The 55,628-nt window shown below is 64.7% G+C and carries 52 protein-coding genes and 1 pseudogene (1 of these 53 running past the window's edge); 13 read left to right on the top strand and 40 right to left on the bottom strand.

Features of this window, described 5'->3' with window-relative positions; all coding sequences use genetic code 11:
* The 7 genes from ACFDR6_RS33765 to glpD form a co-directional block, all read right to left on the bottom strand.
* Positions 1-1,150 carry the 5' portion of an ABC transporter substrate-binding protein gene (locus tag ACFDR6_RS33765; protein WP_212090331.1) on the bottom strand. It extends 593 nt beyond the left edge of the window, so 1,150 of the gene's 1,743 nt are visible here — the first part of the coding sequence; its start codon is at positions 1,148-1,150; its stop codon lies beyond the left edge, outside the window.
* A 129-nt stretch (positions 1,151-1,279) separates the two neighbouring features.
* Positions 1,280-1,609, bottom strand: coding sequence for a DUF2160 domain-containing protein (locus tag ACFDR6_RS33760; RefSeq protein ID WP_212089186.1), 330 nt, complete (start codon positions 1,607-1,609; stop codon positions 1,280-1,282).
* A gap of 9 nt (positions 1,610-1,618) precedes the next feature.
* Positions 1,619-2,425, bottom strand: a complete 807-nt coding sequence (locus tag ACFDR6_RS33755; RefSeq protein ID WP_375861004.1) for a carbohydrate ABC transporter permease — start codon at positions 2,423-2,425, stop codon at positions 1,619-1,621.
* Complete coding sequence (locus ACFDR6_RS33750; protein WP_317242783.1) at positions 2,425-3,327, bottom strand: carbohydrate ABC transporter permease; 903 nt, start codon at positions 3,325-3,327, stop codon at positions 2,425-2,427. Before ACFDR6_RS33750 ends, ACFDR6_RS33755 begins: the two co-directional genes overlap by 1 nt.
* Positions 3,327-4,412, bottom strand: coding sequence for an ABC transporter ATP-binding protein (locus tag ACFDR6_RS33745; protein WP_212089180.1), 1,086 nt, complete (start codon positions 4,410-4,412; stop codon positions 3,327-3,329). The genes ACFDR6_RS33750 and ACFDR6_RS33745 overlap by 1 nt, the downstream gene beginning before the upstream one ends.
* A gap of 13 nt (positions 4,413-4,425) precedes the next feature.
* A complete protein-coding gene (locus tag ACFDR6_RS33740) occupies positions 4,426-5,502 on the bottom strand; it encodes an ABC transporter ATP-binding protein (RefSeq protein WP_375861003.1) in 1,077 nt (358 codons plus the stop codon).
* On the bottom strand, positions 5,499-7,049 hold the full coding sequence (gene glpD, locus ACFDR6_RS33735) for a glycerol-3-phosphate dehydrogenase (RefSeq protein ID WP_317242781.1): 1,551 nt from the start codon (positions 7,047-7,049) through the stop codon (positions 5,499-5,501). Before glpD ends, ACFDR6_RS33740 begins: the two co-directional genes overlap by 4 nt.
* 231 nt (positions 7,050-7,280) lie before the next feature.
* On the opposite strand from glpD, the gene ACFDR6_RS33730 reads away from it, so the two are divergent.
* Both ACFDR6_RS33730 and ACFDR6_RS33725 read left to right on the top strand, forming a co-directional pair.
* A complete protein-coding gene (locus tag ACFDR6_RS33730) occupies positions 7,281-7,565 on the top strand; it encodes a type II toxin-antitoxin system Phd/YefM family antitoxin (RefSeq protein WP_212089175.1) in 285 nt (94 codons plus the stop codon).
* Positions 7,562-7,987 carry a type II toxin-antitoxin system VapC family toxin gene (locus ACFDR6_RS33725; RefSeq protein ID WP_375861002.1) on the top strand — a complete coding sequence of 142 codons (426 nt, stop codon included), beginning with the start codon at positions 7,562-7,564 and terminating at the stop codon, positions 7,985-7,987. The genes ACFDR6_RS33730 and ACFDR6_RS33725 overlap by 4 nt, the downstream gene beginning before the upstream one ends.
* A gap of 2 nt (positions 7,988-7,989) precedes the next feature.
* Here the strand turns inward: ACFDR6_RS33725 and ACFDR6_RS33720 are convergent, their stop codons facing one another.
* Both ACFDR6_RS33720 and ACFDR6_RS33715 read right to left on the bottom strand, forming a co-directional pair.
* Positions 7,990-8,838, bottom strand: a complete 849-nt coding sequence (locus ACFDR6_RS33720) for a DeoR/GlpR family DNA-binding transcription regulator (protein ID WP_375861070.1) — start codon at positions 8,836-8,838, stop codon at positions 7,990-7,992.
* A gap of 92 nt (positions 8,839-8,930) precedes the next feature.
* Positions 8,931-9,617, bottom strand: coding sequence for an HAD family hydrolase (locus ACFDR6_RS33715; RefSeq protein WP_375861001.1), 687 nt, complete (start codon positions 9,615-9,617; stop codon positions 8,931-8,933).
* 155 nt (positions 9,618-9,772) lie between these two features.
* Here ACFDR6_RS33715 and ACFDR6_RS33710 point away from each other — a divergent pair, with 155 nt between their 5' ends.
* Entirely contained in the window at positions 9,773-10,225 is a 453-nt protein-coding gene (locus tag ACFDR6_RS33710) for a nuclear transport factor 2 family protein (protein WP_375861000.1), read from the top strand.
* A gap of 227 nt (positions 10,226-10,452) precedes the next feature.
* Here ACFDR6_RS33710 and ACFDR6_RS33705 read toward each other — a convergent pair whose 3' ends face one another.
* From ACFDR6_RS33705 to ACFDR6_RS33660, 10 genes are all read right to left on the bottom strand, one after another.
* Entirely contained in the window at positions 10,453-10,644 is a 192-nt protein-coding gene (locus tag ACFDR6_RS33705) for a hypothetical protein (RefSeq protein ID WP_212089167.1), read from the bottom strand.
* A 223-nt stretch (positions 10,645-10,867) separates the two neighbouring features.
* On the bottom strand, positions 10,868-11,278 hold the full coding sequence (locus ACFDR6_RS33700) for an acyl-CoA thioesterase (RefSeq protein WP_212089165.1): 411 nt from the start codon (positions 11,276-11,278) through the stop codon (positions 10,868-10,870).
* Positions 11,279-11,285: 7 nt separating this feature from the next.
* Positions 11,286-13,382: a 3-hydroxyacyl-CoA dehydrogenase NAD-binding domain-containing protein gene (locus ACFDR6_RS33695; protein ID WP_375860999.1), complete on the bottom strand. Its 2,097-nt coding sequence runs from the start codon at positions 13,380-13,382 to the stop codon at positions 11,286-11,288.
* A 2-nt stretch (positions 13,383-13,384) separates the two neighbouring features.
* Positions 13,385-14,668, bottom strand: coding sequence for an acetyl-CoA C-acetyltransferase (locus ACFDR6_RS33690; RefSeq protein ID WP_375860998.1), 1,284 nt, complete (start codon positions 14,666-14,668; stop codon positions 13,385-13,387).
* Positions 14,668-16,935 carry an acyl-CoA dehydrogenase gene (locus tag ACFDR6_RS33685; protein ID WP_375860997.1) on the bottom strand — a complete coding sequence of 756 codons (2,268 nt, stop codon included), beginning with the start codon at positions 16,933-16,935 and terminating at the stop codon, positions 14,668-14,670. Before ACFDR6_RS33685 ends, ACFDR6_RS33690 begins: the two co-directional genes overlap by 1 nt.
* 226 nt (positions 16,936-17,161) lie before the next feature.
* On the bottom strand, positions 17,162-17,785 hold the full coding sequence (locus ACFDR6_RS33680) for a flavin reductase family protein (RefSeq protein WP_212089148.1): 624 nt from the start codon (positions 17,783-17,785) through the stop codon (positions 17,162-17,164).
* Positions 17,786-17,960: 175 nt separating this feature from the next.
* Positions 17,961-18,560 (bottom strand): TetR/AcrR family transcriptional regulator, encoded by a 600-nt coding sequence (locus tag ACFDR6_RS33675; RefSeq protein WP_375860996.1) that lies wholly within the window; start codon positions 18,558-18,560, stop codon positions 17,961-17,963.
* Positions 18,561-18,594: 34 nt separating this feature from the next.
* Positions 18,595-21,732, bottom strand: a complete 3,138-nt coding sequence (locus tag ACFDR6_RS33670) for an efflux RND transporter permease subunit (protein WP_375860995.1) — start codon at positions 21,730-21,732, stop codon at positions 18,595-18,597.
* 180 nt (positions 21,733-21,912) lie between these two features.
* Positions 21,913-23,019, bottom strand: a complete 1,107-nt coding sequence (locus tag ACFDR6_RS33665; protein ID WP_212092124.1) for an efflux RND transporter periplasmic adaptor subunit — start codon at positions 23,017-23,019, stop codon at positions 21,913-21,915.
* 225 nt (positions 23,020-23,244) lie between these two features.
* On the bottom strand, positions 23,245-24,582 hold the full coding sequence (locus ACFDR6_RS33660) for an MFS transporter (protein WP_375860994.1): 1,338 nt from the start codon (positions 24,580-24,582) through the stop codon (positions 23,245-23,247).
* Between the two features lie 77 nt (positions 24,583-24,659).
* Here ACFDR6_RS33660 and ACFDR6_RS33655 point away from each other — a divergent pair.
* Positions 24,660-25,105 (top strand): annotated as a pseudogene (locus ACFDR6_RS33655) (ribosomal maturation YjgA family protein).
* 33 nt (positions 25,106-25,138) lie between these two features.
* On the opposite strand, the gene ACFDR6_RS33650 reads toward ACFDR6_RS33655, so the two are convergent.
* The 3 genes from ACFDR6_RS33650 to ACFDR6_RS33640 all read right to left on the bottom strand — a co-directional run bounded on the left by ACFDR6_RS33650 (position 25,139) and on the right by ACFDR6_RS33640 (position 27,005).
* On the bottom strand, positions 25,139-26,305 hold the full coding sequence (locus ACFDR6_RS33650; RefSeq protein ID WP_375860993.1) for a winged helix-turn-helix domain-containing protein: 1,167 nt from the start codon (positions 26,303-26,305) through the stop codon (positions 25,139-25,141).
* 97 nt (positions 26,306-26,402) lie between these two features.
* Positions 26,403-26,648 (bottom strand): hypothetical protein, encoded by a 246-nt coding sequence (locus ACFDR6_RS33645; RefSeq protein ID WP_212092120.1) that lies wholly within the window; start codon positions 26,646-26,648, stop codon positions 26,403-26,405.
* Positions 26,649-26,768: 120 nt separating this feature from the next.
* The gene (locus ACFDR6_RS33640) at positions 26,769-27,005 is read right to left on the bottom strand and encodes a hypothetical protein (protein WP_212092140.1); all 237 of its coding nucleotides are present in this window, start codon (positions 27,003-27,005) and stop codon (positions 26,769-26,771) included.
* A gap of 367 nt (positions 27,006-27,372) precedes the next feature.
* Here ACFDR6_RS33640 and ACFDR6_RS33635 point away from each other — a divergent pair, with 367 nt between their 5' ends.
* Positions 27,373-28,014, top strand: a complete 642-nt coding sequence (locus ACFDR6_RS33635; RefSeq protein ID WP_375860992.1) for an OmpA family protein — start codon at positions 27,373-27,375, stop codon at positions 28,012-28,014.
* Positions 28,015-28,065: 51 nt separating this feature from the next.
* On the opposite strand, the gene ACFDR6_RS33630 is transcribed toward ACFDR6_RS33635, so the two are convergent.
* Positions 28,066-29,496, bottom strand: coding sequence for a phospholipid carrier-dependent glycosyltransferase (locus tag ACFDR6_RS33630; RefSeq protein ID WP_375861069.1), 1,431 nt, complete (start codon positions 29,494-29,496; stop codon positions 28,066-28,068).
* Between the two features lie 51 nt (positions 29,497-29,547).
* On the opposite strand from ACFDR6_RS33630, the gene ACFDR6_RS33625 reads away from it, so the two are divergent.
* Both ACFDR6_RS33625 and ACFDR6_RS33620 read left to right on the top strand, forming a co-directional pair.
* The gene (locus ACFDR6_RS33625) at positions 29,548-30,249 is read left to right on the top strand and encodes a FecR family protein (RefSeq protein ID WP_375860991.1); all 702 of its coding nucleotides are present in this window, start codon (positions 29,548-29,550) and stop codon (positions 30,247-30,249) included.
* A gap of 2 nt (positions 30,250-30,251) precedes the next feature.
* Positions 30,252-31,409 carry a hypothetical protein gene (locus ACFDR6_RS33620; protein ID WP_375860990.1) on the top strand — a complete coding sequence of 386 codons (1,158 nt, stop codon included), beginning with the start codon at positions 30,252-30,254 and terminating at the stop codon, positions 31,407-31,409.
* Positions 31,410-31,511: 102 nt separating this feature from the next.
* On the opposite strand, the gene ACFDR6_RS33615 is transcribed toward ACFDR6_RS33620, so the two are convergent.
* The 3 genes from ACFDR6_RS33615 to ACFDR6_RS33605 form a co-directional block, all read right to left on the bottom strand.
* Positions 31,512-32,000 carry a VOC family protein gene (locus ACFDR6_RS33615; RefSeq protein WP_212092116.1) on the bottom strand — a complete coding sequence of 163 codons (489 nt, stop codon included), beginning with the start codon at positions 31,998-32,000 and terminating at the stop codon, positions 31,512-31,514.
* 35 nt (positions 32,001-32,035) lie between these two features.
* Positions 32,036-32,464: a VOC family protein gene (locus tag ACFDR6_RS33610; RefSeq protein ID WP_212092115.1), complete on the bottom strand. Its 429-nt coding sequence runs from the start codon at positions 32,462-32,464 to the stop codon at positions 32,036-32,038.
* 127 nt (positions 32,465-32,591) lie between these two features.
* The gene (locus tag ACFDR6_RS33605; RefSeq protein WP_080137629.1) at positions 32,592-33,104 is read right to left on the bottom strand and encodes a cupin domain-containing protein; all 513 of its coding nucleotides are present in this window, start codon (positions 33,102-33,104) and stop codon (positions 32,592-32,594) included.
* Between the two features lie 130 nt (positions 33,105-33,234).
* Between ACFDR6_RS33605 and ACFDR6_RS33600 the strand changes: the two genes are divergently transcribed.
* The gene (locus tag ACFDR6_RS33600; protein WP_212092114.1) at positions 33,235-33,453 is read left to right on the top strand and encodes a CsbD family protein; all 219 of its coding nucleotides are present in this window, start codon (positions 33,235-33,237) and stop codon (positions 33,451-33,453) included.
* 158 nt (positions 33,454-33,611) lie between these two features.
* On the opposite strand, the gene ACFDR6_RS33595 is transcribed toward ACFDR6_RS33600, so the two are convergent.
* The 5 genes from ACFDR6_RS33595 to ggt form a co-directional block, all read right to left on the bottom strand.
* The gene (locus tag ACFDR6_RS33595) at positions 33,612-34,076 is read right to left on the bottom strand and encodes an FKBP-type peptidyl-prolyl cis-trans isomerase (RefSeq protein ID WP_212092113.1); all 465 of its coding nucleotides are present in this window, start codon (positions 34,074-34,076) and stop codon (positions 33,612-33,614) included.
* Between the two features lie 60 nt (positions 34,077-34,136).
* On the bottom strand, positions 34,137-36,425 hold the full coding sequence (locus tag ACFDR6_RS33590; RefSeq protein ID WP_375860989.1) for a xanthine dehydrogenase family protein molybdopterin-binding subunit: 2,289 nt from the start codon (positions 36,423-36,425) through the stop codon (positions 34,137-34,139).
* Between the two features lie 2 nt (positions 36,426-36,427).
* Complete coding sequence (locus ACFDR6_RS33585) at positions 36,428-37,444, bottom strand: FAD binding domain-containing protein (RefSeq protein ID WP_375860988.1); 1,017 nt, start codon at positions 37,442-37,444, stop codon at positions 36,428-36,430.
* 4 nt (positions 37,445-37,448) lie between these two features.
* Positions 37,449-38,012 (bottom strand): (2Fe-2S)-binding protein, encoded by a 564-nt coding sequence (locus ACFDR6_RS33580; RefSeq protein WP_375861068.1) that lies wholly within the window; start codon positions 38,010-38,012, stop codon positions 37,449-37,451.
* Positions 38,013-38,222: 210 nt separating this feature from the next.
* Positions 38,223-39,809, bottom strand: coding sequence for a gamma-glutamyltransferase (gene ggt, locus ACFDR6_RS33575; RefSeq protein WP_375860987.1), 1,587 nt, complete (start codon positions 39,807-39,809; stop codon positions 38,223-38,225).
* A gap of 196 nt (positions 39,810-40,005) precedes the next feature.
* On the opposite strand from ggt, the gene trhO reads away from it, so the two are divergent.
* Entirely contained in the window at positions 40,006-40,788 is a 783-nt protein-coding gene (gene trhO, locus ACFDR6_RS33570) for an oxygen-dependent tRNA uridine(34) hydroxylase TrhO (RefSeq protein WP_375860986.1), read from the top strand.
* Positions 40,778-40,996 (top strand): SlyX family protein, encoded by a 219-nt coding sequence (locus tag ACFDR6_RS33565; RefSeq protein ID WP_212092107.1) that lies wholly within the window; start codon positions 40,778-40,780, stop codon positions 40,994-40,996. Before trhO ends, ACFDR6_RS33565 begins: the two co-directional genes overlap by 11 nt.
* A gap of 6 nt (positions 40,997-41,002) precedes the next feature.
* On the opposite strand, the gene ACFDR6_RS33560 is transcribed toward ACFDR6_RS33565, so the two are convergent.
* Together ACFDR6_RS33560 and ACFDR6_RS33555 are read right to left on the bottom strand one after the other, a co-directional pair.
* Entirely contained in the window at positions 41,003-42,907 is a 1,905-nt protein-coding gene (locus tag ACFDR6_RS33560) for a diguanylate cyclase (RefSeq protein WP_375860985.1), read from the bottom strand.
* A 172-nt stretch (positions 42,908-43,079) separates the two neighbouring features.
* On the bottom strand, positions 43,080-43,295 hold the full coding sequence (locus ACFDR6_RS33555) for a hypothetical protein (RefSeq protein WP_212092105.1): 216 nt from the start codon (positions 43,293-43,295) through the stop codon (positions 43,080-43,082).
* 106 nt (positions 43,296-43,401) lie between these two features.
* On the opposite strand from ACFDR6_RS33555, the gene hemE reads away from it, so the two are divergent.
* Positions 43,402-44,436 carry a uroporphyrinogen decarboxylase gene (gene hemE / locus ACFDR6_RS33550; protein WP_375860984.1) on the top strand — a complete coding sequence of 345 codons (1,035 nt, stop codon included), beginning with the start codon at positions 43,402-43,404 and terminating at the stop codon, positions 44,434-44,436.
* A 142-nt stretch (positions 44,437-44,578) separates the two neighbouring features.
* Here the strand turns inward: hemE and hemC are convergent, their stop codons facing one another.
* Genes hemC through ACFDR6_RS33535 form a run of 3 tightly spaced genes read right to left on the bottom strand, consistent with a single transcriptional unit; the run spans position 44,579 to position 47,851 of the window.
* Positions 44,579-45,559 (bottom strand): hydroxymethylbilane synthase, encoded by a 981-nt coding sequence (gene hemC / locus ACFDR6_RS33545; protein WP_375860983.1) that lies wholly within the window; start codon positions 45,557-45,559, stop codon positions 44,579-44,581.
* Between the two features lie 24 nt (positions 45,560-45,583).
* Positions 45,584-47,206 carry a GMC family oxidoreductase gene (locus ACFDR6_RS33540; protein WP_375860982.1) on the bottom strand — a complete coding sequence of 541 codons (1,623 nt, stop codon included), beginning with the start codon at positions 47,204-47,206 and terminating at the stop codon, positions 45,584-45,586.
* 54 nt (positions 47,207-47,260) lie between these two features.
* Positions 47,261-47,851 carry a TetR/AcrR family transcriptional regulator gene (locus tag ACFDR6_RS33535; protein WP_375860981.1) on the bottom strand — a complete coding sequence of 197 codons (591 nt, stop codon included), beginning with the start codon at positions 47,849-47,851 and terminating at the stop codon, positions 47,261-47,263.
* A gap of 100 nt (positions 47,852-47,951) precedes the next feature.
* On the opposite strand from ACFDR6_RS33535, the gene ACFDR6_RS33530 reads away from it, so the two are divergent.
* Positions 47,952-48,317 carry a nuclear transport factor 2 family protein gene (locus ACFDR6_RS33530; protein WP_317242756.1) on the top strand — a complete coding sequence of 122 codons (366 nt, stop codon included), beginning with the start codon at positions 47,952-47,954 and terminating at the stop codon, positions 48,315-48,317.
* Between the two features lie 243 nt (positions 48,318-48,560).
* The gene (locus ACFDR6_RS33525) at positions 48,561-50,522 is read left to right on the top strand and encodes a putative bifunctional diguanylate cyclase/phosphodiesterase (protein WP_375860980.1); all 1,962 of its coding nucleotides are present in this window, start codon (positions 48,561-48,563) and stop codon (positions 50,520-50,522) included.
* Positions 50,523-50,586: 64 nt separating this feature from the next.
* Here the strand turns inward: ACFDR6_RS33525 and ACFDR6_RS33520 are convergent, their stop codons facing one another.
* From ACFDR6_RS33520 to pgm, 4 genes are all read right to left on the bottom strand, one after another.
* Positions 50,587-51,567, bottom strand: coding sequence for a PDR/VanB family oxidoreductase (locus ACFDR6_RS33520; RefSeq protein WP_375860979.1), 981 nt, complete (start codon positions 51,565-51,567; stop codon positions 50,587-50,589).
* A gap of 10 nt (positions 51,568-51,577) precedes the next feature.
* The gene (locus ACFDR6_RS33515; RefSeq protein WP_212092097.1) at positions 51,578-52,330 is read right to left on the bottom strand and encodes a GntR family transcriptional regulator; all 753 of its coding nucleotides are present in this window, start codon (positions 52,328-52,330) and stop codon (positions 51,578-51,580) included.
* Positions 52,331-52,333: 3 nt separating this feature from the next.
* Positions 52,334-53,383 (bottom strand): aromatic ring-hydroxylating dioxygenase subunit alpha, encoded by a 1,050-nt coding sequence (locus tag ACFDR6_RS33510; RefSeq protein ID WP_212092096.1) that lies wholly within the window; start codon positions 53,381-53,383, stop codon positions 52,334-52,336.
* A gap of 264 nt (positions 53,384-53,647) precedes the next feature.
* The gene (gene pgm / locus ACFDR6_RS33505) at positions 53,648-55,294 is read right to left on the bottom strand and encodes a phosphoglucomutase (alpha-D-glucose-1,6-bisphosphate-dependent) (protein WP_375860978.1); all 1,647 of its coding nucleotides are present in this window, start codon (positions 55,292-55,294) and stop codon (positions 53,648-53,650) included.
* Between the last annotated feature and the right edge of the window lie 334 nt (positions 55,295-55,628).

The raw sequence follows: 55,628 nt of genomic DNA, 5'->3' as shown, positions 1-55,628 counted from the left end.
TCATGCCTTCCTTCCAGTACGAGCCGTGCGGCGACGGAGCCATACGCCATTTCGGCGTACCGTCCGCGTTCATCACGGCGATGCCGGGTTTCACCATGTCGGCGGTGAAGGCGGTGTACCAGAACATCTGCTGGGCGATGTTACCCTGGGCCGGCACGGGACCGGACTCGGAGAAGGTCATGCCCTGCGCCTGCGGCGGCGCATACTTCTTCATCCACTCGAGATACTTGGTGATCGAGTAGACCGCCGCCGGTCCGTTGGTGTCGCCACCACGCTCGACCGAGGAGCCGACCGGACGGCAGCCTTCCATGCGGATGCCCCATTCGTCGACCGGCAGACCGTTCGGAATGCCCTTGTCACCGTTGCCGGCCATCGACAGCCACGCGTCGGTGAAACGCCATCCGAGCGAGGGGTCCTTCTTGCCATAGTCCATATGGCCGTAGACCTTGACGCCGTTGATCTCCTTGATGTCGTTGGTGAAGAACTCGGCGATGTCCTCATAGGCGGACCAGTTCACGGGCACGCCGAGCTCGTAGCCATACTTCGCCTTGAACTTGGCCTTGTAGTCCGCGTTGGTGAACCAGTCGTAACGGAACCAGTAGAGGTTGGCGAACTGCTGGTCGGGCAGCTGGTAGAGCTTGCCGTCCGGCCCCGTGCCGAACGACTTGCCGATGAAGTCGTTGACGTCGAGCATGGGATTCGTGACGTCCTTGCCCTCGCCGGTCATGTAGTCCGACAGCGCGATGGTCTGGCCGTAGCGGAAGTGCGTGCCGATCAGGTCGGAATCGTTGATCCAGCCGTCATAGACGTTCTTGCCGGACTGCATCTGGGTCTGCAGCTTCTCGACGACGTCACCTTCCTGGATGAGGTCGTGCTTGAGCTTGATGCCGGTGAGCTCGGAGAACGCTTTCGCCAGCGTCTGCGCCTCGTATTCGTGGGTCGTGATGGTCTCGGAGACGACGTTGATCTCCATGCCCTTGAACGGCTCGGCGGCTTTGGCGAACCACTCCAGCTCCTTCTTCTGGTCTTCCTTCGACAGAGTCGAGGGCGTGAATTCCGCGATCCACTTCTGGATCGCGGCCTCGTCGGCGGCGCGAACCGGCGCCGAGAGAGCGAGCGACACTGCAACGATCGCAGCGGCGCTGGACATGGTCAGAAAACTATTCTTGGTCAATGGACCTTTCCTTCTCCTAAACTGTCGCATGTTGTTCCTCCGTTGCAGCGACAAACTTTTATACAGGCCCGGGTTGGTCCCGGATCTGGCCGTCCCTTCGCAAACTCAGACCGTGCGAAAAATGAGCACGGCCGCAGCCAGCGAAATTCCACTTGCGAGCCACAGGCTCGAAATCTCGAATCCCTCCTCGCCGATCGGCACCGTGGCGATCGCGTCAGTGCCGACGAGGCCAATCCAGGCGAGGTGGATGACCGCCGCCGTGATCAACGAGATGAACAGGCGATCACCGCGCGTGGTCGGAATGCGCAACACACCGACGCGCTCGGCCTCGGGGTAGACGGCGGCAAGCCATGTCATCACCGCCAGCGTGCAGGCGAGCGCCGCAAAGAAGATCGCGGTCGGCAGCGTCCAGGCCATCCATGCGATGGACTCCATCAAAACCTCCTACACCCGGCCGAGCGCAAAACCGCTCGCAATGTAATTACGGACAAACCAGATCACGAGCGCCCCTGGAATGATGGTGAGCACACCGGCGGCGGCGAGCAGGCCCCAATCCATGCCGGCCGCCGACACAGTGCGCGTCATGATCGCCGCGATCGGCTTGGCCGAGACGGAGGTCAGCGTGCGCGCGAGCAGAAGCTCGACCCAGGAGAACATGAAGCAGAAGAAGGCGGCGACGCCGATGCCGCTCGCGATCAACGGCACCAGGATCTTGATGAAGAAGCGCGGAAAGGAATAGCCGTCGAGGAAGGCGGTCTCGTCGATCTCGCGCGGAACACCGGAGACGAAGCCTTCCAGGATCCACACCGCAAGCGGCACGTTGAAGATGCAGTGCGCGAGCGCAACCGCCCACGGCGTATCGAACAGGCCGATCGCCGAATAGAGGTTGAAGAACGGCAACGCATAGACTGCCGCCGGGGCCATGCGGTTCGACAGCAGCCAGAAGAACAGGTGCTTGTCGCCGAGGAAACGGTAGCGCGAGAACGCATAGGCCGCCGGCAGCGCGACCGAGATCGAGATGACGGTGTTGAGGATGACGTAGCTCAGCGAGTTGATGTAGCCGGAATACCAGCTCTCGTCCGTGAAGATGCGCTTGTAGTGCTGGAGCGTCGGCGTGTGCGGCCACAGCGTCATCGTCGAGACGATCTCGGCATTGGTCTTGAAGCTCATGTTGACGAGCCAGTAGATCGGCAGCATCAGGAAGATCAGGAACAGCCCCATGATGAGGCGGCGGCCGGGGATCGAGTGCATCACACGGCTCCTTCCTGGGGCTTCCGCTCGGCGCCCGCATTGGTCATGACGGTGTAGAAGATCCAGCAGACGATCAGGATGATGAGGTTGTAGACCAGCGACAGCGCCGCCGCCTTGCCGAGGTCGAACTGGCCGAGCGCGATCTTGACCAGCTCGATCGACACGAACGTCGTGGAATTGCCCGGCCCGCCGCCGGTCACCACGAACGGCTCGGTGTAGATCATGAAGCTGTCCATGAAGCGCAGCAGCACCGCGATCAGGAGCACGCGGTTCATCTTCGGCAGCTGGATCGCCTTGAACACGGCCCAGCGCGAGGCGCCGTCGATCTGGGCGGCCTGGTAATAGGCTTCCGGGATCGACTTCAGGCCGGCATAGCACAGCAGCGCGACGAGGCTGGTCCAGTGCCAGACGTCCATCACGATGACGGTGACCCAGGCATCGATCTCGTTGGAGACGTAATTGTAGTCGATGCCGATGGCGTTCAGGACATAGCCGAGCAGGCCGATATCGGGGCGCCCGAAGATCTGCCAGATCGTGCCGACCACGTTCCACGGAATCAGCAACGGCAGAGCGAGGATGACGAGGCAGGCCGCCACCGTCCAGCCCTGGCGCGGCATCGACAACGCGACGACGATGCCGAGCGGCACCTCGATCGCGAGGATCACCATCGAGAAAAACAGATTGCGCCCGAGCGAGGCGAGGAAGCGGCCGCCGAGATCGGTCGAGGGGTCGAGCAATTCCTTGAACCAGCCGACCCCGTTCCAGAAGAACTGGTTGTTGCCGAAGGTGTCCTGCATCGAATAGTTCACCACCGTCATCAGCGGCAGCACCGCCGAGAAGGCGACGACCAGAAACACCGGCAGCACCAGGAACCAGGCTTTTTGGTTGACGGTCTTGTCCATCAGACGGCTCCCTCCACCAGAAGGCTGTCGGCATAGACGTGGACATGCGACGGGTCGAATTTCAGTCCGGCCATGCCGTCCGAGCTGGTGAACCCCGCGGGCGCGCGTGCCGCAAGCTTGGCGTCGCCGAAGCGCGCTCGCGCGAAACGGATGCGGCCGAGATCGTCGAGGCGCTCGATCCTTGCGGTGAGCAGACCGGGCGCAGGCGCGACGACCTCGACGAATTCGGGACGGACGCCGATCTCGATCTTGGCATCGGCAGGCAGATTGTCGTAAGCGCGGTTGAGCGCGATGACATGGCCACCGACATTGGCCTCGCGTCCTCTCACCTCGGCCGGCAGGATGTTCATGCCGGGCGAGCCGATGAAATAGCCGACGAAGGTGTGCGCCGGCTTGTCGAACAGCTCCGCCGGCGTGCCGCTCTGCACGACGCGGCCGTCATGCATGACGACCACGGTGTCGGCGAAGGTCAGCGCCTCGGTCTGGTCGTGGGTGACGTAGATCATCGTAAGGTCGAGCTCGCGATGCAACGCTTTCAACTTGGAGCGGAGCTGCCATTTCAACTCGGGATCGATCACCGTCAGCGGCTCGTCGAACAGCACGGCGGCGACGTCGGAGCGGACGAGGCCGCGGCCGAGCGAGATCTTCTGCTTCGCATCGGCCGTGAGGCGCGTCGCCTTGCGGTTCAGATAGGGTTCGAGGTCGAGCAGGCGACCGATCTCGGCGACGCGTTTGTCGATCTCGGGCTTCGGCACGCCGCGGTTCTTCAGCGGAAACGCCAGATTCTCACCCACCGTCATGGTGTCGTAGATCACCGGAAACTGGAACACCTGGGCGATGTTGCGCTTCTGGGTTGACAGCGGTGTGATGTCCTTGCCGTCGAACAGGATTTTCCCCCGAGACGGCGTGATGATGCCGGAGATGACGTTGAGCAGCGTAGTCTTGCCGCAGCCGGAGGGGCCGAGCAGCGCATAGGCGCCGCCCTGCCGCCAGGTCATGGTGACCGGCTTCAACGCAAAGCTCTCCTGCGGCGCATCATTGCCGCCGTAGGAATGGGCGAGATCGACGAGGTCAATGCGGGCCATGGCGCATGCCTCCTCAGGATCCGGGTGCGGCGACCAGACGGTCGGCCGCATCGAAGACAAAAACGTCGTTGGGATCGAGCACGGCGTCGAGCGTCTGGCCCGGCTCGAACTCGTGCACGCCGTGCAGGACCGCCACCCAGTTCGATCCGTCGCGGGTCAGATGCACGAAACTCTCCGAACCGGTGATTTCGGTCACCGTCACCGTGGCATGGAAGGCGTGGCGGTCGGCCTCGCCATTGGCAAGCGCGAGCTGATGGGCGCGGAAGCCGACGCGATAGGCGCCGTCGGCCAGCGACGAATAGAGCCCCGAGGCCGGCGAAGCGGTGCCGCCGGCATATTGCACGGAGCCGTTCTTCTTCTCGATGCCGACGAGATTGAGCGGCGGATCCGAGAAGACCTGGGCGACGCGCAAGGTCTGCGGGCGGCGGTAGACGTTGGTGGTCTCGCCGATCTGAAGCGCCTGACCTTCCCACATGCACACCGTATTGCCGCCGAGCAGCAGCGCCTCGGTCGGCTCGGTCGTGGCGTAGACGAAGATCGCGCCGGAAGCCTCGAAGATGCGCGGCAGCTCGGCGCGCAGCTCCTCGCGCAGCTTGTAATCGAGGTTGGCGAGCGGCTCGTCGAGCAGCACGAGATCGGCGCCCTTGACCAGCGCGCGCGCGATCGCGGTGCGCTGCTGCTGGCCGCCGGAGAGCTGGAGCGGCGTGCGCTTCAGGAACGGCTCGAGCCGCAGCAGCTTTGCGGCCTCCGCCACCCGCGCCTCGATCTCGTCGCGCGGCTTGCCTTGCACGCGCAGGGGCGAGGCGATGTTCTCGTAGACCGTGAGCGAGGGGTAATTGATGAACTGCTGATAGACCATCGCGACCGAACGCCGGCGCACGTCGGCGCCCGTGACGTCCTTGCCGTTCACGATCACCTTGCCCGTGGTCGGCTTGTCGAGCCCGGCGAGCAGCCGCATGATCGAGGTCTTGCCCGACAGTGTCGGGCCGAGCAGCACGTTGAGGGTCCCGCTCTCGAGCGTCAGCGAGACGTCGCGGATATGTGGGACACCCTCGACTGTCCGGGTCACATGATCAAGCGTCACGGTCATGAGCGTCCTCCCGCTTCCATCAGGGGAGTTTGCGGCACGGCGTGGATCCTGATCCAGTCGTCAAGCGTTCCGATCTCATCGGCAGATAGTCGCAGGCCGAGCTTGGAACGGCGCCAGACGACGTCTTCGGCGGTCACGGCCCATTCATTGGCCATGAGGTAGCGGACCTCACGCTCGGTCAACGTCGCACCAAAGGACTGGCCGAGATCGGCCGCCGATTTCGCGTCGCCGAGCAGCTTGACGGCCTTTGTGCCATAGGCGCGGGCGAGACGGCGCGCATGCTCGTGACTGAGGAAGGGATAGCCACGCTGGAGCTCGGCAATCAGCCCGTCGATGTCGGACACATTCATGTCGCCGCCGGGCAGCGGCCATTTTCCGGTCCAGCCCTCCCGCGCCTTTGCGCTACGGAGATAAGGCGCGAGCCGCTCCAGCGCTTCTTCGGCGAGGCGGCGATAGGTCGTGATCTTGCCGCCATAGATCGAGAGCAGCGGCACACCGCCGGGCGTGTCGAGCTCGAACACGTAGTCGCGCGTTGCGGCCTTGGCTTCGCTGGCGCCGTCGTCATAGAGCGGGCGGACACCGGAATAGGTCCAGACGACGTCGTCCGGCGTCACCGGCTTGGCCAGATATTCGCTCGCCGCCGTGCAGAGATACTGGATCTCCTCAGCCGTCGCCTTCACCTTGGCGGGATCGCCGTCATAGTCGCGGTCGGTGGTGCCGATCAGCGTGAAATCGTCCTGGTACGGGATCACGAAGATGATGCGGCCGTCCGCGTTCTGGAACATGTAGGCGCGGTCGTGGTCATAGAGCTTCCTGACCACGATGTGCGAGCCCTGTACCAGGCGTACCTTGGCCTTCGCGTTGACGCCGGCGCCGCGGCCGAGCACGTCCTCGACCCAGGGGCCGCCGGCATTGACCAGCGCACGGGCCTGGATCTGCGAGCGCTCGCCGGTCAGCGTGTTGACCATGCCGACGGTCCAGAGGCCGTCGGACTGGCGGATCTCGCTGGCGCGGGTGCGGGTACGGATCTCGGCGCCCTTGTCGGCGGCATCGCGTGCGTTGAGCACGACAAGGCGGGCGTCATCGACGAAGCAGTCGGAATATTCGAACGCGCGGCTGTAGCGATTCGGGATCAGCGGCTTGCCGACCTCATCACGCCCAAGATCGACCGAGCGCGTGGCGGGCAGCAGATGACGGCCGCCGATGTGGTCATAGAGGAAAAGGCCCAGGCGCAGCAGCCAGGCGGGACGCAGGCCGGCATGATGCGGCAAAACGAAACGCAGGGGACGGATGATGTGAGGCGCGATGCCCCAGAGGATCTCGCGCTCGATCAGTGCCTCGCGAACCAGGCGAAACTCGTAATATTCGAGATAGCGCAGGCCGCCATGCACCAGCTTGGTCGACCAGGACGACGTCCCGCTCGCCAGATCGTTCATCTCACACAGGAAAACCGTGTTGCCGCGGCCCACCGCGTCGCGCGCGATGCCGCAGCCGTTAACACCGCCTCCGATGATGGCGAGGTCGAAAATACGCTCCAACAGACGCATCCCCTGACGACCGCCCGTTCCTTCGAGCGGCTACTTTCGTTTTTGATTAGATCATACCGAAAAACGAAAGCAAGATGAAAGAGAGGCGGAGGGAAGTGAAAGCAGAACTATTTTGATGAGCAAGAAGCGACAATAATGTGCGACCGATTTGGCAATTGGGGATGCAACAGCGCTCTTGATTGGTCAGTGCCGAAGAATTATAGTCATTTTAGTCATTCTGGTTCCGCGCGCATGACCGATCGCAACACTGCACCTCACGCACTTCTGGCCGATGACACCTGGACGCTGGCCAACGCCAAGGCGCGGTTGTCCGAGGTGATTGATCGCGCTCAAGCCGGCCCCCAGGTCATCACACGACATGGCAAGCCCAACGCGGTTGTCGTCTCAGCCGAGGAATGGGCGCGCAAGACTGCACGCAAAGGCACGCTGGCCGAATTCCTGCTCGCGTCGCCGCTTCGCGGCGTCGATCTCGAACTTGAACGAGTGCACGACGCGCCCCGCGACGAGATGCCGTGAACCTGCTGCTCGACACCAATGTGCTGTCAGAGATTCGGCGTCCCGCGCCTTCGCCGAAAGTCCTGGCTTGGCTGGATACGATCGACGAGGATCGTGCCTTCATCAGCGTTGCGTCGATCGCCGAGCTTCGCCGCGGCGTCGCGTTGCTGGAGGATGGCCGGCGCCGCACGGCGCTGGCCGCCTGGCTTGCCCACGATCTCCCAGCGCGATTTGCAGAACGTGTCTTGCCCATCGACTACGCCGTGGCCGAGCGCTGGGGCGACCTCATGGCGCAGAGCCGGAGAAGCGGCGTCGCGCTGTCTGTCATGGACGGCTTCTTTGCGGCGACTGCACTCGCGCACCACCTCACGCTCGCCACGCGCAATGTGAAGGATTTTGCGGTGTTCGGCGTCCCACTGCTCAACCCGTGGGACGATGTCTAGTCCTACCTCAGCCTGACCACGGGCGCCGCCTCGGGCGCTGTATCCTGTGCATCGGCCGGCGCATCATCGATTTCCCCCGCCTCCTTCGGCATTGCCGCCATCACCTCGATGCCCTTGCTGTGGCAGATCGTGGCGAGGCGCTCGGGCAGCTCCTGGTCGGTGACGAAGGTCTGGATCTGGGTGATGTGGGCGATCCGCACCGGCGCGCTGCGGCGCAGCTTGGTGGAATCTGCGACCAGCATGACGCTGCGGGCATTGGCGATGATGGCCTGCGCAACCTGCACCTCGCGATAGTCGAAGTCGAGCAGCGCGCCCTCCTCGTCGATCGCGGATGCGCCGATGATGGCGTAGTCGACCTTGAACTGTCCGATCAGCTGCGTCGCGGTCGAGCCGACCACGGCGCCGTCGGCGCGCCGCACCGTGCCGCCGGCGACCACCACCTCGATGCGGGGATGGCGGTACAGCAGCATCGCGACATTGAGGTTGTTGGTGATGACGAGCAGGTCCTCATGCGAGGTCAGCGCGCTCGCAACCTCCTCCGTCGTGGTGCCGATATTGATGAAGAGCGAGCAGCCATTCGGGATCAGCGAGGCCGCCGCAGCCCCGATCGCCTTCTTCTCGTCGGCGGCGACGAAGCGCCGCGCCTCATAGGCGAGGTTCTCCACGCCGGAGGCGATGATGGCACCGCCATGAATGCGCGTCAGCGATCGCCGCTCGCAGAGATCGTTGAGATCCTTGCGAATGGTCTGCGCCGAGACCTCGAACCGGCGCGCGAGTTCCTCGACCATGACACGGCCGGAAGCGCGCGCGATGTTGAGGATTTCGGCTTGGCGATGGGTCAATCCGGTCACGGCAACGGCCTCGAATTCAGAATGATGCATGGTGCGGCGGTTTGCAGCTGCGGTCAATGCGCGCGCCGATCACGGTTAACGGACGCGGCTCCTCACCACGCCATGGCGCTCGCGAGGCGTGTCAGCAGCGCCGGATCGTCGAAGGCGCTGGCGGACATGACCGCGCCGGCGCCCACCAGGTCTGCATGACTGAGGCTGGTCCGGATGCCGACGGTTGGAATTCCGGCCGCCGTAGCCGATTGCACGCCGGTGCGGGAATCTTCAAATGCGATCGAGGCCTCTGCGCTCGCACCGACGAAGCGCAACCCTTCCTGATAGGGCAGCGGGTGCGGCTTGCCGTGCGGCAGCTCCGCGCCGATCACGAGAGCCTTGAAGCGATGCGTGATGCCGAGGCCGGAGAGCAGCAGCTCGGCGTTGAGACGCGGCGCATTGGTCACGGCCACCATGGGAATGCCGACGCTGTCGGCCCGGTCGAGCAATGCCATCAGGCCCGGAAGCGGAGTGATCTGCCCGGCCACGAGCGTGCGGAAGACCTCTTCCTTCTCATCGAGGATCAGGGCGCGCCGCTCCGGCGCCTCGTGGGGCAGAAAGCGCTCGCCGATCGCGACATTGGCGAAACCTTGCAGCTCCCTCGAGAAGCGCGCGTGATCGAACACATGGCCGTGAGGGCCGAGCACCTGGTTGAAGGCCTTCAAGTGCAGCGGGTCGGTGTCGGCCAGCGTACCGTCGATGTCGAACAGCAAGGCCCTGCCCATCGCTTCCGTTTTGGCTTCGATCATTTCCGTACTTTCCAAAATCCGCGGCGCATTGATGCGCGAGACGTATCAATATGGCGTCAACCGCGCAACGACGCATGCAGATGACAACATCTGCACCACTCGACAAAGTCGCGCGCGGCTGCAACACTCGCCGCAAGATCAAAAAGGAGGAAACGATGACGATCAACCGACGCGATCTGGCTCTCTCGACCCTTGCCGTCTCCGCGCTTGCGCTCGCAGCACCGGTGCTGGCGGCCTCGGCCGACGAGGAGGCCGTGGCGAAGAAAGTCGAGGCCTTCCGCCTCGCTCAGATCGCGGCCGATCCGAAGGCGCTCGGCGCGCTGTGCTGGGACGATCTCAGCTACAGCCATTCCAGCGGCAAGGTCGAGGACAAGGCGACCTTCATCGCCAATGCGACCGACGGCAAGTCGAAGTTCCTGTCGATCGAGTACAAGGACCCGACCATCAAGGTCGTCGGCCCCGCCGCGATCGTCCGCTTCCACTGGTTGGGCGAGCAGGAGATGGCGGCCGACGGGAAAAAAGTATCGACCAACCTTCACATCCTGATGAACTGGCAGAAGCAGGGCGACGAGTGGAAGCTCTTGTCGCGCGCCGCAACGAAATTGTGAGCAACGACGCTTGCCCTCTCCCCCTGTGGGAGAGGGTGGCTCGCCGCGGAGCGGCGAGACGGGTGAGCGGTTCTCTCTGCGAGGAACCTCTCACAATAAAGTTTGCTGAAGCAACCCCTCATCCGGCGCTTCGCGCCACTCCCACAAGGAGAGAAGGGTCGACAGCATTCCGGGCGGCAAAAAATTCCGACCGCGCTTCGCGCGCCCCGGACTGATGAGTGCGGCGCTTACGCCGCCTCCTTCACATCACCGTTCACCAGCTTGCGCGCAGCGCGCTCGGCTTCGCGCGCGTTGCGGAAGAGTTGTCCTTCGAGGCGGTTGAAGCGCTGGGAGGAGGCGAAGAAGCAATAGCCTCCAGAAGAACGAACGACGATACCTGCGGTCTGCGAATCGACTTCGATGATGTAGCTGTCCGGCATGGTCCGTGGATTCCTCAGTGCGGGCAAATAACGGTGCTCCTGCCCAAAGGTTCCCCAGGCATTTGAGGCCGTTTCCACCCCGAATCGACACGCAACTGAGTACGCCGGGACCTCATCCGTTTTATGACTGGTTCTTGGCGAAGCCGCGACGAGGATGACTCAGTCGCGCCGCGTTTGACGGCGCTGCACGCGTTCGCGAGACGAGGCAGAGCGTCGCGCGCGACTACGTCGCTATCGTCGTGCCGGTCGGACGAACCGCTTGCGGGCGCCCGTGCTCGTCGATCGAGACGTAGGTGAAGTTGCCGTCGGTGACGAGGAACGGATGCTCCTCGCCGCGGCGAAGCGCCCAGGCTTCCAGATGCACGGTGAGCGAGGTACGGCCGACGCGGACGAGATTGGCGTAGACCGACACGAGATCGCCGACATAGACCGCCTTGCGAAAATTCATCGCCTCGATCGCAACCGTCACGGTACGCGACTTCGCGGCCTTTGACGCAAACACGCCGCCGCCGACATCCATCTGGCTCAGCAGCCATCCGCCGAAGATGTCGCCATTGGCGTTGGTATCGGCAGGCATCGCCAGCGTGCGGATGCAGAGATCGCCGCCCGGCCCGGTATTCGCATGTTCGTTCATGCCGGTTTCACCTGAAATTGTCCCAGCCCGGATCGGGCGCAAAGCGCGCGCCGAATCGATCGGCCAGCCCGCGCAAGGTCGATACGACATTTTCCGGGCCACGCGTACGCGCGTAGTTCAGCGGACCACCGCGGAATGGTGCATAACCGGTGCCGAAGATCATGGCGCCATCGACGGCATCGGCATCATCCACGGTGCCCTCGCGCAGTGCCGCAACGCAGACATTGGACATCGGTAGCACCAGGCGATCGATCATCTGGTCGGTGACGCGCGGGCCGGTCTCGGGGAGCGGCGCCTTCTCCGCCTTGCCGTCCTTCCAGGTATAGAAACCCTTGCCGGTCTTGCGGCCGAGCTCGCCCTTGGCGACTTTCTCGCGCAACCAGGCCGGCGTCGGCGGCAGGAGATCGCCGAACTTGGTGCGCAGCATGTCACCGACGTCGAGGCAGATGTCGAGCCCGACCTGATCGGCGAGTTCGATCGGCCCCATCGGCATGCCGAACTGCTCGGCTGCCGCGTCAATCAGGCGCCGGTCGATCTTCTCGTCCAGCATCACCATCGCCTCCAGCATGTACGGCGTCAGCGCGCGGTTGACGAGAAAGCCCGGCGAGCTTTTCACGGCGAGCGGCAGGCGGTCGATCGCACCGACGAAGGCGAGCGCCTGCTTCAGCACCTGCGGGTCATCGCCGTCATGGCTGACGACCTCGACCAGTTGCAGCCGCGACACCGGATTGAAGAAATGCAGGCCGACCAGCCGCTCCGGTCGCGCCAGCGTGGTTCGCAGATCCTGGAGCGGAATGCTCGACGTGTTGGTGGCGAGGATCGCGCCCGGCTTCATTCGAGGCTCTATGCTGGCATAGACCTTCTGCTTGAGCTCGAGCTTCTCCGGCACCGCCTCGATGATGAGATCGGCGCTGCGCACGCCCTCCCCGTTCATGTCGGGGATGAGGCGATCCAGCGCGTCGCGCATGTCGGTCGGATTGCGGATGATCTTGCCGTAGAGCTCATTGGCGCGCTTCACCGCGCCCGCGATCGGCTCCGTCTTCATGTCGGCGAGCGAGACGCGCAGCCCCTGCCCGGCAATCCAAGCTGCGATGTCGCCGCCCATGGCGCCGGCGCCGATGACATGGACGTGTTTGATGGAGTTGCCGCTGCCTGCGGCCTTCTTCATCTGCTCGCGCAGGAAGAAGACGCGGATCAGGTTCTGGGCGGTCGGGGTCACCATCAACTTCGCGAAGGAAGCCTGCTCCGCCTTCAGCATCGCGGCCTTGCTGCCGCCATGGGTCTCCCATAGGTCGATCAGCGCGTAAGGCGCCGGATAATGCTCGCGGGATGCGGCCTTCGCCGCCTCCGAGCGCATACGCTTGGCAAGCAGCCCGCGGACGAGGCCAACATTCGCCGCGCGCGTCAGCAAGCCTGGCCGCACCCGCTTCAGTCGGCCAAACAGCGCATCCTTCACCGCGTTACGAACGTGGCGCTCCTGCGTCACTGTGTCGACGAGGCCGAGGGATCTGGCGCGACGCGCATCGATGGTGCGCCCGGTCAGCATCAGGGACATCGACTGGACCGGATTGACCAGCGCGGTGAAGCGCGCAGTGCCGCCGAGGCCGGGATGCAGACCCAGCATCACCTCCGGGAAGCCGAAGCGCGCGCCGTCGACGGCGATCCGCGATTGGCAGGCCAGCGCGACCTCGAGCCCGCCGCCGAGGCAGAAGCCGTGGATGACCGCGACCGTCGGCAACCTCAAGGCTTCCAGATGGTCGATCACCGCATGCGCGGCGCGGATGCGCGTTTCCACCATGTCGGGATCGGACGCGCCACGGAATTCGTTGACGTCGGCGCCCGCGATGAAGCCGGACGGTTTTGCGGAGCGGATCACGAGACCGGCGGGGCGCTCAGTTTCGATTGCCGCGAGCACGGCGTCGAATTCCTCCATCACCTCGGAGGAGAGCGTGTTGGCGCTGGCATCGGTGCGATCGAACAAGAGCCAGGCGACGCCGTCGGCATCGCGCATCAGCTTGAAGTGCCTGTACGGGCTGTCGGGCGCGGGCGTGGGCCCGAGCGTCAGCACGCGATCCGCGAGCGCGGTCATGATCTTGGAATCCATGGTCACACCGCCTCGATCAGCATGGCCCCGCCTAGCCCGCCACCGATGCACTCGGTCGCAATACCGCGGCGCGTTCCCAGCCGCTTCATCGCGTTGACGAGATGCAGCACGATGCGGTTGCCGGAGGTGCCGACGGGATGGCCGAGCGAGATCGCGCCGCCATCGACGTTGAGCTTGTCTCGGTCGATCTCACCGGCCGCGCCGTCGAGACCGAGGATCTCGCGGCAGAATTTGTCGTCGTTCCAGGCGGCGAGGCAGCCGAGCACTTGCGTGGCAAAGGCCTCGTTCAGCTCCCAGGTCTCGACGTCGTGAAGGGTCAGGCCGTTGCGCCGGAGAAGCGGCGTTACCGACATTACCGGGCCGAGTCCCATAATGCCTGGATCGAGCGCGGCCCAGTTGCTGTCGACGATCGCGGCTCTCGGCGTCAGCCTGTGCCTTGCGACCGTGGCGTCGGAGGCGAGGATCACCCAGGAGGCGCCATCGGTGATCTGCGAGGAATTGCCGGCGGTGACCTGGCCCCAGGGGCGCTCGAACACCGGCTTCAGCTTTGCCAGCGTCTCGGCCGTGGAGTCCGGGCGCACGCCGTCGTCGTGATCAAAGAATTTTCCGTCGCGCGCGAACACGGTCTCGACCTCGCCCTTGAGATATCCCGCGCCTTGCGCATGCGCCAGCCTGCGGTGGCTTTCGGCGGCATAGGCATCGGACTGTGCGCGGGTGATGCCGAAGAGATGGCCGACGACCTCGGCAGTCTGGCCCATGTTCAGATCGGTGATCGGATCGGTCAGCCCGCGTTCGAGACCGATGATCGGCTTGAGATAGCGCGGCCGCAGCTTGAACGCGGCAGCGAGCTTCGCGGCCACGCCCTTGGCTGTGGCGAGGCCGGCGAACCAGCGCACGCCCGAATTGGGCCAGACCAGCGGCGCGTGGCTCAGCGCCTCGGTGCCGCCAGCGAGGATCATGTCGGCATGGCCCTCGCGGATGTAGCGATAGGCGGTGTCGATCGACTGCATGCCGGAGCCGCAATTGATCTGCACGGTGAAGGCGACCATGTCCTCCCCCATGCCGAGGCGGAGCGCGGCGACACGGGCCGGGTTCATCTCATCGGCGATCACATTGACGCAGCCGAGGATGACCTGGTCGAAATCAGTTGGAGAGAACGGCTGGCGCGCCAGCAGCGGCCGGCCGCATTGCACGGCGAGATCGACCGGCGTGAACGGCCCCGGCCCCGAGCGCGCCTTCAGGAACGGCGTGCGACTGCCGTCGACGATGAAAACCGGTCGTGCCATCAGCTCGCCGCCCTCTGTTCACCGAGTTCCTGGAAGAACTGATGCACGTCGCCGGCTTTCCTGTAAATCGGCGACAGGGCTTCCGGGGCGAAATCGTCGACCTCGATCACTTCGTTGACGGCCTTGCGGGCAGCAGAGATTTGCTCGCCCTCGGCCTGCGTGATCACGCCTTTGGCGACAGCTTCCTCCCAGTTGCGAACATGCGCCGCGCGCATGCGCTTGGCGATGGCGTCCGTGCCAGCGACCAGCTTGAATGCGCGCTCCAGCCGGGCAAAGCCGCCGTCGTCATCGACATGGGCCAAATCGGGCGTCAACCGCTCACGCGCCGCCGAGGGCTCCAGCACGATGCCGGCGCATTGGTGCACGACGCGGTCGGAGGGGCCGAGGACGCGGGCGCCGAACGGCTGGACCACGAGCTTGAGGAAGGCGGCGACGAAGCGGTTCGGTAGATTGGCGAGGATCTCGGCGAACCGGTTCTCGATGGTTTTGAAGCCCGTCGCCATGCACCATTCCAGCGCGGCAAAGTCCTCCTTCTGCCGGCCCTCGTCCTGCCAGCGCTTCAGCGCAGCCGAGAGCAGATACAGCTCGGAGAGAATGTCGCCAAAGCGCGCCGACAGCATCTCCTTGCGCTTGAGCGCGCCGCCGAGCGTCAGCAGCGCCATGTCGGCGCAGAGCGCGAAGGCGGCGGAATAGCGCGAGAGCTGGCGAAAGAATGGGGTGGCATCGCCAGCATCGGGCGCCAGCGCGAACGCGCCAAAGGTCCAGCTCCGGCCGAACGCGCGGAACAGGGTCCGGAAGCTGTGGCCGACATGCTTCCAGAACGCTTTGTCGAACGCGGTGAGCCCGCGGTCGCGATCGGTGTCGGCGAGCGCATTCATTTCGTCGAGCAGATAGGGATGCGCACGGATGGCGCCCTGGCCGAACACGATGAGGTTGCGGGTCAGGATGTTGGCGCCTTCCACCGTGATGCCGACCGGCACGGCGCGGTGCAGATTGCCGAGATAGTTTTGCGGGCCGTCGATCACGGCCTTGCCGCCATGGATGTCCATGGCATCGTCGATCGCGGTCCGCATCCGCTCGGTCGCATGCAGCTTCATGATGCCGGAGATGACGGCGGGATGAACGCCGGCATTGAGCGCCGCGCAGGTCAGCCGCCGCGCGGCATCGAGCTGATAGGCTGTCGCGACAATGCGCGCGAGCGGCTCCTCGACGCCTTCGAACTTGGAGATGGAGATGCCGAATTGCTCGCGGATGAGGGCATAGGCGCCGGTGGTGCGCGCCGCATAGGCGGCACCCGCAGCAGAGAGCGACGGCAGGGAGATGCCGCGGCCGGCGGCCAGCGCCGTCATCAGCATCTTCCAGCCCTGCCCCAGCCGCTCCTTGCCGCCGATGACGTAGTCGAGCGGAATGAAGACATCGCGCCCGCGGTTCGGGCCGTTCTGGAACACCTGCATCGACGGCAGATGACGCTGGCCGATCTCGACGCCGGGCAAATTGGTCGGGATCAGGGCCACGGTGATGCCGAGCTCTTCCTGATCACCGACGAGATGATCGGGATCAGAGGCCTTGAAGGCGAGACCCAGGAGCGTCGCGACCGGGCCGAGCGTGATGTAGCGCTTGTGCCAGTTGAGCCTGAGGCCGAGGACTTCGCGGCCCTCGAACTCGCCCTTGCAGATGATGCCGGTGTCGATCATCGAGGCCGCGTCAGAGCCGGCTTCGGGGCTGGTGAGGCCGAAGCAGGGAATGTCACGGCCGTCGGCGAGCCGCGGTAGCCAGCGCGCCTGCTGCTCCTTCGTGCCGAAGCGCATCAGCAGCTCGCCGGGCCCGAGCGAGTTCGGCACCATCACCGTGACCGCCGCCGCGATCGAGCGCGTCGAGATCTTGCGCACGACTTCCGAATGCGCATACGGCGAGAAACCGAGGCCGCCGAATTCCTTCGGGATGATCATGCCGAAGAATTTCTCGCGCTTGACGAAGTGCCAGACGTCCGGCGGCAGGTCGCGCCATTCCCAGAAGATCTTCCACTCGTCGAGCATGGCACAGAGCTCGTCGACGGGGCCGTTCAGGAAGGCCTGCTCCTCGCTGGTCAGCGTCGCCTGCGGGATCTTCAGAAGCTTCGACCAGTCAGGGTTGCCGGTGAAGAGGTCGGCGTCCCACCAGACGTCGCCCGCCTCCAGCGCCTCGCGCTCGGTGTCGGACATCGCCGGCAGCACGCCGCGTGCCCAGGAGAAGATCGGCTTTGTCAGGGTGTCGCGGCGGAAGCTCATGGCTGACCTCGTGCATCGGCGCGGTTGTCGGGCATTTTAGCGGAAACTGGCGCGCGGAGGCGAACACTTCGCCTGCAAAATTGACGCGGCCGGGCGGCCCCCGGACCATAACGGCCAGGGTGCGCGGGCAGTTCCGGGAGGGGGATGGGCGAGATCTCTCCACGTCATTCCGGAGCACGCAAAGCTCGCGCCCCGGAATGACGGCGGCGAGAGCGAAGCGGCGGCCTTAATCCGGCCGCACCATCTCGAACATGTTTTCCGGCTTGATCTCGAAATAATCGCCGCGGCGGCCGGCGCGGACGATCGGGTGGGCGGCGGCGGTCTGGTAGACGCCGTCCTTGATCATGGCCTTGTCGATGTGGACGGCGACCACCTCGCCCAGCGTCAACCAGGCGTCGGCTTCCTTGCCGTCTGCGCCCTTGAGACGGACGATGTCGGACACCTTGCACTCGAAGGCGACCGGGCTCTCGGCCACGCGCGGCACGTTGACGAGCCTGCCGGGCACGGCGGTGAGGCCCGCGACCTCGAACTCATCGACCTCGGGAGCGACATGCGCGGCGGTCGCGTTCATGTGCTTGGCGAGCTCCATCGTGGCGAGATTCCAGACGAACTCACCGGTCTGCTGGATGTTCTCCACCGTGTCCTTCCAGTTGGTGGAAGAGAAGCCGATGATCGGCGGCACGTAGCAGAACGCATTGAAGAAGCTGTAGGGCGCGAGATTGACGTGGCCCTTGGTGTCGCGAGAGGAGATCCAGCCGATCGGACGCGGCGCGATGATAGCGTTGAAGGGATCGTGCTTGAGGCCGTGGCCCTTGGAGGGCTCGTAGAAATAGAGGTCTTTTTCGGTCACGCGCTGCTTCCTTTTCGTCATTGCGAGCGCAGCAAAGCAATCCAGAATCCCTCCGCGGAGACGGTCTGGATTGCTTCGCTGCGCTCGCAATGACGGAGTTTGTTGATCTGCTATCGCCCGTCATCCGCCCTTCGAGGGCGTGCGGGACATCTTATACGGGGAAACCGGCCGTCCGTCAGTGGCGCGGCGACAGACCCGCGATGACGAAATCGATCATCTGGTTGATGTTCGGGCCCGGCTTGGTGGCACACTGGGCGATCATCTGGGGGTGGAAGAACCGCATCATCGCGGTGCACGAGCAGAGCGCAGCCAGTTCCAGGTCCGGCGCCTCGAACTCCCCGGAGGCCACGCCTTGCGCGATCACCTGGCCGATCATTCTGGCAATGCATTCCATGTGGGTGACGCAGACGTCCCAGTCCTCCTCCATGGCGATCTCGACCATCTCATGCAGCTTGCTGTCGCCGACATAGCGCTCGGTGTTCATGCGATGGATGGTGGTCAGCAGCTCGCGGAAGCGCTCCAGTACCGGACCGGGACGCGCCACGATCCGTTGCACCTCGAGCTCGACCTCACCCATCAAGCCCTGCGCCACCGCCTGATGGATCGCTTTCTTCGATTCGAAGAAGCGATACACGTTGGCGGGGCTCATCCTAAGCTCCTTGGCGATGTCGCCCACCGTGGTCTTCTGGTAGCCGATCTGGCGGAACAGCCGCTCGGCCACCTCGAGAATACGGTCCCGGGTGTCGCCTTCGATATGTTCCGAAATTAGGGCCATCTGTCAGGACTCGTCTGTCAGTACTTCATCTCACTTATTCAGCCGCTTCAGCAAGCGGAATAGCATGCGGGTCATTGCTCCCATGCTGCGGCGCGGCAGGCTGCTCGGGGGTGCCCGCCTCGTCCAGGCTCTTCCTGAACCAAAGTGCATAGAGGCCCGGCAGGTACAGCAGCGTCAGGAACGTCGCGACGAACAGGCCGCCCATGATGGTGATCGCCATCGGGCCCCAGAACGCCGAGCGCGACAGCGGGATCATGGCGAGGATCGCAGCGAGCGCCGTCAGCACCACCGGACGAGCGCGGCGGACGGTGGCCTCCACGATCGCCTCGCGCCGGGTCATGCCTTGGGAGACGTCGGTCTCGATCTGGTCGACCAGGATGACCGTGTTGCGCATGATCATGCCGGCGAGCGCGATCAGGCCGAGCAGCGCCACGAAGCCGAACGGGGCATTGGCGACGTTGAGGCCGAAGGAGGCGCCGACGATGCCGAGCGGTGCGGTCAGGAACACCAGGATCAGGCGCGAGAAGCTCTGAAGCTGGATCATCAGCAGCGTCAGCATCACCATGACCATCAGCGGGAAGAGGACGAAGATCGAGGCGTTGCCCTTGGCCGATTCCTCGAACGCGCCGCCCGGCTCGATGCGGTAGGCCGGCTCGAGGTGGTCCATGATCGGCTTCAGCTTCGGCGTGATCTGGCCCGTGACGTCGGGCGCCTGCACGCCGTCGACGACGTCGGAGCGCACAGTGATGGCCATGTCGCGGTTACGCCGCCACATGATCGGCTCCTCGTGGGCATATTCGATCTTGGCGATCTGCTGCAGCGGCACGGCAACGCCATTGCGCGAGGTGATGGTGAGATCACCGACGCCGCCGAGGTCGAGACGCTCGGAGGGGACCGCACGGGCGACCACGGCCACCTTCTCGATGCCGTCGCGGATGGTCGTGACCTGCGCGCCCGAGATCAGCATCGCGAGCGCCTGTGAGACGTCCTGCGGGGTCAGGCCCATGGCGCGGGCGCGGTCCTGGTCGACGGCGAGCTTGAGGTAGGGCGACTGCTCGTTCCAGTCGAGCTGGACGTCCTGGACGTTCTTGTTCTGCCGCATGACATCGCGGACCTGGTAGGCGATCTCGCGCACCTTGTTGGCGTCGGGGCCGATCACGCGGAACTGGACGGGGAAACCAACGGGCGGACCGAAATTGAAGCGGTCGACGCGCACGCGCGCCTGGGACAGGAAGCCCTCCGCCGCCGCGCTCTCGATCTTGGCCTTGATCCGCTCGCGCGCCTCCACGCCCTTGGCGACGATGACGATCTCGGCAAAGGCCTCGTTCGGCAGCTGCGGATTGAGGCCGAGCCAGAAGCGCGGCGAGCCCTGGCCGACATAGGAGGTATAGGTCGCGATGTCCTTGTCGTCCTTGAGCAGCGTCTCGGCCTGCTTCACCGCCTTTTCAGTGACGTTGAAGGCGGTGCCTTCGGGCAGGCGCAGCTGGAGGAACAGCTCGGGCCGCTCCGACAGCGGGAAGAACTGCTGCTGGACCTGACCGAAGCCGACGACCGAGGCGATGAAGACGCCGACGGTCGCAACCACCACGGTGATGCGGTGGTTGACGCACCATTGCACGATGGCGCGCAAGCCGCGGTACATGCGGGTCTCATAGACCGCGTGCGGATCGTGATTGTGGTGCGCCTTCATCTCCGGCAGCAGCTTGACGCCGATATAGGGTGTGAAGATCACCGCCACGAACCAGGAGGCGACCAGCGCGATCGCCACGATCCAGAAGATGCTGCCGGCATATTCGCCGACCGCGGAATTGGCAAAGCCGATGGGGAGGAAGCCAGCGGCCGTGACCAGCGTTCCCGTGAGCATCGGAAACGCGGTAGATTCCCAGGCAAAGGATGCCGCGCGCATGCGGTCCCAGCCCTGCTCCATCTTCACCACCATCATCTCGACCGCGATGATGGCGTCGTCAACGAGCAGGCCGAGCGCGATGATCAGCGCACCCAGCGTGATGCGGTGCAGGTCGAGCGACATCATGTTCATGACGATGAAGACGATGCCGAGCACCAGGGGCACCGACAGCGCGACCACGATGCCGGTGCGCCAGCCGAGTGCCAGGAACGAGACGAACAGCACGATGACGAGCGCTTCCATGAAGGAATGCACGAACTCGCCGACGGCATGCTCGACGACCTTGGGCTGATCGGCGATCAGCTTGACATCGATCCCCTGCGGGACTGCCTTCATGAAGTCGGCCGTCGCCTTCTCGACCTCCTTGCCGAGGTCGAGGATGTTGGCGCCCTTGGCGGTGACGACACCAATGCCGATCGCGGCCTTGCCTTCCTGGCGGACGACGAAGGTCGGCGGATCGACATAGCCGTGGGTGACGGTGGCGATGTCGCCGAGGCGGAACACGCGGCCGTTGCTCTCGACCGGGGTCTCGGCGACGGCCTTGGTGCCGTCGAGCGCACCGGTGACGCGCAGCGGCACGCGCTGCGAGGAGGTCTCGACCGTGCCGGCGGGCGTCACGTTGTTCTGCTTGGCGAGCGAATCGAACAGCGCCTGCGGCGTGATGCCGAGGGTCGCGAGCTTGGCGTGGCTGAACTCGACGAAGATGCGCTCGTCCTGATTGCCGTAGACGTCGACCTTGGTCACACCCGGCACCTTGAGGAGGCGCTGGCGAAAACCTTCGGAGATCTTCTTGAGCTGGGCGTAGTCGGCGCCGTCGCCGGTCATCATGTAGAGGATGGAATCGACGTCGGAGAACTCGTCGTTGACGACGGGGCCGAGGATGCCGGACGGCAGCTGGCCCTGGACGTCGACCAGCTTCTTGCGCAAGAGGTAGAAGAGATAGGGCACGTCCTTCGGCGGGGTGCTGTCGCGGAAGGTCACCTGGAGCGCGGTGAAGCCGGGCTTGGAATAGGTCTGCACCTTCTCGAAATAGGGCAGCTCCTGGATCTTCTTCTCGATGGGATCGGCGACCTGGGTCTGGATCTCCTGCGCGGTCGCGCCCGGCCATAGCACGGAGACGTTGACCACCTTCACCGTGAAGAACGGATCCTCGGCCCGGCCGAGCTTCTCATAGGAGAAGTAGCCGGCGACGCCGAGCATGACCATAAGGAAGAGAACCAGCGTCGGGTGGCTGACGGCCCAGGCCGAAAGGTTGAAGCGCTTCATCGCTCTCTCCGAAAGGACGTTCCAATTGCCTAAAAAGGACAGCCGCTCTGTTCAAACCATCATCGCGAGGCAGCGAAGCAATCCAGGGGGCTGGGCAGATTCTGGATCGCTTCGCCGCTTCAGCCTCTGCTTAGGGACAAAGGCCGAAACTCTCCTCACACGACGTAACTCGTAAGAAACTTAGAAGGACAGTGACGAAACGATCCGCACCCGCTGGCCCGGATCGAGCTTCTGCACGCCGAGAGCAACGATCTTGGCGCCCTCTTCCACACCGCCGGTGATGACGACGTCGCCGCTCTCGTAGGACTTCACCGTCACCGGTTTCAGCGTGAGCGCACCGTTGTCGTCGACGACGTAGAAGGACGGCTTGCCGCCTTCGTTGAACAGCGCCGACAGCGGCAGCCGCGCCACGCGCTCGGTCGCGGCGTCCGACAGCGTAAGCGTCGCTGTCATGCCGAGCGAGACCTTGTCGTCGGCCTCGGGCAGCGAGAACTTTGCCAGATAGGTGCGCGTGGCCGGATCGGCCGTCGGCGCGATCTCGCGCAGCTTCGCCGTGTACTTCTTGCCCGGCTCGGACCAAAGAGTGACGCTGGCGACGCCCGACTTGGCGCGTCCAACCAGCGTCTCGGGGATCGCGACGACCGCTTCCTTTTCGGCAAAGCGGGCGACGCGGATCGAAGCCTGGCCCGCGGCGACCACCTGGCCGGGCTCGATCAGCGTTGCGGTGACGACGCCACGGGCGTCGGCGTTGAGCGTCGCGTAGGAAAGGGAATTCTTGCTCAGCTCGAGCGCACGCTCGGCGCGGTTCAGGCGCGCGCGGGCTTCGTCCGCGGCGGCGCGGCTCGAATCCATCTGCGCGTCCGTGGTCCAGCCCTTGGCCTTCAGGTCCTTGGCGCGCTGCTCGGCGGCGGCGGCCTGGGCCAACACGCCGGTTGCCGCGGTCTGCTCGGCCAGCGCCTGCTCAGCCTGGAGCTTCAGATCGATCTCGTCGAGGGTGGCCAGCGGCTGGCCGATCTCGACGGTCTGGCCGACTTCCACAAGGCGTTTTGCAACTTTACCGGCGACGCGAAAGCCGAGGTCGCTCTCGATCCGCGGCCTGACGGTGCCGACGAAGCTGCGCTCCGGAGTCTCTGCATCATAATGCGCGGTCGCGACCAGAACCGGCCGCGGCGGCTCGGCCTTCTCGGCGACGGTGTCATTACACCCGGCCAGCGAAGCCGCCATCAAAGCCAGCGACACGCCAGCCAACAGCCTGGAATAGCTCGACAAAACAGACCGGACGAACATCGAAGGACACTCCTGCATCTCGAATGAGAGGAATGTCGACTAATCACTGATAAAAGTCAATAATCGTCAGTCATCAGAAATATGTGATCGTTAAGAGGTCGAGAAGCACTTGGAGGTGTCACTGTAGGGTAGGCAAAGCCAAGCTGGCCCAAGCGCCGGTCCACGCCCGGGACATGCAGTGGGCAGGGCGCGTTGAGCGCGCGCCTTTGCCCGCCGACATCCCCCTCACCGCTCCCCCGCGGCAAACTCGTGCTTGGTGTCATGGCCGCCCACGAACACCAGAATGCCGGCGAGCAGCGGCAGCACGGCGAGCACCAGCAGACCGGTCGAGGTCTGGCCGGTGGCTTCCTTGACCCAGCCGATCAGGTACGGTCCGCCGAAGCCGGCGAGATTGCCTATCGAGTTGATCAGCGCGATGGCGCCGGCGGCCGCCGTGCCGGAGAGCCAGGCGGTCGGCAGGGTCCAGAACACGCCGAAGCAGCAGAACACGCCGATCGCCGCGACCGTCAGCACCACCATCGTCAGGGCCGGATCGGTGAGATAGGAGGAGACGGCGAGCGCGACGGCGGTGAGCAGCAAGGGCGCTCCGACATGCATCACGCGCTCGCGCGTGGCATCGGAGTGCCGCGCCCACAGGACCATGGCGATGGTGCCGAACAGATACGGGATCGCGGTGACGAACCCGGTCTGCGCATTGGTCAGCCCGAACGCCTTGACGATCTGCGGCAGCCAGAACTGCATGCCATAGAGCGCGCCGACGAAGCCGAAATAGATCAGGCTGAGCGCGATCACCTTGGGCGAGGACAGAGCTTCGCCGAGCGAGACATGCTTCACCGCCTGCTTGGCCGCGATCTCCGAATCGAGCTTCGCCTTGAGCCAGGCCTTCTGCTCGCCAGACAGCCAATCCGCCTTCTCCGGCTTGTCGGTGAGGTAGAACCAGGTGACGATGCCGAGCAGCACGGACGGGATGCCCTCGATGATGAACAGCCACTGCCACCCCTTCAGGCCCATCATGCCGTCGAGCCCGAGCAGCAGGCCCGAGACCGGCGCGCCGATCACGGTCGAGACCGGCACGGCGATCGCGAAGGCCGCCAGGAACCGGGCGCGGTATTCGGCCGGATACCAGTAGGTGAGATAGAGGATGATGCCGGGGAAGAAGCCGGCCTCGGCGACGCCGAGCAGGAAGCGAAGGACGTAGAAGCTCGTCACGCCGCTGACGAGCGCCATCAGGGCGGAGATGATGCCCCAGGTCACCATGATGCGGGCGATCCAGCGGCTTGCGCCGAATTTCTCCAGCGCCAGATTGCTCGGCACCTCGAAGATGAAATAGCCGATAAAGAAAATGCCGGCGCCCCAGGAGAAGATCAGCGGCGTGAACTTCAGGTCCGCATTCATGGTCAGCGCTGCGAAGCCGAGATTGACGCGGTCGAGATAGGAGAAGAAGTAGGCCAGCACCAGGAACGGAATCAGGCGCCAGGAGATGGCGCGAATCGTGGACGTCTCGATGTCGCTCTTGTTGACGTTGCTGGCACCGCCGGCGGAATAGGTGGTGGTCTGGCTCATGGTTTCCCCGGGTTGTTGCTCTTTTAGGGCTGGTGGCGGTTTTGAGCATCGCGGGCGAAGAGTCAATGGAGCGAGCAATGCACGAGACGCAGCCGGATAAACCTGTTGCGCTGTTACGGACATCGCTGATCCGCGCCACCCTCGCCGTCGCGGTGATCGTATGCGGGCTGTCCCTGCGCTGGTACGGCTTTCCGCTCGGCCTGCTGCATTCGTCGTGAAGCATGGCGGCTCGCTGTTGTGGGCCACGATGGTGTTTCTGCTGGCCGGGGTCTTGCTGCCGCGGCTGTCGCGCAGCCAACTCGCAGCCATCGCGGCGGTGATTGCGATCGTGGTCGAATTCTCCCGGCTGATTCATACACCATGGCTCGATGCGTTCCGGCTCACCACCGCCGGCGCGCTGCTGCTCGGGCGCATCTTCTCGCTGTGGAATCTGGCGGCTTACGCGGTCGGGATTGCGTTCGGCGTTTGGATCGATCGGGTGACCACAATGCGCGGTCTCGTAGGGTGGGCAAAGGCGCCTTAGCGTTTTGGCTACCCTGCGAGACCGATGCCCGAGCTACTCCGCCAGTTGAAACCGCTCGAAGCGATCGAGTTCGCTCTCGATCACGTGTTTGAGCTCCTTGCGCCCTGCCGTCTTCTTCCCCTGCCCGACCCAGGTCCATTTCTGCATCAAGAGCTTCCTGGCCTGTCGGTCCGTCTTCAGGTCGAGCGCGGCGACGATCTCGTCGCCGACCAGCACCGGCAGCGCAAAATAGCCGAGCTTGCGTTTGGCCTTCGGCACATAGGCCTCGAACAGATGGTTGTAACCGAAGATGAGACTGGTGCGCTTGCGCTGGATGATCAGGGGATCGAACGGCGAGAGAATGTGGACGAGATCAGGCGAGATCGCCGCACCATTCGCCTCGAGCGCGGCCGGCGCCGCCCAATGCTCCTGCTTGCCGGCGCCCTCGATCGCGACAGGCACCAGCTCACCGCGGCGGACACGCGCGGCGATCAGGCTTGCGACCGCCTTCTTGCGCGGCGCATCGAGATGACAGATCGAATCGAGGCTCACCACGCCTTGCGACCGCAATGCGCGGTCGAGCACATAGGCCGTGATCTCCCTTGCCGAGGCGGGCCTCGGCCGCTTGTCCCATCCGAAATGACGCGTCGTCAGCTCGTAGGTCTTGAGCATGCCCCGCCGCTCGCTGATGGTCACGGCACCGGTATAGAAGGCGAGCTGCAATGCCCGCTTCGAGGGCTTGCGGCTCTGCCACAGATGCTCCTTCTCGGTGAGCACGTCGTCCTCGATGTCGCGGATCGTCAGCGGGCCGGCCCGCACCAGGCGCATCACCTTGCGCGTGTCGGCCGGCTTCACCGAGGCGAACCATCTGTGTCCCTCCCGGCGGTGTTCGCGCATCGCCGGCAGAAAGAAGCGGAAGTCTTCAGCCGGAACGTAAGAGAGCGCGTGCGTCCAGTATTCGAACACGCGTTTGTCGACACTCTGGGCGTGGCGCAGATCGGCGCGGCGGTAGGACGGGATACGGCTGAACAGGATATGGTGATGGCAGCGCTCGATGACGTTGATGGTGTCGATCTGCACATAGCCGAGATGAGCTACCGCGTCCGCGACGGCCTGCGCTCCCACGCCGAACGGCGCGCGCTCGTCCAGCCGCTGGGCATGCAGCCAGATCTGCCGGGCCTGTGTCGTGGTGAGGGGAAGCGGTTTGGGCGCGCGTGACATTGCAGAACGCAATGTAGCGGGATTCGTTGGGGCAAACAAAAGATGCAAAAGAAAACCGCGCTGCCATCTGCTGACAGCGCGGTCGTCGACGCTCGAACTATTTCGCGCTCATCTTCTGCGCCTTCATGTAGTGCTTGCAGGCGCCTTTCGCATTGCCTTTGCTCAGCTCGGTGTTGGCCGCAGCCATTTCCTTGGCCGTCGCTTGTTTGGCGGGCGAATCCACAGTTCCCATCCCCGTTATCGACTTGCCGAGCGCCTCGCCGGTGCAGGGCTGCATCTTCGCCGCAGAAGCCGGCGAGGCAGCGAACGCGGCAAGCAGAACGGCCGAAAGCAAGATCTTCATCGAATGTCTCCTCCGTAGAACAAAACCGGCGCCATGCCGGCCAACACGACAGCCATTCTTCAGCGACAAGTTTTCAGGGAGAAGACATTTTCGTTGCTGCACTGCAGTGCCAGCCCACGATTAGCGTGCGGCTTTTGGGCGCTCCCCGACGCTGCCCGTGGCAACATCCGGCTCACACACGGCCCTGCCGCGCCCCTCCGCCTGGCAGCGATAGACGTTGCCGGTGAGGCGGTCGACCAGCCAAATGTTTTCCTCGGTCGGTCCCTCCAGGCCGACATAACGGGAGGTCATTCCCGTGATCAGCGTGGACAGCAGGATCGCCACTGCAATCATGGCTGCGCCGATATAGATGGGCATCGCGTTCAGGTGCACTGTCCGGTCCGGCGGGCCGCCTCGATAGAACTGGTTGTAGTCGGTCGGCCTCAGCACTGGATGGAACTCAGCTCCCCGCTTGCGGACGAATTGTTGAATGATTGAAGCGTGCTAGGCGGGCATCTGGACGAATTCTTGTTCGCACGCGGACCTCGTGGCGACGCCTTTGCGACGATCGGTGCACGCGGGTTTGCCGGAACCCAGGGAGCCGGTTCGAAGCAGCGATCGCGGCAGATCAGGGTGACCTCGGCTCGCCAGCCTTGGATGTGACCAAGATCACATCAAGCTCTTTGAACCTGCCCTAGGCTCGCAGCATCAAATCGCCATCAGGCGTAACAACGAGGATATGACAATGATCCGTTTTGATAAATTCTTTGGACTGAAGACGATGACTCTCACCGCCGCGCTGTCGATGACGGCAGGCTTGGCCCTTGCCGGCGACAACAACGTCTCGACCGACAAGATCCTGGATGCCCTGAAGCCGAAGCCGGCAACCCGCGGCCTGTCCGTCGGTCCGCAGGTCGACACGACCGTGCAGGCCAAGGAAGCGACCTTCCTGAATACCGTACGCAACCGCTCGACCCGGTCGCTCTCGACCGGCGAGCGCGAGCAGATCGCTGAGCTCGCGGCGACCAAGCCGAAGATCGACCTGGAGATCCAGTTCGACTACAACTCGGCCGACATTGCCAAGACCTCGATGGCCTCGGTGCAGGCGCTCGGCAAGGCCCTGTCCGATCCGGCGCTGAAGGGCTCGACCTTCGTGGTCGCCGGCCATACCGACGCGACCGGCGGCGAAGAGTACAATCAAGGACTCTCCGAGCGGCGCGCCGACACCATCAAGAAGTATTTGGTGCAGAACTACGGCCTCAACGGCACCGATCTCGTCACCGTCGGCTACGGCGAGACCAAGCTGAAGGACGCCGCCAACGTCGCTGGCCCGGCCAACCGCCGCGTCCAGGTCGTGAACATGGACACCAAGACCGCGTCGAAATAAGTTCCAGGCATTGAGCAACCGCGCCGCCTGCCGCCTTGGCAGGCGGCGTTGTCATATCCAGCTCTGGAACAGCATCAGCCGGCCGAAGGCCGGCATGGAAATGCCCACAAACGCCGCGGAAACCGGCAGCATGACTGCAAAGCCGGCCGCGGCGACGCCGACATAGGCCCACAGAATCCAGCGCGGCAGCCCCTCCCGGCGCAACACATAGACCAACGCGAGCGACGCCGCGGTCGCGGCCGGCAGGTAGTAGTAGATGAAGCCGAGCGTGCGCGGCAGCAACGCCCAGGCCAGCCACGGCCCGAAATAGAACGCTGCGATCAGGAAGGCATCCCAGCGCCGCGCCACGACGAAGTCGCGCAGCACCACAGCGAGCGCGATCAGCGCCGGCCACAACACCAGCGGATTGCCGAGAAAGACAATCGCGGAGACGTCGTCCTCCGGGCTCTTGTCGAACAGGAACCAGACGGGACGGGCGAGCAGCGGCCAGGACGACCACGAACTCATATAGGTGTGGCCGGCAATCGCGGTCGTCGTGTTGTCGGCGAAGATCCGGCGCTGGGCCTCGATCAGGTCCGGCAGCGACAGGCCGTAGAGCGGAACGAAAGCGGCGAGGTAAGCCACGCCCGGCAGGACGGCGAAGCACAGCGCGGCATGATGCAGCCTGAAGCCGGGCCAGATGTCCGGCCGATACCAGTCGTCCGGCTTCGCGTCGGCGAACAGCGTGCGCCAGCCCTGCATCAGACGGATCACCGCAACGATGACGACGCAGACGCCGAGCGGAAAAAGTCCGCTCCATTTGCAGGCTGCGGCGAGACCGAACAAGCCGCCGGCGAGCGCGAACAGCGCCTGCGGCCGCTGTCGTCGAAAACCATGCATGAAGGCTGCGGTCGCAAGCAGACTGAGGCCGAGCGCAAAGACATCGAGCATGGCGATGCGCGCCTGCACATACAGCATCTGGTTCAATCCGGCGATCAGCGCCGCCGCGATGGCGGGCCCTTGCGCAGAGAACAGCGCGAGGCCGCATAGATAGATCGCGACGATCGCCAATGCGCCGAACAATGTCGCGGGATAGCGCCAGCCGAGCGCGTTGTCGCCGAAGGCCGCGATCGAGGCCGCGATCAGCTCCTTGCCCAGCGGCGGATGCATCGGATTCAGCATCGGTTGCGACATCGCCGGTGCCAGCATCTGCCGCGCCGCCGGCACGTAGTGCACCTCGTCGAAGACGAACTTCTCCGGCGTCGCCAGGCCGATCAGCAGCGCGAGATGGGCAATCAGGAAAATCGCGACAGCAATGACTGCGCTCCGCGACACCTCTGGAACTGCGGACGTTTCAATCGGCTGCTGTGGGGATGTTTTGCGTGGCAAATTTGCGTCACCGCGGACAAAAAAAGAGATCGCGATTTTCATTGAACGCATTCTGCCGCAACTGTCACTAAGCATAACGCACGTCCCGCGCCGCTTGTGATAATTCCGCCACATCGCAAGCATGCGCGATCCGGTACGATCAGGGACACATCGATCGGTTGCGAAATGAATTTGCGTTTCTTGTTTTTCCCCACCCTGTTGTCAGTGGCACTATGTGCCTCGCCCGGCGCGCTGGCACAGACGCTCGTCGGCGAAGCCGTCGTGATCCAGAACGAAGTGGTGCGCGTGGCCGCGACCACGACGCCGATCAGCGTCGGCGACAGCATGCTGCGCGACGAGACCGTGCGCACCGGCGCCGACAGTGCGGCGCGCTTCGTGATGGCCGACAGCACCAACCTGTCGCTCGGCCCCAGCGCCACGCTCAAGCTCGACCGCACCGTCTTCAACGGCGAGCACAGCTATCGCGACGTCGCGATCCGCATGACCACCGGTGCTTTCCGTTTCGTCACCGGACACTCCGACAAGGCCGCCTACAAGATCACGACGCCGCTTGCGACCATCGGCGTGCGCGGCACCACGCTCGACATCCTCTCGCAGCGCGGGCGCTCCGTCGTCGTGCTTCAGGACGGCGCGGCCAGCGTCTGCACGAAGAGCTCCCAGTGCGTGCAACTCACTCAGCCTGGCGACACCGCGATCATCACCTCGACCGGGGGCAAGGTGAGCATCACCAAGGCGAATACGCCGCCCTGGACGTTCGCCGCCAACTGCGCGGCGAGCGCCGGATTGTGCGCGGTCAACCAGTACGCCGGCGCCTCGCCGACCATCACGCCCGCCGTCCAGGACGACGGCATGCTGTGCGGGCGCTGACGATGGCGAAATTCAACGTCAGGCGCCTCATCCTTGCTGCTGCGCTAACCGCAACTGCGGCGTTTGCGCTTGTCGCACTCAATGCCAGCCCGGCGGCCGCGCAAGCGGCGGAGTGCGAATCCGGGTGCGGTGAACCGAATCCCAATCCGTCCCCGACCTATTCTCCCTCGCCGTATCCGTCACCCACGCCTACGCCCTCCCCGTCGCCGAGCCCGTATCCGTCGCCATCGCCGAGTCCGTACCCCTCGCCAAGCCCGACGCCGACCGGCGCCGGTTCCAGCGGCAATTCGATCGGTGGCCTCGCGGGCCAGCGCTTCAACCAGATGATCACCAACCGGGTGCTCGGCACGGTGCTGCTCGGCGTCAACGAGCAGATCAATTGCGGCGACTGCGTCAGCGCGTTCGGCTCGGCCGGCTCGTTCTCCGCCGGCATCCACGGCCGCAAGGCGCTGACCAACAATCTGTCGCTGCTCGCCGGCATCGCCTATACGCACTACGATGGGCGCGGCTACGAGATCACCAGCGCACCGATCGGCGCTTTCGCGCTGCGCTACGACTTCACCGATTGGGGCTCCTCGCGCCCGTTCTTCGACATCGGCACGATCCTGACGCCGTGGGAGAAGGCGCGCTACACGCGCAGCTACGATACCAGTCTCGGCCCGGTGAGCGTGACCAGTTCGACCAACGCCTCGAACTACGCCGTGTACGGTCGCGCCGGCTGGATAAGTCGCATCTCGCCACGCGACGAGGTCGCGGCGTCGATCGAGGTCTGGCAACTCTGGCAACGCGTGTCGGGCTACAGCGACAGCACCGTGGCCTTCAATCCATTCGATGCCAGCATCGCGACCGGCACCGACCGCACCAGCCTTGTCAAGATCGGCGGCCAGTGGACACACCTCTTCGGCAGCAACATCGAGACCAACATCAATGGCGGCTGGGTGCAGTCGTTTGCGAGTCACAGCGGCATCGTCGCGACCGTGACCGGCACCGGCACCGTGGTGCCGACCATGGGCAACCAGGGCTGGTTCGAATATGGCGGCCGCCTCGGCTTCCGCGTGCAGAAGGGCTGGATCGTCGATCTCTTTGCCAACGGCACGCTCGGTCCGCAGCCGGTCGGCAATACCATCCACGGCGGCATGGGGCTGCGGATCAACTATTAGGACGTCGTCGTCCCGGACAAGCGGAGCTCCCGACAACGCGTAGCGTTGTCTCGAGCCTGGCGCCGATCCGGGACGACAGCGAGTGGGGAACGAGCTTGCGGCTCACGCCGCTGACTTCCCCTCGAACGCGCGGCGCACGGCAGCAATGTCGAGCTTGACCATCTTCATCATGGCCTGCATCGCGCGCGCGGCAGCAGCCTTGTCGGGGCTCGACAGGAATTCGAACATCACTGTCGGCACCACCTGCCAGGCCACGCCCCAGCGATCCCTGAGCCAGCCGCATTGCTCTTCCTTGCCGCCATGGGCCAGGAACGCATTCCAAACGCCATCGACCTGTGCCTGGTCGTCGCAGTGAATCATCAGCGAGATGGCGTGCGTGTATTCCATCTTCATCCCGCCGTTGAGCGCGACCAGCGGCTGGCCGGCCACCGTGAACTCGACGACGAGCACGGAGCCTTCCTTGCCGGAGGGACCGTCCGAAACGTTGCGCTGGACGCGCGTGATCGCCGAATTCGGAACGAGCGAGACGTAGAATTTTGCGGCGTCCTCGGCATCGCCGTTGAACCACATGCAGGGCACGAGCTTGGACATCTTGGATGCTCCTCTTCAGATCTTCCGGGTTTGGATCAGACGTTCGCCATCTCGGGCTGCCGAGGGGCCGCCGCGAGATCCATCCAGTTCACACCCCACATGTGACCATCCGGATCCTCGAAGCTGCGGCCGTACATGAAGCCGTATTCGTCCTTCGGACTGGGATCGGCCACGCCGCCCGCCGCCTCCGCCCTGCCGATGATATCGTCGACCTCGCTGCGGCTGTCCGCGGACAGGCAGAACAGGACCTGGTTCGAGGTCCTGGCATCGGCGATCGGCTTGGGCGTGAACTGACGGAATTTGTCGTGGGTCAGCAGCATGGCGAAGATGGTCTCGGAAAAGACCATGCAGCTCGCCGTGCCGTCGCAGAATTGAGGATTCTTGACTGCGCCGATCGCCTCGTAGAAGGCGGTCGCGCGCTCGAGGTCGGTCACCGGCAGGTTGACGAAGATCATCTTGGGCATCGCAAGCTCCTTGGGCGGGTTCTGCCCAAGGACGGACGAGCCAGCGGCGGTCCGACACTGCTTCCGACTATTTTTTGACCCGAGCTGCGAGGTTCTGCCGCACCGAAATCGGCCCTTTCGGGCGGCCTTACTTCTTCTCGTTCGGATCCCGGTGCACCGGGTCGATCCACAGCACCGTTTCAGGCTTTTCGACCGGCTCGATGTCCAGGTTGATGGCCACCGCCTCGCCGTCGCTGCGCACCAGCACGCATTCCAGCACCTCGTCGGGACTGGCGTTGATCTCCTGGTGCGGCACGTAAGGCGGGACGAAAATGAAATCGCCGGGGCCTGCCTCCGCGGTGAATTGCAGGCTCTCGCCCCAGCGCATCCGCGCCTTGCCCTTCACGACATAGATGACGCTTTCGAGGTGCCCGTGATGATGCGCACCGGTCTTGGCATCCGGCTTGATGCTGACCGTGCCAGCCCACAATTTCTGCGCGCCGACGCGCGCGAAATTGATCGCGGCCGCGCGGTCCATGCCCGCCGTCGAGGGCACGTTGGTGTCGAGTTGGTTGCCGGGAATGACGCGCACGCCGTCATGTTTCCAGCGATCGTCGTGATCGTGGTCATGGTGGGAATGCGAATGATCATGGCCGGTCATGGAGGCTTGCTTTCTGTTGGTTCCGTGTGCGGCAAACTAACCCGAAGCTGCGCCCGCGAGCCATACTAAATTCGGAACCCTCATAGCCGCGGGACGTTGTCATTGCGAACCAGATTGGAAGGAGAGTTTCATGGGTAGCACGACAGACAAGATCAAGGGCAACGCCAACGAGGCCATCGGCAAGGCCAAGCAGGGCATCGGTGAAGCCACCGGTTCCGAGCGCCTGAAGGGCGAAGGCGTGGTCCAGGAAGTGAAGGGCAAGGGCCAGCAGGCCATGGGCGATGCCAAGGACGCCGCGAAGGACGCGATGGACCGCGCCGCGGCGGCCGCAAAGCGCGCGGCGGAGTAACCGGCGCAAGACTGAAAAAGAAGAGACCGGCCGCAAGGCCGGTCTTTTTTTGTCTGTTTTTGTTCGTGTGGTCATTCCGGGACGGCTCGAAGGGCCGAACCCGAAATCTCGAGATTCCGGGCTCGATGCTCAGCAACGCTCCGGAATGACGGTGAGGGTTATTTCACCGCGAGCAATTCCACGTCGAACATCAGCGTTGCGTTCGGCGGAATCACGCCGCCGGCGCCGCGGGCGCCGTAGCCGAGCTGCGGCGGAATGATCAGCGTGCGCTTGCCGCCGACTTTCATGGACGCGACACCCTCGTCCCAGCCGGCGATGACGCGGCCCTTGCCGATGGGAAATTCGAAAGGCTCCTTGCGATCGACGGAGCTATCGAATTTCTTGCCCTTCTGGCCGTTTTCATAGAGCCAGCCGGTATAGTGCATCACGCAAATCTGACCGGCCTGCGGCGAGGCACCGGTGCCGACGGTGGAGTCGATGATCTGCAAGCCTGAAGCTGTGGTCATGGTCTTTCCTGCGGTCTGGGCCGAGGCCGTGGTGGAAACGAAATGCGACACGCCTGCGATCACCGTGATCGCGAGTGCCGACATCAGGGTGAGGAGCGCGCGCTGGAAACGCTGCATGAGGCACCTTCCGTTTGGGGCGGAAGGTGTCTAGCGCAACGCGGGTAGGGTTTCCACCCCTCAGACCTCGATATTTTCCAGCCGGACCGGGAGCTTGCGGATGCGCTGGCCCGTTGCGTGATGGATCGCGTTGCAGATGGCCGCATTGGTGCCGACATTGGCGAGCTCGCCGAGCCCTTTGACGCCCACCGGGTTGATGTGATCGTCCTGCTCGGAGAGCATGATCACTTCGACGCCGGGGACGTCCGCATTCACCGGCACGAGGTAGTCGGCAAGATTGTCGTTGACGTAGCGCGCATTGCGCTCGTCGATTTCCGTGGCCTCCAGCAGCGCCGAAGACATGCCCCAGATCAGGCCGCCCATCAACTGGCTGCGCGCCGTGCGCGGGTTCATGACGCGCCCGCCGGCGAAAGCGCCGACCAGACGGGGGCAGCGGATCTCGTGCGTAAAGCGGTTGATGCGGACCTCCACGAACTCCGCGCCGAACGCATAGGCAATGTGGTCCTTCATCTGGTGGCCACCGACCAACCGGACTTGCCCGCTGTGCATGGCCTTGAACGAATCGAGCGGCGCACCTTCCGGCTTCCACTCGCCATATTCCTCGACCACGCCGACGCCGAGGGCATTGAACGCCTTCTCGATATCGACCGGACGGTCGCTCTTGGCGGCTTGGGCTGTCGGCGCCTGGCTGATGCCAACGGTCTCTTTGGCCTTGTCAGTGAGACTGTCAGGCATCACGGCCTTGAACAGGCGCTGGCGAATCTGGTCGCACACCATCATCACCGCCGAGCAGGTGCTCGCGGTCGAGTTCGATCCGCCGGCAACCGGTGCCGGCGGCAGATCGCTGTCACCCAGGAAGACGGCGACTTTCTCGAGCGGCACGCCGAGCCGCTCGGCCGCGGTCTGCGCGATCACCGTGTAGGCGCCGGTGCCGATCTCGTGGCCGGCGATCTCGACGCGGGTACGGCCGTCACGCTGGAGGCGCACGCGGGCGGCCGCCGGGGCCATCTGGGTCGGGTAGCAGGTGGCGGCACAGCCATAGCCGATCAGCCAGTCGCCGTCCGACATCGATTTCGGTTGCGGCGAGCGCTGTGCCCAGCCGAACGCCTTGGCTGCCTCGTCGAAACAGGCCATCAGCGAGCGCGACGTATAGGGCTTGCCGCCGATCGGCTCGACATTGGTGTCGTTGATGCGGCGAAGCTCGACCGGATCCATGTTCAGTTTCACCGCGAGTTCGTCCATCGCGCTTTCCAGCGCGAACAGATACGGCACCTCCGGCGGCGAGCGCATGAAGCCGGGCGTGTTGCGATCGGCACGCACGATCGACACCAGGCTGGCGACGTTCGGACAGGCATAAAGCCGCGCCGTCGTCTTGGTGCCGCCGACGCAATAGGCGTCGGCACGCGAGGAGACTTCGGCCCCCTCATGCCTCAAGGCAAGCAGCTTGCCGTCCCGGCTCGCGCCGAGCTTGATCTCATGCCGCGTCTCGGCGCGGTACGTCGTGATGGTAAAACCCTGGTCGCGGGTCGGGACCAGCTTGATCGGACGGTTCAGGCGCCTTGCAATGGCGGCGATGATGGCAGTGCGCGGCGTCATCGAGCCGCGCGAGCCGAAACCGCCGCCAACATAGGGATTGACCACGCGCACCCTGTCGGCGTCGATGCCGAGCTGCTCGGCAACGCCGTTCTTCAGGCCGTAGACGAACTGGCTGCCCTCATAGATGACGAGGTTGTCACCCATCCAGACGCAGCTGGTCGAGAACAGCTCCATCGGATTGTGATGCTGCGTCGGCGTCTCGTAGGAGGCGGTCAGCTTGACCTCGGCCGCGTCGAACGCCTTGGCGAAATCGCCGACCTCGGGGTCTTCCTTGAACTGGGCACTCTGCCCCTTCGCAGCCGCCGTGGTTGTCCCGGGCGAGTCGAACGTGGCACTCGGCGCCGTGGCGGTGTAGCTGACCTTGACCCGGTTGGCCGCCTCGCGCGCGGCCTCATAATTTTCCGCGACGACGACGGCGATGATCTGGCCGTCATGGGCGATATCGGCCGACCTCAGCGGCTGGATCGTCGTGCCCGCATAACCGCCATTGCTGAACAGCTTCGACTCCTTCAGCTTCGGGGCGTTCTCGTGGGTGACGATGTCGATCACGCCGCGGACACGCCGGGCGTCATCGAGATCGAAACCGTCGATGCGACCTCTGGCGATCGCACTGGTGACCAGGAATGCATAAGCCGGATTGTCCAGCGGCATGTCGGAGGCGTAAGTCGCCCGCCCCGTGACCTTTGCGGTCGCATCATAGCGCGGCACCGGCTGGCCCATATTCACCTTCGGCTCGGGAGCTGCAGCGGTCATGATCAGATCTCCATCGTTACGGCCTGCTGGAGCGCGCGCGCCACCACGCGCTTGCCGAGCGCGATCTTGAAGCTGTTGTGCCGACGGCCCTTGGCGTCCGCGAAGGCGGCATCCGCGACACGCTGCGCCAGGCCGTCGTCAAACTTCTGCCCCTTCAACACCGCCTCCGCCTCGTGCGCGCGCCAGGGCACGGTGGCGACGCCGCCGAGGGCGATCCGCGCGTCCCTGACCGTGCCGTCCTGGACGTCGAGCGCGACCGCAGCCGACGACAGCGCGAACTCATAGGATTGCCGGTCGCGCGCCTTCAGATACACCGAACGCGGCCAGCGGCCGGAGATGGAGAAGGCCGAGATCAGCTCGCCCGGCCGAAGCGTTGTCTCGATATCGGGCGTATGGCCGGGCGCCTTGTGCAACTCTACGAACGGCATCTTGCGCGTGCCGGATCTGCCCGTGATCTCGACAACGGCATCCAACGCGATCAGCGCCTGGGCAAAGTCGCCGGGATAGGTCGCAATGCAGTGATCGGACACGCCGAGCACCGCATGAATGCGGTTGACGCCGTCCATGGCGGCACAGCCGGAGCCGGGATTGCGCTTGTTGCAATTCTCGTAGGAGATGTCGCGGAAATAGCTGCAACGCGTCCGCTGCATCACATTTCCGCCGAGCGTCGCCATGTTGCGCAGCTGGGCACTCGCGGCGAGTTTGAGGGAGTTGGCAATCACCGGGTAGTGGCGCTGGACCCCGTCATGCGCGGCCACGTCGGACATCTTCGCGAGAGCACCGAGCCGCAGGCCGTCGCTGCCCGGCTCGATTGCCGCCCAGCCATCTGCAAGCGGATTGATGTCGACGATCGCGGCCGGCCGCATCACGTCGAGCTTCATCAAGTCGATCAACGTGGTGCCGCCCGCCAGCGGCTGCGCCGCGGCCTTGGTCAGCGCATCGTTCGTTGCCGCGGCGGCGCTGAGCGCCTGCACGGCCGCGGTCGGGTCTGTTGCCCTTTGATACGAGAAAGGTCGCATGCGACTAGCCCTTCATGATCTCGGGCGCCGCCTGCTTCACTGCGGCGACAATGTTCGGATAGGCGGCGCAGCGGCAGATGTTGCCGCTCATATATTCGCGGATGTCGGCCTCGCTCCCCGCATGCCCCTCCTTGACGCAGGCGACGGCCGACATGATCTGGCCTGGCGTACAGTAGCCGCACTGGAATGCATCGTTGTCCACAAAGGCCTGCTGCATCGGATGCAGGCGGTCGTCGGTGGCAAGGCCCTCGATGGTCGTGATCTCCTGCCCTTCCGCGGCGAGTGCGAGCGTGAGACACGACACCACCCGCCTGTCGTCGATCAGCACGGTGCAGGCGCCGCACTGGCCATGGTCGCAGCCCTTCTTGCTGCCGGTGAGCTTGAGATGTTCGCGCAGTGCGTCGAGCACTGTGGTGCGTGCATCAATGCTCAGGCGCTTGTCCTGGCCGTTGACCCGCAGCGTGACGTCGACGGGAAGCGATGGATCCCGTGCGGCGGGGGCCATGGCCTCCTCCGCGGCCGCGCGCGCCGCAATCGGGACGAGCGCACTGCCGGCCGCGCCAGCCATGAAGGCGCGCCGATCGAATACTGATTGTTTGGAACTTGGTTTGTCGGACATCCACGCCTCCGCCGCTATGCAAAGCAGCGCAGGCCAGCGCCGCTCATCGCCCCTTAACCTGATGCGATGAGCTCCGTTCCGAACGAGAAAGGGCGATGCAGCAATTGCCGCATCGCCCTTCGTCAACTTTTCCTGATCTTGAGCGGGGAACTCGCGCGCTCAGTACCCCAACGCGCAGCCGTCCTTGCGCGGATCGGAACCGCCAGTCAGCGTGCCCTTGTCCCAATCGATCCAGATCGCCTGGGCGCCGCCGAGCGGGCTGACCACGCTGGTCGTCTTGTGACCGAGCTTCTTCAGGCCTTCGACGATCGCGGCCGGCACGTTGTCCTCGAGCTGATATTGGCCCTCGTAGTGCAGGCCGCGCGGCATGTCGATCGCCTCCTGCACGTCGCAGCCATAGTCGAGGATGTTGGTCACGACGCGGGTCTGGCCGACCGGCTGGTACTGTCCGCCCATCACCGCGAACGGCATCACGGAGCGGCCGCCCTTGGTGAGCAGGCTCGGCATGATCGTATGGAGCGGGCGCTTGCCACCGGCGATGCAATTGGGGTGGCCCGGCTGGATGCGGAAGCCCCCGGCGCGGTTCTGGAACAAGACGCCGGTCTTGTTCGAGACGATCGCCGAGCCGAACGAATGCGCGATCGAATTGATGAACGAGCAGACGTTGCGGTCCTTGTCCACGACGGTGATGTAGATGGTCGAGGGATTCATCGGCGGCGCAACGTTCGGCAAATCGAGCATGCCGTCCATGCGGATCTTGGCGATGTGCTCGTCGCAGAACTCCTTGGCGAGGATCTTCGCGACCTCGATCTGCATGTGCTCGGGGTCGGCGACATGCAGCTCGCGATGCATGTAGGCGATGCGCGCGGCTTCCGCCTCGAGATGGAATCGCTCGATGCTGAGCGGCGCGTATTTCGTCAGGTCGAACCGCGACAGGATGTTGAGCATCAGCAGCATGGTGAGGCCGGGTCCGTTCGGCGGGCACTGCCAGACGTCGTAGCCCTTGTACATGGTGCCGATCGGCGACGTCGTCTCGGTGGTGTGCGCGGCGAAATCGTCGAGCGTGTGCAGGCCGCCGATGCCCCTGAGGGTCTCGACCATGTCTTCCGCGACCTCGCCTTTGTAGAAGGCATCGCGGCCGTTTTTGGCGATCGCGCGCAGAGTCTTGCCGAGCTCGGCCTGGCGGATGACGTCGCCGGCCACCGGCGGCTTGCCGTCCGGCAACAAGTAACGCACCGTGTTGGTGCCACCCTTCAGCTTTTCGAACTGGTTCTTCCAGTCGAAGGCGATGCGGGGCGCGACGACATAGCCTTCCTCGGCCGCCTTGATAGCGGGCTGGAGCAACCGGTCGAAACCGAACTTGCCATGATCGCGCAAGACGGTCGCGAAGGCATCGACCACACCGGGGATCGACACCGCATGCGCCGAGGTCAGCGGCACGGAGTTGATCTTGCGTTCGAGATACCAGTCGGCGTTTGCCGCCTTCGGCGCGCGGCCGGAGCCGTTATAGGCGATGATCTTGCCTTCACCCCGCGGCTGGACCAGCGCAAAACAGTCGCCGCCGATGCCGGTCGATTGCGGCTCGATCACGCCGAGCAGGGCCGAGCCGGCGACCGCGGCATCCACCGCCGTGCCGCCCTCGCGCAGCACCTCGATCGCCGCGAGCGAAGCCTGCGGGTGGGAGGTCGCCACCATGGCGCTGGTAGCATGGACCGTTGACCTGCCGGGGAAATGAAAGTTTCTCATCGAATTCTTGCTCTCTTGGCCGTGGATGCGCGCGCCGCACCGTCTTAGGAAAACCGGGTCTTCATGACACATTCCGGCCGGCCGGGGCAATGCTGGCATACCAGGAAATGGCTGCCATCCGCTGGGCGTATAGACCCTCCGGGATCAGCGGCCATGCGGGTTTTCTGAGCGGCAGCCGCCTGCTAAACGAGCCGCCATGTCTGATCCGAATTCGCTCACCAAGGTCGCCGCCTTCTATCAATTCGCCGCCCTCCCGGATTACCGCGAGCTGCGCGAGCCGCTGCGCGCGTTCTGCGCCGGCCTGGGGCTGAAAGGCAGCGTGCTGCTGGCGCAGGAGGGCATCAACGGCACTCTCGCCGGCGCGCCGGAAGCGATCGATGCTCTCTCTCATGAGCTGGCGCACGGCGACATGTTCGGCTGCAGGCTCGACGATCTCGAATTGAAATTCTCGACTGCCGAAGCGATGCCGTTCGGACGGCTCAAGGTGCGGCTGAAGAAGGAGATCGTTACGCTCGGCGATAAGGCTGCCGACCCGACCCGCCAGGTCGGCAGCTACGTCGATGCGAGCGAATGGAACGCGCTGATCTCCGCACCCGACACGCTGCTGCTCGACACCCGCAACGCCTTCGAGGTGGCGATGGGCACCTTCGAAGGCGCCGTCGACCCCGGCATCAGGAGTTTTGGTCAATTCAAGGATTTTGCCGCAGCCGCGCTCGATCCGGCAAAGCACCGCAAGATCGCGATGTTCTGCACCGGCGGCATCCGCTGCGAGAAGGCGAGCGCACATCTGCTCGCGCGCGGCTTTGCCGAGGTCTATCACCTCAAGGGCGGCATCCTCAAATATCTGGAGGAGGTACCGGAAGCGCAGAGCCGCTGGCGCGGCGAATGCTTTGTGTTCGACGAGCGCGTCGCGCTCGGCCACGGTTTGCGCGAGCGGAGCTTGCTCGAACAAGATATGGAGCAAGGCCGTGACGAATGAGATCAAGAGTCTGGGCGAGCGCATCGACACGCTGGAGACGCGGCTCGCCTATCAGGACGATACTATCGAGACGCTGAACCAGACCATCACCGCGCAGTGGAAGCAGATCGATCTGCTGACGCGGAAGATCGCAGAACTCGGCGAGCGGCTGCAGGAGGCCGAGGCGAATGCGCCTGGACCTGCCAACGAGCCTCCGCCGCACTATTGAGCCGTCTTACTGGCCGGATGCCCTGGGCAGCAGGTCCACGACCTCGACGGACATCATCAGGCGGTCGCGCCCTGCGTCCTTGGCGGCGTAGAGCGCCCGGTCGGCAGCTTCGACCAGCGAGGTCACGCCGGCGGTGCGATCCAGCGCGGGCCGGCAGGTCGCACCGCCGATCGAGGCGGTGACGCACCCAGACGCCAGATTGCCGACATGAACGATTCCGGCCTCGTGAATGGCAATGCGGATCCGTTCGCCGATCCGGGCGCAGCCGGCCGCATCGGTGCTCGGCAGCAGCATGGCGAATTCCTCGCCGCCATAGCGCGCCGCCAGATCGCCGGCCCGCTGCGCCTCGGCAGCGATGATCTTTGCGACCAGGCGCAGGCAGGCGTCACCCTCGGGATGGCCGTATTCGTCGTTATAGGACTTGAAGTGATCCACGTCGATCATCAGCAAGGCGAGGCTGGAGCGGTCGCGATAGGCGCGCGCCCATTCCTCCTTCAGCCGCTCGTCGAAGCGGCGGCGATTGGCAAGGCCAGTGAGGCTGTCCTCGATCGCAAGCGTCTCGAGCCTGGTTTCCAGCTTCTTGTGCTCGGTGATGTCACGGGAGATCGCGACCACGCCGTCGACGCGGCCATCGTCCTTGCGCGTCACCCGCATGGTCGATTCGAGCCAGACCTCGCCGTTCTCCCGATGCGAGTTGCGGTAGGTGAGGCGCGCCTCCTCCCTATCGCCACGCTTCATGGCGTCGACCACCGCCTGGACCTCCGGCAGATCCTCCGGATTGATGCCCGCCAGCGCCGGCGTGCCGATCAGTTGGTTGGCGCGCCAGCCGACGACGCGCACGGACGAAGGCGAGACATAGCGCAGCCGCTCGTCGAGCCCGATGCGGGTCACCATGTCGCTGGAGCCTTCCGCGAGCAGGCGGAAATGCGCCTCCTTCTCGGTCAGGGCTGCGGCCATGCGCTGGCCCCGCTGCAACTGCCGCACCAGCACCGCGCCGATGACCGCGATCAGCATCACCAGCGCAAGTACGTAGAGCATGCGGGAGATTGCCGCGGCGCGCCAAGGCGCGAGCAGCTCGGCCTTGTCGACGGTGGCGAGCAGGAGGAGCGGGTAGCGGCTGCTGCGCTTGAAGAAGCTGACACGCTCAGCGCCGTCCAGCGGCGACTTGAAATGATAGGCGCCGCTCGACCGCTGCAGACCGGCGTCGCGGAACAAGAGCTTGTCTGAAACGCTGCGTCCGACGAATGTCTCGTTGCTGGGATTGCGCGCGATCATCAGGCCGTCGCCATGGGTGAGCGACACCGAGCTGTTGAGGCCGATTTCGAACTGCTCATAGAAACGCGAGAGATATTTCGAGCTGATAGTGGCGAGCACGACTCCGCCGAAGCTGCCGTCCGGCTTGTTGAAGCGGCGCGACAGGGTGACGACCCATTCGCCGTCGAGCAAGCTCTTCACGGGGCGGCCGACATGGGCCTCGCGTTTGGGTGAGAGCTGGTGATAGCGGAAGAAGGCATCGTCGGTGAGGGTCGAACCGATCGTGCCGGGCGAGGTCAGCCAGTTGCCCTGGTCGTCAATGATGGCGAGGCCGTGAATGCGCTCGATCGCCTTCTTGCGCACATCCAGCAGGGTGCGCAGCTTCGTGATCGTGGCAGGCCCGGTGCCGTCCATCTCCAGCCGGCTGACGACGCCGACGACGCCGGAATCCAGGAGATCGAGGCTGTCCTCGGCATGCTGGGTGAGCGAGCGGGCGACGTTCGCCATCTCGGTCTCGGCATCCTTGAGCACCGCGTCGCGCGCGGCCCATTCGCGCCAGCCGCTGACGCCCAGGATGGTCACGCAGGTCAGCGCAACGAACGCCGCCGCGCGTAGCGGCAGGCGGCTCCATCCAGCTCGTTGGGTAGCAGCGTTCATGCGACAGAGTTCTCCGATGTTTCGGAACCTCTGCCGCTTCCGTTATTGAACTCTGAAAGTACCGCCGGAATAGGTCGCGATAGGCCGGTTTTCCGTAGTCGTACGGACGCTCGGATCCGCGCATCGCTAACAGCACATTAGTAAGCCGATCGAAATTCCGCGTCGGCTTCGCCTAGCTGAAGATGGCCTTAACCTTGTCCCAGAGCGAGGGATTTTCGGCATCGGCATCGGCCTTCGAGGGCGTCGGCTGGGCGGCGCTCACGGGATCGGACGCTGGGAAGGTGTCTTTCAGCCCGGCGTCGAGCTTGGCGTGGCGGTCGGCAGCAAGTGCTTCGTGCAGATCGTCGGCGTGCTTGTCATGCGGCGCGGGATTGAATGTCTCAGCCATGATGTCCTCCATCGGCGGGTCAACGCGGCCATGTTGCACTGGTTCCCCTGTTCCGCTGGGGGCCTAGGCGGTGTATCAGGAGCCATAACCCTGTTTAGGACCATTCGTGCCCCAATCTGCAAAACAGCCCTTCATCGACGTGCTCTCCGGTCAGCGTCAGAGCATCCCGCCCATGTGGATGATGCGGCAGGCCGGCCGCTATCTGCCGGAATATCGCGAGGTGCGTGCCAAAGCCGGCGGCTTCCTCGATCTCTGCTTCAACCCGGAGCTTGCGGCCGAAGTGACGCTGCAACCGATCCGCAGGTTCGGCTTCGATGCCGCCATCATCTTCTCGGATATTCTGGTAATCCCCCATGCGCTCGGCCGCTCGGTCCGGTTCGAGGTCGGCGAGGGTCCGCGGCTGGACCCGCTGGATGATCCCGCAAAGGTCGCGACGCTGGCACCGCGCGCCGATCTAGGCAAGCTCGCGCCGGTGTTCGAGGCGCTCAAGCTCGTGCGCGCAGCGCTCGCCCCGGAGATCGCGTTGATCGGCTTCTGCGGCGCGCCGTGGACGGTCGCGACGTACATGGTCGCCGGTCAGGGCACGCCCGACCAGGGGCCGGCACGGATGATGGCCTACCGGCATCCGGAGGCGTTCGCGAGAATCATCGACGTACTCGTCGAGAACTCGATCGAGTATCTGCTGGCGCAGCTCGCCGCCGGCGCCAACGCCTTGCAGATCTTCGACACCTGGGCCGGCGTGCTGCCGCCGGTCGAATTCGCGCGATGGTCGGTCGAGCCGACGCGGCGCATCGTGGACGGCGTACGGGCCAGGGTGCCGGATGCGAAGATCATCGGCTTCCCGCGCGGTGCCGGCGCACAGCTGCCAGGTTACGTCGAGGCGACCGGCGTCAACGCCGTCAGCATCGACTGGACGGCGGAGCCGGCCTTCATCCGCGAGCGCGTCCAGAGCAAGGTCGCCGTGCAGGGCAATCTCGATCCGCTGGTGCTGATCACGGGCGGCGCTGCGCTCGACCGCGCGGTCGACAACGTGCTGGCCAATTTCGCGCAAGGGCGCTTCATCTTCAATCTCGGCCACGGCATCCAGCCGGAAACGCCGATCGCCCATGTCGAGCAGATGATCAAGCGCGTGCGGGGCTAAGGGACGAGCCGTTGTGATCGGGTCGCACAAAAACGCGAAAACAACCCCATGCACAGTAGACAAGTCATTGAAGAAGCTGGGCTGGCATGAGGCGGCTCAGACGCGTTTGACGCGTCGGGCAAAACAGGCGCGGTGTTGAGGCTCAGCGCGGCCGGCTGCGCTCGATGATCTCGGCGGCACCCTTGCCCAGCAGATCCAGTCCCACGGCACGACCGAGCTCGCGCGGGCGATTGGCGGGACCGGCGCGCGAGGCCTCGATGATGGTGTTGCCGGAGAGATCGAGCACGGATGCGGTGAGCGACATCTGATCACCCGCGATGGTCGAGAAGCCCGCCACCGGTGAATTGCAGTGGCCGTTCAGCACCCACAAGACCTCGCGCTCGGCATCCGCGCAGGCATGCGCGGCGGGATCGTCGATCGATGCGAGGATCTGCCGCGTCGGCCAGTCCTGCGCTGCGCATTCGACGGCGACGATGCCCTGCCCCGCCGCGGGCAACATCTCCGTCGCGGTGAATTCGCACGCAATACGACCGGCGAGCCCGACGCGGTCGAGGCCCGAGCGCGCCATGATCAGCGCGTCGGCGGGGCCGACGGCGCCGCCATCCGGCAGGCGCTGCTTCTCGCCATTGTCGAGTTTTCGCACGCGCGTGTCGGCCGCGCCGCGGAAGTGGATAATCTCGATCTCGGGAAACAGCCGTCGCGCATAGGCGGCGCGGCGGACGGCATTGGTGCCGATCTTGAACCCCTTGCCCCGGGACTGGCGCAGCGCCTCCAGTGTTACGCCGTCCCGCAGCACCAGCGCATCACTGGCCGGATCGCGCGACAGCGTAGCGCCGATGACGAGGCCCGGCGTATCCTCGTTGCCCGGCATGTCCTTCAGCGAATGCATCGCCGCCTGCAATTCGCCCGACAGCACGGCGGCGCGGATCTGCGCCACGAAGGCGCCGCCCTTGCCACCATGGGGCAACAGCTTGCTGGTCTGGTCGAGATCGCCCGTGGTGTCGAACTTGACGATCTCGACGTCGAGGCCGGGCACGGCGGCGGTCAGGCGGCGCGCGATCTCTTCCGTCTGTGCCAGCGCCATCGCGCTCTTGCGGGTGCCGATCCGAAGTCGAATAGCCAAGCTGTCGTCCTTTCGAGCCGCGAATTAACGCGCATCCTCCAATATCATGTCGGAGGCTTTTTCGGCGATCATGATGATCGGCGCATTGGTGTTCCCGGACACGAGGTCCGGCATGATCGAGCCGTCGACGACGCGCAGGCCTTCGAGACCCCTCACCTTCAACCGCTGATCGACCACCGCGAGCGCGTCGTTGCCCATACGACAGGTCGAGGTCGGATGGTAGATGGTGCTGCCGCGCTCGCGGCAATAATCCAATATCTCGGCATCCGTGGATACCTTCGCGCCAGGGTCGTACTCGCTGACCACGAACGGCTTCAGCGCCGGCGAATTCAGGATCTTGCGCAGGATCTTGATGCCTTCGACGTTGGTGCTGCGGTCGGTCTCGGTCGACATGTAGTTGATGCGGATCTCCGGCGGCACCGTCGGATCGGCGCTCCGGATGCGCAAGGTTCCGCGGCTTTCGGGGCGAAGCTGGCAGACCGAAGCAGTGAAGCCGGAAAAGTCGTGTAGCTTCTCGCCCATCTTGTCGGTCGAGAACGGGAGAAAATGCACCTGGATGTCAGGCGAGGCCAGCCGCGGGCTGGTCTTGAAGAACGCGCCCGCGGTGCCGGCCGCGATGGTCAGCCACCCCTTCCGGAACAGCGCATAGCGCGCGCCAGCCATGGTACGGCGGAGCGGATGGTTGACGGTGTCGTTCAACGTGATCTTCTGCGAGCAGCGCATCACGATACGGACCTGCATGTGGTCCTGAAGGTCGTGACCGACGCCCGGCGCATCCAGCACGACATCAATGCCGTGCTTGCGCAGGAGGTCGCCGGGGCCGACGCCGGAGAGCTGGAGCAGCTGCGGCGAATTGTAGGCTCCGCTCGACAACACGATCTCCTTGCGGGCGCGTACGCGGTGGGTTTGCGCGCCTTGCCGATATTCGACGCCGACGGCACGGCGTCCCTCGAACAGCACGCGCTGGCCGAGCGCACCAGTTTCGATCTTGAGATTGCCGCGGGCCTTTGCCGGACCGAGATAGGCCACCGAGGTCGAGGCGCGGCGGCCGTTGCGCGTCGTCGTCTGGAACAGGCCGACGCCTTCCTGTGTGGCACCGTTGAAATCGGGGTTGTAGGGCAGACCAGTCTCGACCGCAGCGTCGATGAAAGCCCTCGACAGCGGATCGGTCACGACCATGTTGGACACCGGCAGCGGCCCACCCGTGCCATGATATTGATCGGCGCCGCGCGACTGGTTTTCCGCCTTCTTGAAATAGGGCAGCACGTCGTCATAGCCCCAACCGGTGTTGCCGAGCTGGCGCCAGCGGTCATAGTCCTCGTGCTGGCCTCGGACATAAAGCAGACCGTTGATCGAGCTCGAGCCGCCCAGCGTCTTGCCGCGCGGCTGGAACACCTGGCGACCCTTCAGCTCGGGCTCCGGCTCGGTCTGATACATCCAGTTGACGCTCTTCTCCTTGAACAGCTTGCCGTAGCCGAGCGGGACGTGGATCCAGATGTTGGAATCCTTCGGGCCGGCCTCGAGCAGCAGCACGCTGTGCTGGCCGTTCGCCGAGAGCCTGTTGGCGAGCACGCAGCCGGCTGAGCCGGCGCCGACGATGATGTAGTCGAATTCGGGATCGGAGGGTGTGAGGGAGCTTGCGGTCATCTGTTGCTAGTCTTCTTGTTGCTGTGGACGTTTCCGTAGCGTCACTTAGCACAATCATTCCCGCACGCGCAGCGCCTCGACCAGCGACTTGAACGCACGGGCGTATTCCGCGCCCGCCCTTGCGATATCCGCGCGTCCGGCGCAGGCAACCGCGGCTTCCGTCACCGCGCCGAGCAGCAGCCGCGCCAGGGGCTCGACCGGCTGGCGCGCGATCAGGCCGGCCTCCATCGCCACCGCAAGCGCACGCGGCAGCTTGCCGCCGAAATGCCTGGCGTCGATCTCGCGCCAGCGCTCCCAGCCGAGCACGGCCGGGCCGTCGCGCAGGATGATCTGGCCTGTCGGCCCCTTCGCCGTCGCGGCGAAATAATGCTGGGTGCCGGCGACCATCGCGGCGAGCACGTCCTTCTCGGCGCGCGCGGCACCGTCGATTTCCACGACGAGGTCGCGCGAGACCTGGTCGAACACGGCTTCGAACACCGCCTCCTTGTTCCTGAAGTGATGATAGACCGCGCCCTTGGCCATGCGGGCGTCGTCCGCGATCTCGTCCATCGTGGTTGCGGCAAAGCCTTGCGTCCCGAACAGGCGGCGTGCCGCCGTCAGGATCGCTTCCAATGTCGCCGCCCGCCGCTCCGCCTGCTTTGCCATGTGTCTCGTCTAGTCGAATTCGAATCAGGCAGCCAGTTGACTTTTCGACCACCGGTCGGTATTTACCGACCATCAGTCGGTTTTTATCATGAGGTGCGCCATGCCGGGCCGTGACATCGTCGAAGCTTTTGCCAAGCGGCTGGAGACCGGAGATTTCATCGGCGCGATCGAGCAATTCTGCACACCCGACGCTGCGACCTATGAGAACAATGCCGCGCCGACGGTGGGGCGCGACAAGCTCGTCGCCAAGGAGCGCGGCGTGCTTGCGGCGTCGAGGGAGGTCAAGGCGGTCCGCATCGGTCCGAGCCTGATCGAGGGCGACCATGTCGCGACCCGCTGGAAGTTCAGCTTCACCAACGCAGAGGGCGTCACACGAACGTTGGAAGAGATCGCCTGGCAGACCTGGCGCGGCGACAAGCTGATCGAGGAGCGGTTTTATTACGACCCCAAGCAGCTGGGGCGGTGAGTGTCTGGGCCGGGGTGCTTCACTGCGCCCGCCTTGCGATGGCCCGGCTTGACCGCGAAGATGGTGGCGAACATTTCCCGCCCATCACGCATTTGTATCGATTTGTTATCGATACCGTGGTTCGAACACGCAGAAGTGGTCACGGCGAGCGCCGCAGCCGGGGATAATTCATAGTTCGTCAAAGTTTTGCAGCGAATTCTCAGCTTCGCGCCGGACGAACGACCCAAGCTGGTAGGCTCTGGAATGCGGACTCAAACGACCAGTTATCTCGCGCGGCTGCTCGCCGGCGATCTGTCGGCCTTTGGCGGTCCCGCAACCGACGAAGCCGTGGCCGGGCATATCCGCGCCGAGCAGATGTCGCTCGTGCTGGGCTATTCGGTCGGCATCATGCTCGCCAATGCCTGCAACGCTATCGTGCTGGCGATCGCGCTGTGGCAGTCGCCGGACAGGATACCTGCCCTGATCTGGGCGGTCGCCGTGGCCAGCGCCGCGATCGCGTTCGGCCTGCAATCCCGCGCCGCGCGCCGCATCACCAAGCCGCAATTCGTGTCGCGCCGTGCCATGCAGCGGCTGGTGCGCAACGCCTTCGTCCTCGGCGCCGCCTGGGGCATCGTCCCGGTCGCCTTTTTCGCCGATGCCTCGACCGGCGGGCAGCTCGTCATCACCTGCCTGTGCTCGGGCATGCTGGCCGGCGGCGCCCTCGCCTTCGCCACCATCCCGATCGCGGCGATCGCCTTCACGGCGCCCATCTTCCTCGGCATCGCCATTTGCCTCGGCCGGAACGGCGACCTGGCTTTCCTGCTGATCGCCTTTCTCGTCGTGGTCTATGGCAGCGTGCTGCTGCGCGGCGTGTTCGTCAATTCGTTCACGTTTGCGCGTCGCGTGATGCGGCAGATCGAGACGGAGCGGACGGTGCGGCTGGATCCTCTGACCCATCTGCCCAACCGCGTCGCCTTCAACGAAACGCTCGATGCCGCCCTGAGGCGACTGGCCTTGTCCGGCGAGGAGTTCGCGGTGCTCCTGCTCGATCTCGATCGCTTCAAGGAGGTCAACGACAAGTTCGGCCATCCTGCCGGCGACGAATTCCTGGTCCAGGTCGCAAGCCGGCTGCGGCGCTGCACGCGCGCGGCCGAACATGTCGCGCGCATTGGCGGCGACGAGTTCGCACTGGTGATGGCCAATCTGGCGCGCCCCGAGGAAGCGCTCGAGATCGCCGAGCGCTTCGTCGCGGCCTTCGAGAGACCGTTCCAGATCGAGGGCCGCCAGATCGTGGGTGCGACCAGCGTCGGCATCGTGCTGGCACCGCGCGACGGCACGACGCCGCTCGACCTCATGAAGAATGTCGATGCCGCGCTCTACCGCGCCAAGAAGGCGGGACCGGGCATGATCCGCTTCTTCGAGGAAGCCGACGACAGGGTCTCGCGCGATCGCAAGGCGCTGCAATCAGACCTCGCCGGCGCTATCGCGCGAAACGAGCTGTTCCTCGTGTTCCAGCCATTCCTCGATCTCGACGAAAGCCGCATTACCGGCTTCGAGGCGCTGCTGCGCTGGCAACATCCGCAGCGCGGCCTGGTGCCGCCGAGCGAATTCATCCCGATTGCGGAGGAGACCGGGCTGATCCACGAGATCGGTGAATGGGTCATCCGCCGCGCCTGCGCGGCCGTCGCCAGATGGCCCGATGAGATCAGGGTCGCCGTGAACTTCTCCGCGGCGCAGTTTCACAACGCCAGCGTCCTCCAGAGCATCGTGCAGGCGCTCGGCGATGCCAAGATCGCCCCGCACCGGCTCGAGATCGAGATCACGGAATCGATGCTGCTGTCGAAATACGGCGCGGCGGAGTCGGTCCTGAACGCACTGCTGCAGCTCGGCGTCAACGTGGCCCTGGACGATTTCGGAACGGGCTTCTCCTCCCTCACCTATTTGCGCAAGCTGCCGTTCAGCCGCATCAAGATCGACCAGTCCTTCATCCGCGACATGCTGGTGCAGCCCGACTGCGCGGCAATCGTGAAATCGGTGATCGGCCTCGCGCGTGATCTGCGCATCGGCGTGGTGGCCGAAGGAGTCGAGACCGCCGACCAGCTCGAATATCTCGGGCAGATCGGTTGCGACGAAGCGCAGGGCTATCTGATCAGCCGGCCGGTGCTGGCGGACGGCGTGCTGGCGCTGCTGGAAACGAAGAAGTATCGGGCGAACTTCGCGGCGTAGGTGCAACCAAGATTTGACCTGAGCGACGACCGCGGCGGCGTCCATCCCTCCAACGAGCTCTCCGTCAGATCGCATCCGCGCGCAGCAGCGTATCCACGGTGATGGTGCCCCGCGCGCGGGAGACGCAGGCGCAGATCTTCTGGTTGCTCTCTTTCTGATGATCGCTGAAGAAGACGTCGCGATGGTCGATCTCGCCGTCGACCTCGACCACGTCGATGGCGCAGAGGCCGCATTCGCCGCGCTTGCAATCGTACATCACGTCATGGCCGCTGGCGTTGAGCACGTCCAGCATGGAGCGTTCGCGGGGGATTTCGAGCTCGACATCGGAGCCCTTCAGGCGCACGCGAAAGGTCTCGGTCGGCAGCGTGCCGCTGGAGCCGAAGGTCTCGTAGCGCAGATCGGGCAGCGGATGGCCGGCGCCGATCCAGGCATGGCGTGCGGCATCGAGCATCCGCATCGGGCCGCAGAACAGGGCGAGCGCGCCCTTGGGGAGCGAGGCGAACTGCGCGTCGAGATCGAGACGGCGGCCTTCATCACTGACATGAACGACCAGACGATCGCCGAGCATCGCGGCGAGTTCGTTGAGATAGGCGGCCTCGCCGCGCGAGCGCACCGCATAATGCAGCGTGACGTCGGCCCCGCGCCGCGCCAGGGCCTGCGCGGCGCCGAGGATCGGCGTGATGCCGATGCCGCCCGCGATCAGGCAGTAGCTTTCGCGCGTCCAGTCGACGGCAAGCAGCGAGGCGGGCTGCGTGATCTCGAGCCGTGCGCCCGGCTGCAAGGACCACATGTAGCGCGAGCCGCCGCGGGAATCCTCGGCGCGGCGCACCGCGATCTTGAGGCCTTGCGGGGCGGCTTCGCCGACCAGCGAATAGGACCGCGTCTCCGGCAGGCCGCCGATGGTGACGCTGACATTGATGTGGCTGCCGACCGGATAGCCCGTGGCTTCGAACTGATCGGGGCGGATCAGGAATTCACGGATGCCGGGGGCGAGATCGCGGGTCGAGACCAGCGTCGCGGGAATCCAGGTTTCGATGAAGCGCATGGCTATTGCCTCACTCGGTTGCGGTCTTGATCAGCGCGAGCGCCGGCAAGAGGTCGAGATGGGTGCGGTTGCGCAGCGCAAGGCGCAGGTTGCGCACGGCGAGCCGCGCGTGCTCGCGCATGACGGCTTCGGCGCGCGCTCCCTCGCGGTTCTCGATGGCGTCGATGACGACGCGATGGTGCTCCTGCCCGATGATCAGGATCTGCTGCGCCTCGGGCAGCGCGGATTGCGCCATCACGAAGCCGCTTGGAGATGCAAACGGCAGCGCCGAGGCGCGGTCGATCTGGCGGATCAAGGGCGGGCTGCGCGACAATTCGGTGAGCAGCGCATGAAAGCGCGCGTTCAGCGCGACGTAGGACGAGAAGGCCTCGATCGAGATCGGCACCTGGCGCAACAGCTCGTCGATCGCAGCCAGGCACTCCTTCAACGGCTCGAGCTCACGCGCGGAGACGCCCCGCTCGGCGGCAAAACGCGCGGCAAGGCCTTCCAGCGTGCCGCGCAGCTCGATGGAATCGGAGATGTCGCGCTCCGAGAACGCCTTCACCATGAAGCCGCCGGAGGGGATCGCTTCCAGCAGGCCCTCCTCCTCCAGCCGCACCAGCGCCATGCGCACCGGGGTGCGCGAGGCGCCGGTGGTTTCCACGGCCTGGAGCTCGGAGATGCGCTCGCCGGGCCGCAGCGCGCCCGACAGGATCTGGTCGCGCAGCGCGAGCTGCGCCTTCACGGTCTGCGAGACGGAGCGGTCGACCTCACGCTCGGCCATGATCTACTCCGCGGCCTGAAGGTGCTGCGGCGCGCTTTCCTTCGCCACCATCTTGTCGATCAGCTTGCGTGACCACATCGCGCCGGCGTCGATGTTGAGGTTGTAGAAGATGCGATCGGGATTTTCGTCCATGGCGCGCTGCTGCGCTTCGAGGATCAGCTCGTCCTCGTGGAAGATGCCGGAGACTCCCTCGCGGATCTCGCTGGTGATGCGCTGCTCGCCGAGCTGATAGTTGCGGACGAAGGCCCAGAAATAATGGCAGGTCTTCTCGGTCTCGGGCGTGATGGTGTTGAGCACGAAGCCGTTGACGCCCTGTGAGCGGTCGCCCTCGGGCGCGCCGGTGCCTGTCGGCGCCACGCCGACATCGATCGCGATGGTGCATGGCGCTTCGAAGCGGATGATCTGCCAGCGGTCGACGAGCCCGGACTTGCCGAGCTGCTTGGCCCAGAACGGCGGCGGCTCGATGCCGCGCATCCAGCGCGTCACGGTAACGGTCTTCTCGCCATGGGTGACGTCGAACGGAGCTTCGGCGACGGCCTCGTTACCGATCGAGGAGCCGTGCACGAAGGTCTCGTGGGTGAGGTCCATGAGATTGTCGAGCACGAGGCGGTAGTCGCATTTGACGTGGATGGTCTTGCCGTCGCCGGCCCAGGCCGGATCGTGATTCCAGTGCATGTCGGGGACAAGCGCGGGATCGGCCAGCGCGGGATCGCCCATCCAGAGCCAGATGTAGCGGTGACGTTCGACCACGGGATAGGCGCGGACGCAGGCCGACGGATTGATGGTCTCCTGCGAGGGCATGAAGGTGCAGCGGCCCTGCGCGTTGTATTTCAGACCATGATAGCCGCACACGACGGTGTCGCCTTCGAGCCGGCCCTTCGACAGCGGCACCAGCCGATGCCAGCAGGCGTCCTCCAGCGCAGCCACCGAGCCGTCGGCCTTGCGGTACATGACGATGTGCTTGCCGCAAATCGTCCGCGGCAACAGGACCGGCTTCACCTCGGCGTCCCAGGCGGCGGCGTACCAGGCATTCATCGGGAAGGGTTTTGTCATCGATCTCACTCCCACGGGCTTATGTATGCGTTATGTATACAATAGCGGGGTAATGGAATCGTTCAAGACCAAATTGTACGTACTAAGATACCGATAATTAGATTGTTGTATACATAGCTAACCGATGCCGTTCCCGCGAGGCGGGGAATCCAGTACGCCGCGGCGGACATTGGCTTCACACAACCGGAGCCGCAGCGTACTCGACTACCCGCTTTCTCGCGGGTGATGACAGCGGAGGATGCGGCGTACCCTCCTCTCGGCGTCTTACGCCCCGAACACCTTGGCCAGCCCCGCCTTGGCCTCCTCCTGAATCCGCTTCAGGTGCTCGGGGCTGCGGAAACTCTCGGCGTAGATCTTGTAGACGTCCTCCGTGCCGGAGGGCCTGGCGGCGAACCAGCCGAAATCAGTCTCGACCTTGATGCCGCCGAAGGGCTGGCCGTTGCCGGGCGCCTTGCTCAGGGTGGCGCGAACCGGATCGCCGGCGAGCTCCTTCAGGCCGAGCTGCTCGGGCGTGACGGATTTGAGGATGTTCTTCTGCGGCCCGGTCGCGGCGACGTCGATGCGCGCGTAATGGGGCACGCCGAACTCGGCGGTGAGGTCGCCAAACAGCTGGCTGGGATCGCGGCCGGTCTTGGCCATGATCTCGGCGGCGAGCAGGCCGAGGATGACGCCATCCTTGTCGGTCGTCCACACCCCGCTGTCGCGGCGCAGGAACGAGGCCCCTGCACTCTCCTCGCCGCCGAAGCCGAAGCCGCCCGTCAGAAGGCCGTCGACGAACCATTTGAAGCCGACCGGCGTTTCGACCAGCCTGCGGCCGAGCTTCTTGGCGACGCGGTCGATGATCGAGCTCGACACCACGGTCTTGCCGATCGCAGCATCCCTGCTCCAGTTCGGCCGGTGCGCGAACAGATAGGAAATCGCGGTCGCCAGATAATGGTTGGGATTCATCAAGCCGCCGGTGCGCGTCACGATGCCGTGGCGGTCGGCATCGGTGTCGTTGGCGAAAGCGACGTCGAAGCGGTCGCGCATCGCGATCAGGCTCGCCATCGCGTAAGGCGAGGAGCAATCCATGCGGATCTTGCCGTCCCAGTCGACCGTCATGAAGCGGAAGGTCGGATCGATCGCCTCGTTCACCACCGTGGCCTTCAGGCCGTAGCGCTCGATGATCGGATGCCAATAATGCACCGCCGCGCCGCCGAGCGGATCGATGCCGATATTGATGCCGGCGGATTTGACCAGATCGAGATCGACGACTTGGCCGAGATCGGCGACGTAGGGCGTCATGAAGTCGTAGGCGTGGACGTTCGCGGCTTTCTTCGCCTTGTCGTAGTCGACGCGTTTCACGCCCTTGAGGCCGTCGGCCAGATAGGCGTTGGCACGCTTCTCGACGACGCCCGTGACATCCGTGTCGGCGGGTCCGCCATGCGGCGGATTGTATTTGTAGCCGCCGTCTTCCGGCGGATTGTGGGAGGGCGTGATGACGACGCCGTCGGCGAGGCCGGAGGTGCGGCCCTTGTTGTAGGTGAGGATCGCGTGCGAGATCACCGGCGTCGGCGTGTAGCCGCCGTCCTTGTCGACCATGATGTCGATGCCGTTGGCGGCGAAGACTTCGACGGCACTGACCAGCGCCGGCTCGGCCAGCGCATGGGTGTCGATGCCGATGAAGAGCGGACCGGTCAGCCCCTTTTCCTTTCGGTAGTCACAGATCGCCTGCGTGGTCGCGAGAATGTGGCCCTCGTTGAACGTGTTCTTGAACGAGGTGCCGCGATGACCGGAGGTGCCGAACGCCACCCGCTGCGCGGGATCCGTGACATCGGGCTTGCCGGCGAAATAGGCCGTCACCAGCCGCGGAATATTGGTGAGCGTGTCCGGCGAAGCCTGCTTGCCTGCCGCGGGATGAACATCAGCCACTGAAGTACCTCGTCCTGTCGCAAGAAATCGCGGAGCACCATAGCATCGGCCGGGCCCCCGCCAAGGGCACAACTCGCGCGGCGGGGTGGCCGTTCCTTGGGGAGATGACTGCAGCGAAAGTCCGCGCCCAGAGAACGTCATAGCCGCGCAACCGCGAAGCGGTCGTCGCTGGCGGTGCGAGGCATGCGGTGCGTAGCATCGTGGTCGAGCCTCGAAGGGTGATGGTCATGAATCCGAGCCTGCATCATCGATGTTGAGATCTTCAATGATGACATGCACTCGCAGCCTCGCGGCGTGTTTCGCCCGAGCTATGCCTGGTCGCTCCACCCTCTTT

Origin of the sequence: Bradyrhizobium tunisiense (genome assembly GCF_042263385.1) — a bacterium.
Taxonomy (GTDB): Bacteria; Pseudomonadota; Alphaproteobacteria; order Rhizobiales; family Xanthobacteraceae; genus Bradyrhizobium; species Bradyrhizobium tunisiense.
The sequence above is the reverse complement of the archived record's forward strand: the minus strand, read 5'-3'. Positions and strand labels throughout refer to the sequence as shown.

Bases quoted from the DNA above. Each gene is read 5' to 3' on its own strand.
- ACFDR6_RS33695 (WP_375860999.1), bottom strand. From the start codon at position 13,382: ATGGATTCCAAGATCATGACCGCGCTCGCGGATCGCGTGCTGACGCTC.
- ACFDR6_RS33520 (WP_375860979.1), bottom strand. From the start codon at position 51,567: ATGCGCTTCATCGAAACCTGGATTCCCGCGACGCTGGTCTCGACCCGC.
- ACFDR6_RS33525 (WP_375860980.1), top strand. From the start codon at position 48,561: ATGCGGACTCAAACGACCAGTTATCTCGCGCGGCTGCTCGCCGGCGAT.
- ACFDR6_RS33660 (WP_375860994.1), bottom strand. From the start codon at position 24,582: ATGAGCCAGACCACCACCTATTCCGCCGGCGGTGCCAGCAACGTCAAC.
- ACFDR6_RS33510 (WP_212092096.1), bottom strand. From the start codon at position 53,383: ATGACAAAACCCTTCCCGATGAATGCCTGGTACGCCGCCGCCTGGGAC.
- ACFDR6_RS33690 (WP_375860998.1), bottom strand. From the start codon at position 14,668: ATGGCACGACCGGTTTTCATCGTCGACGGCAGTCGCACGCCGTTCCTG.
- ACFDR6_RS33700 (WP_212089165.1), bottom strand. From the start codon at position 11,278: ATGAACGAACATGCGAATACCGGGCCGGGCGGCGATCTCTGCATCCGC.
- ACFDR6_RS33630 (WP_375861069.1), bottom strand. From the start codon at position 29,496: ATGTGGCGGAATTATCACAAGCGGCGCGGGACGTGCGTTATGCTTAGT.
- ACFDR6_RS33600 (WP_212092114.1), top strand. From the start codon at position 33,235: ATGGGTAGCACGACAGACAAGATCAAGGGCAACGCCAACGAGGCCATC.
- ACFDR6_RS33595 (WP_212092113.1), bottom strand. From the start codon at position 34,076: ATGCAGCGTTTCCAGCGCGCGCTCCTCACCCTGATGTCGGCACTCGCG.
- ACFDR6_RS33555 (WP_212092105.1), bottom strand. From the start codon at position 43,295: ATGGCTGAGACATTCAATCCCGCGCCGCATGACAAGCACGCCGACGAT.
- ACFDR6_RS33745 (WP_212089180.1), bottom strand. From the start codon at position 4,412: ATGGCCCGCATTGACCTCGTCGATCTCGCCCATTCCTACGGCGGCAAT.
- ACFDR6_RS33610 (WP_212092115.1), bottom strand. From the start codon at position 32,464: ATGCCCAAGATGATCTTCGTCAACCTGCCGGTGACCGACCTCGAGCGC.
- ggt (WP_375860987.1), bottom strand. From the start codon at position 39,809: ATGAGAAACTTTCATTTCCCCGGCAGGTCAACGGTCCATGCTACCAGC.
- ACFDR6_RS33590 (WP_375860989.1), bottom strand. From the start codon at position 36,425: ATGACCGCTGCAGCTCCCGAGCCGAAGGTGAATATGGGCCAGCCGGTG.
- ACFDR6_RS33760 (WP_212089186.1), bottom strand. From the start codon at position 1,609: ATGGAGTCCATCGCATGGATGGCCTGGACGCTGCCGACCGCGATCTTC.
- ACFDR6_RS33605 (WP_080137629.1), bottom strand. From the start codon at position 33,104: ATGACCGGCCATGATCATTCGCATTCCCACCATGACCACGATCACGAC.
- ACFDR6_RS33685 (WP_375860997.1), bottom strand. From the start codon at position 16,935: ATGAGCTTCCGCCGCGACACCCTGACAAAGCCGATCTTCTCCTGGGCA.
- ACFDR6_RS33750 (WP_317242783.1), bottom strand. From the start codon at position 3,327: ATGGACAAGACCGTCAACCAAAAAGCCTGGTTCCTGGTGCTGCCGGTG.
- ACFDR6_RS33670 (WP_375860995.1), bottom strand. From the start codon at position 21,732: ATGAAGCGCTTCAACCTTTCGGCCTGGGCCGTCAGCCACCCGACGCTG.
- ACFDR6_RS33715 (WP_375861001.1), bottom strand. From the start codon at position 9,617: ATGATCGAAGCCAAAACGGAAGCGATGGGCAGGGCCTTGCTGTTCGAC.
- ACFDR6_RS33705 (WP_212089167.1), bottom strand. From the start codon at position 10,644: ATGCCGGACAGCTACATCATCGAAGTCGATTCGCAGACCGCAGGTATC.
- ACFDR6_RS33540 (WP_375860982.1), bottom strand. From the start codon at position 47,206: ATGACCGCAAGCTCCCTCACACCCTCCGATCCCGAATTCGACTACATC.
- ACFDR6_RS33740 (WP_375861003.1), bottom strand. From the start codon at position 5,502: ATGACCGTGACGCTTGATCATGTGACCCGGACAGTCGAGGGTGTCCCA.
- ACFDR6_RS33710 (WP_375861000.1), top strand. From the start codon at position 9,773: ATGACGATCAACCGACGCGATCTGGCTCTCTCGACCCTTGCCGTCTCC.
- ACFDR6_RS33580 (WP_375861068.1), bottom strand. From the start codon at position 38,012: ATGGCTGGCGCGGCCGGCAGTGCGCTCGTCCCGATTGCGGCGCGCGCG.
- ACFDR6_RS33730 (WP_212089175.1), top strand. From the start codon at position 7,281: ATGACCGATCGCAACACTGCACCTCACGCACTTCTGGCCGATGACACC.
- glpD (WP_317242781.1), bottom strand. From the start codon at position 7,049: ATGCGTCTGTTGGAGCGTATTTTCGACCTCGCCATCATCGGAGGCGGT.
- ACFDR6_RS33755 (WP_375861004.1), bottom strand. From the start codon at position 2,425: ATGCACTCGATCCCCGGCCGCCGCCTCATCATGGGGCTGTTCCTGATC.
- ACFDR6_RS33620 (WP_375860990.1), top strand. From the start codon at position 30,252: ATGGCGAAATTCAACGTCAGGCGCCTCATCCTTGCTGCTGCGCTAACC.
- ACFDR6_RS33635 (WP_375860992.1), top strand. From the start codon at position 27,373: ATGATCCGTTTTGATAAATTCTTTGGACTGAAGACGATGACTCTCACC.
- ACFDR6_RS33515 (WP_212092097.1), bottom strand. From the start codon at position 52,330: ATGGCCGAGCGTGAGGTCGACCGCTCCGTCTCGCAGACCGTGAAGGCG.
- ACFDR6_RS33650 (WP_375860993.1), bottom strand. From the start codon at position 26,305: ATGTCACGCGCGCCCAAACCGCTTCCCCTCACCACGACACAGGCCCGG.
- ACFDR6_RS33640 (WP_212092140.1), bottom strand. From the start codon at position 27,005: ATGCCCATCTATATCGGCGCAGCCATGATTGCAGTGGCGATCCTGCTG.
- ACFDR6_RS33665 (WP_212092124.1), bottom strand. From the start codon at position 23,019: ATGTTCGTCCGGTCTGTTTTGTCGAGCTATTCCAGGCTGTTGGCTGGC.
- ACFDR6_RS33625 (WP_375860991.1), top strand. From the start codon at position 29,548: ATGAATTTGCGTTTCTTGTTTTTCCCCACCCTGTTGTCAGTGGCACTA.
- ACFDR6_RS33535 (WP_375860981.1), bottom strand. From the start codon at position 47,851: ATGGCAAAGCAGGCGGAGCGGCGGGCGGCGACATTGGAAGCGATCCTG.
- ACFDR6_RS33560 (WP_375860985.1), bottom strand. From the start codon at position 42,907: ATGAACGCTGCTACCCAACGAGCTGGATGGAGCCGCCTGCCGCTACGC.
- ACFDR6_RS33615 (WP_212092116.1), bottom strand. From the start codon at position 32,000: ATGTCCAAGCTCGTGCCCTGCATGTGGTTCAACGGCGATGCCGAGGAC.
- ACFDR6_RS33585 (WP_375860988.1), bottom strand. From the start codon at position 37,444: ATGCGACCTTTCTCGTATCAAAGGGCAACAGACCCGACCGCGGCCGTG.
- ACFDR6_RS33530 (WP_317242756.1), top strand. From the start codon at position 47,952: ATGCCGGGCCGTGACATCGTCGAAGCTTTTGCCAAGCGGCTGGAGACC.
- ACFDR6_RS33645 (WP_212092120.1), bottom strand. From the start codon at position 26,648: ATGAAGATCTTGCTTTCGGCCGTTCTGCTTGCCGCGTTCGCTGCCTCG.
- trhO (WP_375860986.1), top strand. From the start codon at position 40,006: ATGTCTGATCCGAATTCGCTCACCAAGGTCGCCGCCTTCTATCAATTC.
- ACFDR6_RS33675 (WP_375860996.1), bottom strand. From the start codon at position 18,560: ATGGCCCTAATTTCGGAACATATCGAAGGCGACACCCGGGACCGTATT.